Here is a 55256-nt window from a genome sequence, read left to right on the forward strand (position 1 = left end):
GTTCCTCGACGGGCTTGATCTCGACCGGCGGGTCGATCAGCCCGGTGGGGCGGATCACCTGTTCGGCGAACACACCCTGCGTGCGGTCCATCTCCCATGTCCCGGGGGTTGCCGACACGCTGACCGTTTGCGGGCGCATCATATCCCATTCGGCGAAGCGCAGCGGCCGGTTGTCGATGCAGCTCGGCAGGCGGAAGCCATATTCGGCGAGCGTGATCTTGCGGCGATGGTCGCCCTTCGACATCGCGCCGATCTGCGGGATCGTCTGGTGGCTTTCATCGACGAAGAGCAGGGCGTTGTCGGGGAGATATTCGAACAAGGTCGGCGGCGGCTCGCCGGGGAGGCGACCGGTGAGGAAGCGGCTGTAATTCTCGATCCCCGCGCAGCTGCCCGTGGCGGCGATCATTTCGAGGTCGAAATTGGTGCGCTGCTCAAGCCGCTGGGCTTCGAGCAGCCGGCCTTCGGCTTCCAGCTCTTTGAGCCGCTCGGCGAGCTCGTGGCGGATCGCCTCGCTCGCTTGTTTGAGCGTCGGGCCGGGGGTGACATAGTGGCTGTTCGCAAAGACGCGGACGTAATTGAGGGTTGCGATCTTCTTGCCGGTGAGCGGGTCGAATTCGGTAATCTCCTCGATCTCGTCGCCGAAGAAGCTGACGCGCCACGCCATATCCTCATAGTGCGAGGGGAAGATTTCGAGACTGTCGCCGCGCACGCGGAAATTGCCGCGCGCGAAGGCCTGATCGTTGCGCTTGTACTGGAGCGCGACGAGCTTGCGGATGATCTCGCGGCTGTCGGCGACCTGGCCCTTCTTGAGGTCGAAGATCATCGCCGAATAGGTTTCGACCGAGCCGATGCCGTAGAGGCACGACACCGACGCGACGATGATGACGTCGTCGCGTTCGAGCAGCGCGCGCGTCGCCGAGTGGCGCATGCGGTCGATCGCCTCGTTTACCGAGCTTTCCTTCTCGATATAGGTGTCCGACCGCGGCACATAGGCCTCGGGCTGGTAATAGTCGTAATAGCTGACGAAATATTCGACCGCATTGTTCGGGAAGAAGCTCTTGAATTCGCCATATAATTGCGCCGCGAGGATTTTGTTTGGCGCCAGGATCAGCGCGGGGCGTTGCAGCTCGTCGATCACCTTGGCCATGGTAAAGGTCTTGCCCGATCCGGTGACGCCGAGCAGCACCTGGTCGCGTTCGCCGGTCAGCGCGGTGTTTACGAGTTCGCGGATCGCGGTGGGCTGGTCGCCGGCCGGTTCATAATCACTAACCAGTTCAAATCTTTTGCCCCCTTCGACCTTGTCGGGGCGCGCGGGACGGTGCGGGACATAGCCCTCCGCCGTGTCGATTTCATCGAGCGATGTACGAATCTGAATTGCCATTGCCGCCAATATGGTATCGATGGGGCGGGTCCACAATCGCAATGAGTCCGCCACAGAGCAGGCAGCGGCAAGTCACAGGAGACAGGGTATGAAAAAGATTTTGACGATTGCAGCTCTCGGCACGCTCCTGGCGGTCGCGGGCTGCGGCAAAAGCGAAAATGCCGGCGGCGCGGTGAAGCGCGAGGCGGGCAACTGGAAAACCGACATCAAGCTGGTGAAGTTCGAAGTTCCCGGCATGCCGCCCGAAATGAAAGAGGGCATGGCGAAGATGATGGAAGGCGCCAGCGGCATGGACCAGTGCTTCACCCAGGAGCAGGTCGACAAGGAAGACATCGCCGCGGAACTCGCCAAGGGTCCGGGCAATGGCGGCGAATGCAAATGGTCGAAAAAGGACATAGCGGGCGGCAAGATCGACATTGCCGGGACCTGCACTGCCAATGGCCAGACCGTTGACATGGCGATGAACGGCACGATGGAAGCCAAGAAATCGGACGTGACGATCACGACCAAGGGCAAGGTGCCGACTGGCGGTGACATGGAAATGGTCATGCAGATGACCAGCACCCACACCGGACCGTGCAAGGCTCCGGCAACGACTTGATCTGCGAGGTAATTGCCAATCGATCGGGGCGTCAGCAGAGCTGACGCCCTTGTCATGTCCATATCGTGTCGATGCTGAAAAGGAGTCCGGGAATGCTGGGTTATGTGACGATGGGAACCGACGACATCGATCGCGCGCGCGACTTTTACGCCGCGCTGCTCGTGACGATCGGCGCCAGCGAATTGATGCGGATGTCGGACGAAGACAATGGCTTTACGCTCTACGCGACGAGCTGGGGGCAGCCGGGGATTGCGGTGACGCGGCCCTATGATGGCCAGCCGATGCATGCGGGCAACGGGCATATGGCGGCGATCGTCGTCGATGAACGCGCCAAGGTCGATGCCCTCCACGCGAAGGCGTTGCAACTGGGCGGGACGTGCGAAGGAACCCCGGGCGTGCGCGGCGACGACGGCGATCAGGCCTTTTACGCCGCCTATTTCCGCGACCTTGACGGCAACAAGCTGTGCGCTTTTCGGATCGGGCCGGCCTGAGTTTGGCCGGATGGCTTGACCGCCGATCGGCATCGTTGTTGATCGGTTTGTTCGCGAAATTGCTATGGCCGCGCTCGCGGTCGGCGTGTTGGTGGGCGCCGATGTCGCCGAGCGCGCCGCGCTTATGCAGCGCCTGAGGCGCCGCCGCCGGTCCGCGATCGACTTGCCGGACGCGTGACAGGTGGGGCTGCCATGCATCCGGCGAAGTCTTGAACTGAGGCCGAAGGGGGTCTGAAGAACGCCAGGGACCAGCTCGCATTCTTCGCCTGTCAGCCTCAACATCGCAGCCTTGTAGGAAAACCGCGACGTTGAAAGAATGACAGAATTGCGAAAGTGCGGCAGTTACAAGGGGTCACACGCGCGGATGTCGCCATTTGATAACCCTTTATTCACCCTGTTTCGAATTTCGTCGTTCCAGATTGGCGGCTCATCGTTCTTCTGATATGGCGGTGGGCCTTCCTGTTACCGTTACGTGGAAGTAACAAGGACTGGTCGCGCGACTTGATTGGCGTATCACCCGCACCGCCCGTCGGGGGCAATTGAGGGTAGCATGGACCACGCGAAAGCGAACGATACTCAGGGTACCGGGGACACCGACCGTATTATCGCGGAAGAATTGGAGCGTTTGCTCGAATCCCCGATGTTCGTGCGGTCGCCGGTACTGACGCGCTTGCTGCAGTTTCTGGTCGAACATCGGCTGCGCGGCGGGCGCAGTTCGCCCAAGGCCTATGCGATCGCGACCGAGGCGCTGGGGCGCAGCGAAGATTTCGACCCTGCGGTCGACAGCTATCCGCGCGTGATGGTCGGACGCCTGCGCAGCCTGCTCGACCGCTACTATGCCGAAACCCCCTGGATCCATCGTTTGCGGGTGCCGCAGGGGAGCTACGAGGTCGTCGTCCAGTACCGCGTCGCGCCGCCCTCGCGTTCGATCGACGAGCCGGGGAGCGAGGATGACGTCAAGGCCGCCACGCGCGCCGACGCTGCCGGGGCACCGCTTCCACCGGGCGCGCCCCGCCGTTCGCAGCCTGCCGACGGGCCGCGCTATGGCCGCTGGGTCGTCGCGCTCGTCCTGCTGGCGCTCGCGATATTTGCCTTGTGGTCGCTGCGCAGCGGACCGGAGCGATTGTTCGTCAGCGATGCGCAGCGGATGCCGCTCCTCGATGTGAGCGAGCCGGTCGCCGGCAGCACCGCGCCATCGCGCGCCTTGGCGCGCGCGCTCGACGGCAAGCTGCGCGACGGCCTGCGGCGGTTCGATCTGGTCGATCTGCTGAGTGCCCAGGCGCCGGGCGGCGCTGCGCCGCGCACCGCCGACTATCGGCTCGACACGTCGCTGGTCCGCGACCTTGAGGGCAATGCGGAAGTGACGCTGGTGCTGAACCGCGTCGCCGATCAACGCGCCATATGGTCGCAGCGAATCCGCGTGGCCGACCCCGACACGCCGCAATTTGTGTCGATGGAACCGCTGATCGCCCAGATTGCGGGCGATTATGGCGTCATCGTCCGCGATCAGATCCAGCGCCAGCCGGACAATTTTGCTCCAGGCTTTCCGTGTCTCGCGCAGTTCAACCGGTTGCGCCAGATGCGCAATCCGTCGGGCGCGAAGCAGGTCGATGCCTGCCTGCGCGCGACGCTGAAGCGGGACGACCGCGACCCGGTTGCGCTCGCCGCGCTGTCGCTGCTGCGCTTTGGCGACTGGCAGCCGCAACGGGCGACCCCCGCCGGACGCGCGGCCTTTGCCGAAGCGCGCGGACTGGCGCTCAAGGCCTATGAAGCCAGTCCCAACTCGTCGGCGGGGCTTTTTGCCATGGCGCGGGCGAATTTCTATGTCGGCAATTGTTCGGGCGGCAACACGATGGGCGACGCCGCGCGGCGGCTCAACCCGTTCGATTCCGACATTTCGGGCTTTCTGGGGCTGTTCAAAATCACCTGCGGTCAGGCCGCCGAGGGGGAAATATTGCTCCGTCGGTCGCTGGCGCTCGACGACAGCTATCCGGGCGTTCCCGCGGTGGCCTTGGCCTTCATCCTGTCGCAGCGCGGCGAACAGGCCGAAGCGCTAACCGTGCTCGACCAGATGCCGTCGCCAAGCAATATGGAGCCGCAATATCTGATGGTCCGCGCGATCGTCACCGCGCGGCAAGGCGACGTCACGGCGGCGCAGGCGCATTGGCGCCGCTTGCTGGCTTACACGCGGCAACCCGAAGACGCCGCCCCCGAAGCGGTGCTCGGCCGCTTCATGATCACGCCGGTCGTGATCCAGCGGGCATCGGCGGCCTTGCGCGAATCCGGCGTCGTTCCTCTCCGGCCCGTGTCTTGACGCACTGAAAACCGCCAAGCACAACGGGCCGATGCTGCTCGCATTCGCCTTGCTCGCCTCTGCGCCGTCGGCGCCTGCCGCGGTCGCGGTCGATTTCGATCGCGACGGAAGAATCGCGACGCGCGTCGTCGTCGGGCAGGCCGACCGCGCGAGCCAGCGTCCGTTGACCGCGGATGATCCGGTCCGCATCGCGTCGGTATCGAAACTGGTCGTCGCGCTTGGCGTGCTGCGTCTGGTCGAGCAAGGGCGCCTCGACCTCGACCGCGATGTTTCGGACTATCTGGGGTGGCGGCTGCGCCATCCCGCTTATCCCGGCCAGCCGATCACGCTGATCCACTTGCTCGGCCACCGGGCGGGGCTGGCCGACAATGTCGATTATGCGCTGCCGCTGGGTGCCGATCTCGAAAAGGCGCTGCAAGACCCGGCGGCATGGGACGCACCGCGCCCGCCGGGCGGCGATTTCGTCTATGCCAACCTCAACTATCCCGTCGTCGCCGCCGCGATCGAGGGCGCGACGGGCGAGCGTTTTGACCGCGCGATGGCGCGGCTGGTGCTGCGCCCGCTCGGCATCGACGCCTGTTTCAACTGGCCGACATGCAGCGACGCCGCGGTCGCGCGCGCCGTCGTGCTGTACGGCCCCGACGGTTCAGCCGTGCGCGACGACATGAAGGGCATCCGTCCCGCCTGTCCGGTCGTTCCGGCAAGCGACGGTAGCTGCGACCTTGAAACCTACCGGCTCGCGCGCCACGGCGCGGGGTTCAGCCCGCAGGGCGGGCTGCGCATATCGGCCAATGGATTGGCGCGGATCGGGGTCATGCTGCTGCGCCGCGGCGAGGATTTTCTGACCCCGGCGAGCCTCGCGCGCCTCGAAGCGATGGCACCGGTCCGCCCGGCGACGGGTGAGGGGACGGGCGGGTTTTTCTGCGAATATGGCGCGGCGATGCACAGTAACGGGACCGACGCGGCGACCGGGCCGGGGTGCCGCGATAACCTGTTCGGCGACGGGCGGCGGCGGCTCGGCCATTCGGGCGACGCCTATGGATTGCGTTCGGGGCTCTGGTACGATCTTGAAGCGGGCAATGGCACCGCCTATTTCGTGACGCAGGTGCCGAACGGACAGAAAGGGAGGCGTTCGGCTTATAGCGCGGCGGAGGAGGAACTGGTCGCTACCAGCCCTCTTGCCAGCCCCGCCGACGGACACTAGGGCAATTTCCAACATTCACGGCTTAGTCAGAAAAGGAATAGCGCATGAGCGATTCGGCCGAAAAGGTTAAGAAGATCGTCGTCGAACATCTGGGCGTCGAAGCCGACAAGGTCACCGAGGAAGCGAGCTTCATCGACGATCTCGGCGCCGACAGCCTCGACATCGTCGAACTGGTGATGGCATTTGAAGAAGAATTCGGCGTCGAAATTCCCGACGATGCGGCGGAAAAGATCGCCACCGTCAAGGATGCGATCGACTATATCGAAGCGAACAAGGGCTGATCCAGCCTGTCCGGCGTTGCCGGATGCGGCGGCGACGCCGTCAACGCAATTCCGGCTCCCCGGTCTCGAGCGCTCGTGCGCAGCGACCGGGGAGCTTTTTTTTATGGATATAGCCCGGCACGGCGCTAAATCCGTCATCCCGGCGAACGCCGGGATCTCGCGATTTCGGTAGCAGCAGGTCGAGAGGGCGAGGCCCCGGCCTTCGCCGAGGTGACTGGGATTAAATAATGCGGGCGCCTGCGGGGGCAGGAGCCGACGAAAGGAATGATTATGCGCCGGGTTGTGGTGACGGGTTTGGGTTTGGTGACGCCGCTGGGCGGCGATGTCGAAACAAGCTGGAAAAATCTGATCGCGGGCAAATCGGGTGCGGGTCAGATCACCCACTTCGACACCGCCGACCAGAAATGCACGATCGCGTGCGAGGTCAAGGGACCGGACCATGAATATGGTTTCGACCCCGGCAAGCGCGTCGACCACAAGGTGCAGCGCCAGGTCGACCCGTTCATCATCTATGGCATCGACGCCGCGGGCCAGGCGATCGAGGACGCGGGGCTTGAGGATATGACCGACGCCATGAAGCTGCGCGCCGGTTGCTCGATCGGGTCGGGCATCGGCGGCCTGCCGGGGATCGAAAGCGAAAGCCTTTTGCTCGCCGAAAAGGGGCCGGGCCGGGTTTCGCCGCACTTCGTCCACGGCCGCCTGATCAACCTGATTTCGGGGCAGGTCAGCATCAAATATGGCTTGCAGGGTCCGAACCATGCCGTCGTCACCGCCTGTTCGACCGGCGCGCATTCGATCGGCGACGCGGCGCGGATGATCCGCGACGACGACGCCGACATCATGCTCGCGGGCGGCGCCGAAGCGACGATCTGCCCGATCGGCATCGCGGGCTTCGCGCAGGCGCGCGCGCTCAACATGAGCTACAACGACCGCCCCGAGCAGGCGAGCCGCCCCTATGACAAGGACCGCGACGGCTTTGTGATGGGCGAGGGCGCGGGCGTCGTGGTGCTCGAGGAATATGAGCATGCCAAGGCGCGCGGCGCCAAAATCTACGCCGAAGTCGTCGGTTATGGCCTGTCGGGCGATGCTTATCATGTCACCGCGCCGCACCCCGAGGGTTCGGGCGCCTATCGTTCGATGGAAATGGCGCTGAAAAAGGCCGGCATGACCCCGTCGGACATCGATTATATCAACGCGCATGGCACCTCGACAATGGCCGACACGATCGAGCTCGGCGCGGTCAAGCGGTTGTTCGGCAATGCGATCGGCGATGTGTCGATGAGCTCGACCAAATCGGCGATCGGCCACTTGCTCGGCGGCGCGGGCGCGGTCGAAACGATCTTCTGCATCCTCGCGATCCGCGACCAGATCGTCCCCCCGACGCTCAACCTCGACAACCCCGACGAAGGCACCGACGGCGTCGACCTCGTTCCGCACACCGCCAAAAAACGCCCGGTGAAGGCGGCGCTCAACAACAGCTTCGGCTTTGGCGGCACCAACGCGAGCGTGATCGTCAAGGCGGTGGATTGATCACCCGATCCTCCCTGCGGCGAAGCCGTGGGGAGGTGGCAGCGCGCAGCGCTGACGGAGGGGCTTTAGCGCTGACGTCGCCGCCCCTCCACCACTCGCTTCGCGAGCGGTCCCCCTCCCCATGGCTTCGCCACAGAGAGGAACAAAATCCCTTTCCTACATTGTGCGGCCATGCTCTAGCATTCTGGTGCTTGCCGAGGCTTTGCTTAAAGCCACAAGAGACACAAAAGGCCGCTGCACCTGCGGGGCTTTTGTGGCTTTAAGCACCATAGGACCGACGGGAGAATGAAGTGCATCCGTTCCGCTGGCTGACGATCGCCATTTTGGCCCTCCTCCTCGCCGCCTGTTCGGGCGGCGCGCCGAAGGATGCCGAGGTTGTGATCCCGGCGGGCGCGAGCATCGCGAAGGCGGGGCAGATCCTCGAGGACGCAGGCATCGTCTCGGCGTCGAGCTTTCGCAACGAGGCGCGCTTCTTTGGCGGCGACGATCCGATCAAGCCCGGCGAATATAAAATCGAAAAGGGGATGGACGCGGGCGACATCCTCGCTCTGTTTCAGTCGGGCAAGACGATCCAGCGGCTGGTGATGATCCCCGAGGGCATGCCGTCGATCATGGTGTGGGAACGGCTGATGGCCGAAAAGCGGCTGAAGGGCGAAATCCCGGTGCCCGCCGAGGGCAGCATCTTGCCTGACAGCTATGCCTTTACCACCGGCGAAAGCCGCGCCGCGGTGGTGAAGCGGATGCAGGCGGCGATGGACAAGGCGTTCGCCGAGCTGTGGACCAAACGGACGCCGCGCACCGCGGTCAAGAACCGCAATGAAGCGCTGACGCTCGCCTCGATCGTCGAAAAGGAAACCGGCGTTCCCGCCGAGCGCCGCACCGTCGCGGGGGTCTATACCAACCGGTTGGCGGTCGGCATGCGGCTGCAAGCCGATCCGACGATCATCTATCCGATCACCAAGGGAAAGCCGCTCGGTCGCCGGATATTGCGGTCCGAAATCCAGGCCGTGAACGGGTACAATACCTACAGCATGGCGGGGCTGCCGCAGGGACCGATCGCCAACCCCGGCAAGGCGTCGATCGCGGCGGTGCTCGATCCCGAAGCGAACGATTATCTCTTCTTCGTCGCCAAGGGCGATGGCGGGCATATCTTTGCGCGCACGCTGTCCGAACATAATGCCAATGTGCAGAAATGGTATGCGCTCCGTCGCGAACGCGGGGAGATGGAGTAGGGGGCTGGGCCCGTAATCGTCGTCATCGCGGCCGACGCCGGGATCTCGACATTGCGGACCAACGCGACGGTGAAATCCCGGCCTCCACCGGGATGACGGAGAAAATGCATGGCCATGCGACCTGTTTCGAGCCTGATCATGGTTTCGCTTTTGCTCACTGCCTGCATGGCAGGCGGCGGCAGCGCAGCCGAGAAGGGCGCGGCCGATGTCCGCATCGAACCGGGACCGGGCCTCGGCGCACCGCGCGCGACGCACCAGCTGGTCGCGGCGGGCGAGGGCAGGCTGCTCGCGATCGGCGGTTGCGTTAGGTCGGGCTGCGAAGCTGGGCCGGCGAGCGCGACGGTCGACATCATCGCCGCGCCGGACATGCGGGTGATCGCGACGGGGCGGCTGCTCGCACCGCGCATCCAGCCCTCGGCGGCGGCGCTGCCCGATGGCAAGGTGTTGATCCTCGGCGGCTGGGTCGGTGGACGGGTGAGCGCGGCGACCGAGATATTCGATCCCGCGACGGGCAAGTCGGTCGCCGGACCGGCGATGGCGGGGCCGCGCAACGCGCCAACCGTCGTGACGCTCGCCGATGGCCGCATCCTGATCGCGGGGGGATATGACGGGCGCGATGTGCGCGCCGACGCCGAAATCTTCGACCCCGCGACAGGCCGGATGACCGCGACCGGGCCGCTCGCCGCCGCACGGAGCGGGGCGACGGGAACCTTGCTTGTCGACGGGAGGGCGCTGGTCGCCGGGGGCGGACGTCCCGACCGCGAACCGCGCCGCGCGCTCGCGAGCGCCGAGCTGTTCGATCCCGCCACCGGGCGCTTCACCCCCGCTGGAACGATGGCGCAGGAACGCTACAAGCATGGCGCGGTGCGGCTGGCGAATGGCGACGTGCTGATCGTCGGCGGATCGGACATTCGCGACTATGGCGGCAAGCTGCGCTCGGTCGAGCGCTTCGATGTCGCGGCGGGGCGCTTTGTCCCTGCCGGAAACCTCGCCGACCCGCGCTTCAAGATCGCCGATGGGCTGTTGCTGCTCCCCGGCAATCGCGTGCTTGTCGCGGCGGGCGACGCGGCGCCGGAGATTTTCGACGTCGCGCGCGGGGTGGGTACGCGCCTCGACTATGACCTTGGCGGGCAGTGGAATTATATGACGCTGGTCCGCGCCGACGCGCGCACCGCGCTGCTTGCGGGTGGCTATCGCGAGGGACGCATCGAGCCGACCGACCAGAGCTGGATTGTCCATTTGCCGAAGGGGTGACCCGATGACGACTGCCAAGCTGTTCCTCCACGGTGTCCCCGACAGTCCCGCGATCTGGCGCCCGCTGCTCGGCCAGCTCGACCTGGGCGATACGCCGGTCGCGGTTCCCGCGCTGCCTGGCTTCACCGCGCCGCTGCCCGCGGGTTTTCCTGCCACCAAGGAGGCCTATGCCGACTGGGCTGTGGGGCAGGCCGAGGCGCTGTACGCGGCTCACGGGCCGATCGACATCGTCGGGCATGACTGGGGCGCGCTGATCGCGCAGCGCGTCGCGATGCTGCGCCCCGACCTTCTCCGCAGCTGGGCGGTGTCGAACGCGGTGATCGATCCCGACTATCGTGGTCACCGGATCGCGCGCATCTGGAACACGCCGATCCTTGGCGAGATCTTCATGGCGCTGAGCAAGGCCGATAAGCTCGCCGAGGGACTGGCCGGACAGGGCATGCCCGCCGACATCGCCGCCGAAGAGGCCGAGCAGTGGCGTAACAAGGACAAGCGCCGCGCGATCCTGAAGCTCTATCGATCGGCCAAGGGGCTGAGTTTCGAACACGACTGGGCGCGTGACATCGGAAAATTGCCCGCAAACGGCGCGCTGATCTGGGGCGCGGGCGACCCCTATGTCGAACTCGCGGTTGCGCAGCGCTACGCCGCGAACACCGGCACGCCGCTGACCGTCATCGAGGGGGCAGGGCATTGGGCGATCGCCGAACGGCCCGCCGAGGTTGCCGCGGCGCTCCATTGCTTCTGGTCAACACTCTGATCGGTTGGGTCGATCAACGAAAGCGGCGCACTCGATTTGACCTGGGCGCGCCGGTCTGCTCTTGGTGCGCCGCACAAAAATCCCCACAGAAAGGATTCTCTCCCATGATCAATCAGCCCGTTCCCGCCGTGACCCTCAAGACGCGCGTCCGCGACGAGGCCGTCGATGGCCCGAACCCGTTCCGCTGGCAGGACGTCAACACCGGCGAAGCGTTCGGCACCGGCCGCCACATCCTGTTCGGCCTGCCCGGCGCCTACACCCCGACCTGCTCGAACGAGCAGTGCCCGGGCTTCGAGCGCCTCTATGGCGATTTCATCGCCGAAGGCGTCACCGACATCCATTGCATCAGCGTCAACGATGCGTTCGTGATGTATAATTGGGGCAAGAGCCTGGGCGTCCAGAACGTCAAGATGGTTCCCGACGGCTCGGGCGCCTTCACGCGCCGCATGGGCATGCTGATCAACAAGGATCACGTCGGTTTCGGCATGCGCAGCTGGCGCTACACCGCGATCGTCGACGACGGCATCGTGGTCCAGATGTTTGTCGAACCCGGCATCAATGACGTCGGCACCGACAGCGACCCCTATGTCGAATCGACCCCCGAAAAGGCGCTCGAATGGGTGAAGGCGAACCCCTATCAGGGCAAGCTGTCGCAGGCGGCATAATCGACACTGGTATAAAGTTGAGCGGCCCGGCCATCCCCCCTCCCATCCGGGCCGCTGGCGCCGCACCCATCATCGTTACCGCGACGATGGGTGCGGCCGACCAGCGATATTTTGATCATCTGCGCGCGGCCCATTTCCCGCCCGAGCGCAACTATCTTGCCGCGCACATCACGCTGTTTCATCAGCTGCCGCCATCGGCGCTGGGCGAGCTGGAAGGCCTGATCCGCCGCATCGCCGCCGACACCCCGCCACCCGCGGCGCGGCTGCGCGAGCTTTATTCGCTGGGCAAAGGCGTCGCCTATCGCATCGACAGCCCCGACCTGCTGGCGATCCGGGCGCGGATCGCCGATCATTTCACCGGCATGCTGACGGCGCAGGACCAGGGGACGCCGCGCCTCCACATCACCGTCCAGAACAAGGTCGCGCCCAGCGACGCGCGTGCGCTGCTGACCGAACTCGCCGCCGATTTCGTGCCGCGCCCGCTGGCGATCACCGGCCTCGCCGCGCACCATTATCGCGGCGGCCCCTGGGAAGCGGCTTTCGCACGGAATTTTCGCGGGGCTCGCACATGATATTGACCCGCGGCGACGGCCTGCCTATAGGCGCTGCTCGCCCGTCGAGGCGGCCCCTTGGGGCGGAGTAGCTCAGCTGGTTAGAGCAGCGGAATCATAATCCGCGTGTCGGGGGTTCGAGTCCCTCCTCCGCTACCAATCCCGATCTATTCGAGGCTGGTGCGCTGTGCGGAGTCCGGCGTTTGTAACGCCATGGTTCTAGCTAGCGGCCTCGCATGCCGGTTCGGCGACCGTAATGAATCAATATGAGTTTCCTCGGGGCAAAGGCCGATCGTTCGGCACGCGCTCACGTCTCCGCCAGCGTGTCTGCCACGATCCGCCACACCCGGGGATTGATTCCCAAGCCCAGATGCGTGCTGTCGACTTTGACGTTGCGGGCGTGCGCATTGTAGATGTCGACCGCGATGCCGGGGCCGACGATGCCGTCGCGGTCGGAATAGATGACGGTCAGCGGCTGGGTCAGGCCTTTCAGGTTGCGTGCGTGGATTTCGCGTTCGATCGCGTCGAAATCGCGGTCGGCAAAGCGCTGCGCGAGCGCGGTATATTTGGGGCCGCCGATGATCGGGGTGCCCATGGTGATGATCGCGCGGGCCAGGTGCGGGTAGCCGCGCGCGGTTTCGCGGGCGATGACGCCGCCAAGGCTCCAGCCGATCAGGGTGAGCGGGGCGCCGTCGGCCTTGACCCAATCGGCGGCTTGCGCGGCAAAGCGTTCGACGTCGGCGGCGACGCGGCCCTGGTTGCGCCCCATGCCCCAGTCGCGGACGTGGTAGCCAAGGTGGCGGAGCCAAGCTTCGAGCGGTCGCATCGACAGCTCGCTGGCGCCGTAACCGGGGAGCAGCGCGATCGGGCGGCCGTCGCCGCGCGGCGCGCCGAACAGATGATAACCACCAAGGCCATAGCGCAGCATGTCGAACGGCAGCGCGAGTTCCCCCAGCTGCGCGAGCCGGGTCGGGGGCTTCAATCCGGTGGGAAGCGGAACGTCGCGGGGCATCGCCTTCTCCCTTTCATATCGTTATAGTTTGTCGCCTCGGCACGGTATTGCAAGCCGGTAAGGGGGGGGAATATGGCAAATCTGAACTGGATCGCGATCCTGGTCGCGGCGCTCGCGGGATTTCTCGTCGGCGGACTGTGGTACGGGCCGCTGTTCGGCAAGGCGTGGATGCAGGAACGCGGGCTGACCGAAGCGGAATTGCAGCAGGGCAATATGGTGCAGATCTATGGCACCACCTTTCTGCTCAGCATCGTCTCCGCGGTATTTCTTGGCCATTTGCTGGCGCATTTTGGTGATATGAGCGCGCGGTCGACGATGATGATTTCGGTCGGGATTGCGCTCGGCTTTATCGTCCCGGCGATCGGCACCAATTATCTGTTCAGTCGCGCGAGCATGAAGCTTTTCGGGATCGACGCCGGATATTGGATCGCCTTTTACGCGGCGATGGGCGCGGTGTTCGTGTTCTTGGGCTAGCCGCCCGGCACGCTCGCTTCACATTCTTCGCAGCGGACGACCTCGACGATCAGGTCGCCAGCGGCGAGGCTTTGCGCTTCGGGTTCCCAAAAGCCGAAGGGCTTGCCGCCGCGATAGATACGCAGTCCGCGGCCTTCGCTGGCGAGCTGGTCGATGCTGCGGCCGATTTCGGCCGCCGCGACGGGGCGTTCGCGGAGCTGGACCCGCCCGCCAATGCTGGCAAGGTCGGCCATATAGTCGGCGACATGCGCGCCCTGCGCCGATCCGGCGAGGAGCAGGCCCGTGAAGCTGACCGGATTGATGACATTGTTCGCGCCCGCCTGGCGCGCGAGCAATTCATTGTCCTGGGCGCGGATGACGACGCTGATCGGTACTTTCGGCGACAGGTGGCGGACGGTCAGGACCATCAGGATCGAGGTGTCGTCGCGCCCAGCCGACACCAGCACCGATTGGGCGCGCGCGATATGGACGTCGATCAGCGTGTCGTCGTTCGATGCGTCGCCCTGCAGCACGTTGCAGCCCATCGCTTCTGCCTCGGCAATGCGCGTCGGCGATTGGTCGATCACCACGATGCACGACGGATCGGTACCGCGCGCGATCAGTTCCTTCACCGCCTCGCTGCCGCTGACGCCGAAGCCGAGGACGACGATATGGTCGGTGAGCTTTGCCTGAATGCGGGCCATGCGCCATTTTTCCCATGTGCGTTTGAGGACGAAATTATAGGCGGTGCCGACAAAAATGAAGAGCACCGCGATTCGGATCGGAGTGACGATCACCGCCTCGATCAGCCTTGATCGGTCCGATACCGGATGGATGTCGCCGAACCCCGTCGTCGTCACCGAAATCATCGTGAAATAAACGACGTCGAGAAAGCTGATGTGATTATCGACATTGTCGCGCAACCCCGCACGGTCGATCCAGTGCACCAGCACGACGATGCCGATCAGCGCAAAGGCCAGGCTGAGCCGCGCCAGAACGTCGGCCCACACTGGCCATTTGCTGGCACGTTTCAGCGGCTGAAACCGATGGTGCAGCTTCAGTTTCGACCGTTTTCGATCGCTCATCGGGGCGGCAATTGCTTCATCGGATCAACGGGTATGCGATTTTTGCGCAGCTGGAAATGGAGTTGCGATGTCTGGACCTGTCCGGTCGCCCCGGCGCGCCCGATGACGTCGCCGCTCCGCACCGCCTGACCCCGCTGGACGTCGATCCGCGCGGCATGACCATAGGCGCTGACCCAGCCGCCGCCATGGTTGATCAGGATGAGCCCGCCATAAACGCCGATCTGGTCGCCGGCATAGGCGACAACGCCGTCGGCGGCGGCGCGGATCTGGGTGCCCGCGGCGGCCGCGATGTTGATCCCGTCGCTGACCTTGCCCGGCGCGAGCGGGCCGAAGCGCGCCAGGATCGGACCGTTCAATGGCCATTCGAAGCGGCCAGCGAAGCGCGCCGGTGCGGCGATCGCGGTGGTAACCGGCTGGCGCGGCGCGGCGCTGCCGGTCGTCGGGCGCGCGGCCTCGGCCAGCGCGGGTTGGCTGCCGGTGACGATGTCGTCGATGTCGAGGGTGAAGGCGGCGGCGCGGGCGCCGACGTTGACCGGACCGGGTGGGGCGGGGCGTGCGTCGGATGGTAGACGCAGCCGCTGGCCGACGCGAAGGATATAGGGTTCGGCGAGCGCGTTGATCGTGATGATCTCGCCCCAGTCGGCGCCATAGGCGCGCGCGATGCCGATTCCGGTCTCCCCGGTGCCGACGCGGTGATAGAGGCCGGCGGGGATGAGCAGCAATTGCCCGGCGCGCAGCGTGAAGGGCGGGGTGAGATCGTTTTCCAGCGCGATCGCTTCGGACCCGGCGCCGCTCATCTCGCCGATCGCCCGCAGCGTGTCGCCGGGGCGGACGGTGTAGCTGCCTGCGGCGATCTGGACGGCGTTGGTCGCGACGGGCTTCAGCGTCCAGGTCGGGCGGGCATCGCCGCCGACGACATCGGTTAGCGTGCGGCGCTCGAAGTCGAAGCTGTCCAGGAGCATTGTTGGGGCAGGCGCGGGGGGCGCGGGTCGCGGCGGCGGGGTAGGTGCAGCCGGAATGCAACCGGCGAGCGCCAGCGCGCCCAGAACTATCCCGCCATGATGCCTGATTTGCCCCACGCAAGGCTTTTGCCAAAGCTTTGGGACGGTGGCTAGAACTTCTGTTTCAGTCCGGCACGGGTTTCGTATTTTCGTCATCCCGGCGCAGGCCGGGATCTCTCCCTTGCATTGGTCCGCGATGGCGAGATCCCGGCCTGTGCCGGGATGACGAAGTTAAGGGGTTTCGGCCCCATACGCCCCGCGCAGCGCGGCGAGCGATGCGTCGTGCGTCAGGTCGAGCTGGAGCGGGGTGACCGAGATATAGCGGTCGTCGATCGCTTCCAGATCGCTGTCGTGGCCCGGCGAATGTTCGATGCCGTGCAGCCCGAACCAGTAATAGCGGTAACCGCGCGGGTCGGTGCCTTCGACTATCGAACCGCGTCCATAATCATGGAAACCCTGCCGCGTCACGCGGATGCCCTGCACATCGGCGGCGGGGATCGCGGGGAAGTTGATGTTGATCAGCGTGCGCGGCGCCATGTCGAGGTCGAGCAGCGGGCGCAGGACCTTGGCGCCCCATGTTTCGGCGGGTTCGAAGGGGACCGTGTCGCCCATGCCTTCCTTCGCATAAACCTGGCTGAGCGCGATCGAGCGGATGCCCGCGAGCGCACCCTCGATCGCCGCCGAAACGGTGCCCGAATAGGTGACGTCGTCGCCCAGATTGGCGCCGCGGTTGACGCCCGACAGGATCAGGTCGGGCTTTTCGGGCATCAGCTTGCTGATCGCCATCATCACCGAATCGGTCGGGGTGCCGCTGCACGACCAGCGCTGCGGTCCATGTTCGCGAATCCGCACCGGGCGTGACAGGGTCAGCGAATGGCCGGCACCCGACTGTTCCTCGGCCGGGGCGCAGACCCAGATATCGTCGCTGAGCTGGCGGGCGATCGCTTCGAGCACGGCCATGCCGGGGGCGTGATAGCCATCGTCGTTGGTGAGGAGGATGCGCACTTTTGATCTTTCCTTTTTCGTCACCCCGGACGTGATCCGGGGTCCCGCTTTCGCCGTCGCTGAGCGGGACCCCGGATCAAGTCCGGGGTGACGATTGTGTTAGCGTGCCGGAGTGAGTCTGGTCATCCCGTCCATATAGGGCAGCAGTGCCGTTGGAACGATGACGCTCCCATCCGCCTGCTGATAATTCTCCAGCACCGCGACCAGCGTCCGACCGACTGCCAGACCCGAACCGTTCTGCGTATGAACGAACTCATTGCCCTTCGCGCCCTCGCGGCGGAAGCGTGTGTTCATCCGGCGCGCCTGGAAATCGCCGCAGTTCGAACAGCTCGAAATTTCGCGATAGGCGTTCTGGCCGGGCAGCCACACTTCAAGGTCATAGGTCTTGCGCGCCGCAAAACCCATGTCGCCGGCGCACAGCAGCATTTTGCGATACGGCAGTTCGAGCGCTTCCAGGATCGCCTCGGCGGCGCGCGTCTTGCGTTCCAGTTCGGCGTCGCTGTCTTCAGGACGGGTGATCGACACCAGCTCGACCTTCCAGAACTGGTGCTGGCGGATATAGCCGCGCGTGTCGCGCCCCGCCGACCCCGCTTCGGACCGGAAGCAGGGGGTGAGCGCGGTCATCCGGATCGGCAGATCGGCCTCCAGCACAATCTCTTCGCGCACCGCGTTGGTCAGACTCATTTCGGACGTCGAGATCAGCCAGCGACCGTCGGTGGTCTGAAACAGATCTTCGCGGAATTTAGGGAGCTGCGTGGTGCCGAACGCCGCCTCGTCGCGGACCATCAGCGGCGTCGCGCATTCGGTATAACCCGCATCGATCGTCTGCTTGTCGATCATGAACTGGCCGAGCGCGCGTTCGAGCCGGGCCATCTGGCCCTTCAGGAAGGCGAAGCGCGCGCCCGACATCTTGGCCGCGGTTTCGAAATCGAGGCCCAATGCAGGGGCGAAATCGGCGTGTTCCTGCGGCGCGAAGTCGAACGACCGCGGGGTGCCCCAGCGAGCAATTTCGACATTGCCGCCTTCATCTTCGCCGTCCGGCACGTCGGCAGCGGGCAGGTTGGGGAGCGCCGCCAGACGGTCGTGGAGGGCAGCGAGCTGCTCGCGTTCGGCGTCTTCCTTCGCGGGCAGCACGGCCTTCAGCTCGGCAACCTCTGCCTTCAGCGCTTCGGCCTTTTCCTTGTTGCCCTGTGCCATCGCCTGGCCGATCAGCTTCGACGCTTCGTTGCGGCGTGCGAGCGCGGCCTGGATTTCGGTCTGCAGCGCGCGCACCGACGCGTCCGCGGCCAGGATTTGAGCGGACAGGGGTTCGAGGCCGCGGCGCGCAAGGCCGGCGTCGAAAGCTTGCGGGTCGTCCCGGATCAGGCGGATATCGTGCATCGCCGCGCTATGGCGTTGCTGAGCGGGGGGTGCAAGCCCGTCCTTTCGTGATCCTCCCTGTCGCGTAGCGATGGCGAGGGGGACCGCTTGCGAAGCAGGGGTGGCGGGGCGGCAAGGGTCGCGCCATCGCCCCTCCGTCAGCCCTGCGGGCTGCCACTTCCCCATGGCTGCGCCACAGGGAGGATCATAATCGCGCCGTGCCGCGCAAACTGGAGCGGCTCATAAAAAAGGGCCGCCCCGAAAGGCGACCCTTCAGTAGGTGGTCTGGGTAAAAGCCCCCCCGGACCGCCAGTGGATTGCTTAAGCCGCGTCGGCGTCCTTGTCGTTGCGATTGGCGGCGCGGCGGCGCGCGACGAGCGCGGCGGCCGCGGCGCCGAACAACAGCAGCATCGGCGGCGCCGGAACCGGGGTCGGGGTGCCCGACGAGGTGCTGGTCGTTCCGCCCGAGCTGGATGACGAAGACGAGGATGACGATGAGCTGCTGCTCGACGACGACGAAGACGACGAGCTGGAGCTTCCCGTGCTCGTGCTGCCCGTCGAACCCCAGCTGCTGCTGCCGCCGGTCGCGCCCGACGAGGTCGCGCCGCTCGACGTGCTGCTGCTCGACGATGAGGAGGACGACGAGCTCGACGACGAGCTGCTCGATCCGCCCGAACTGCTGCTGCTGGAACCGCCCGAGCTGCCGCTCGAACCATTCGATCCGCCCGAACTGCCGTGGGACGAGCTGCCCCAGCCCGAGCTGCCGTGCGACGAACCGCCCTTCGACGAGCTGCCGCCCGACGAGGACGAGCTGGACGAGGATGACGACGAGGAGGAGCTCGACGACGAACTGCTGCTCGACGAGGAGGTGCTGACGTTGCCCGACGACGTCGAGACGTTACCCGACGATGTGCTGACATTGCCCGACGAGGTCGAAACGCCGCCGGTCGAGGTGCTGACCCCGCCGGTCGAAGTCGACACGCCACCCGTCGAGGTCGAAACCCCGCCGGTCGAGGTCGACACGCCGCTCGACGTGCTCACGCTGCCAGTCGAAGTCGACACGCCGCCGGTCGAGGTCGAGGTGCTGACGCCGCCCGTCGAGGTGGACACGCCGCCCGACGTGCTGCTGCTGGTCGTGCTGAGGCCGCCGGTGGTCGTCGATGTGACCACCACGCTGCCGCCGCCGCCCGAACTGCTGCCGCCAAAGAAGCCGCCGAAAAAGCCGCCGCCGAAACCGCCGCCGAAGCCGCCGCCGATAACGGTCACGCCGCCGCCGCTGCCGCCGCCTTCAAAACCGCCGCGCTGCGGGAAGGGCGCGTAAGGGATGGGGGGCAGGGGGATCGTCTGCGTCACCACCTGCGTTTGCGGGGTCGCGGTGCGGATGACGCGCTTCGTCGTGACGACGCGGCGGATCCGTTTCACCGGCTTGCGCGCCGCGTGGCGCTTGCGAACGACCTTTTTGCCAACGCAGGGCGAACAGGATTTTGCCGTCTGCGCCCGCGCCTTGGGGACATCGGTAATCTGCATCGCGCCGGTGCCGATAAGCGCGCCGCCGCAGGTGCAGGCGCAAAGCTTGGCGAGGGCCATTCGGACAGACATAGGTTTCTCTTTCTTTCCCGTTGCAGGTGCAAAGCGCCAGCTACCGACACCCGTTTCACCTTCGCTATACCCCAAAAGGTCAAAGCTTTGCGAACGCGGCAATTGCGTTAACCGCGTTTGCCTGTCCGACAGCGGGAAAAGAGCATCGGAATCAACCCAAATCGCCGTTCTTGTCCCAAAATAGTACGGAAATCGCAATGATTCTATGCGATTGGTTAACCTTCGGCCCTAAACCGGGCTTCGGCGATCGATGACGCAAGGCGTGATCGGCCACCCAGAATCGCTGCGATCATCGTCTCTGTTCAGCCATGCTTCACGCGTCGACGCTATTGGCTGCTTCGGCGCTTGTATCGAAACCAGCGGCTGGTTATAGGCGCGCCACTCCCTGCGCCGCATGGCCGGTCGCGGGGTGACAGGAAAGGACGCGAGAGCCCCTCATGCCGACCAAGATTGCCGACGTTGGCGCTGACGCGCTTCGCGAAGCCAAATCAAATCTCGATACGGATTATGTTCCTGGCGACGACGAAGAGTTTATGAACGAGCGGCAGCAGGAGTATTTCCGCGGTCTGCTGCTCGCCTGGAAAAAGTCCATCCTGTCCGAATCCGAATCGACGCTGGCGCATTTGCAGGACGGGCCGCTGCGCGAACCCGATCTCGCCGATCGCGCGTCGAGCGAGACCGATTGGGCGATCGAGCTTCGTACCCGCGACCGCCAGCGCAAGCTGATTGCCAAGATCGATTCGGCGATCCGCCGCATCGATGAAGGCGAATATGGCTATTGCGCAGTAACCGGCGAACCGATCTCGCTGGCCCGCCTGCAGGCGCGCCCGATTGCCACCATGACGCTGGAGGCGCAGGAGCGTCACGAGCGCAACGAACGGATTTCGCGCGAAGATTGATCCGCGCCGGGACAAAAGGCCCGATCAGCGGCGGCAATTTACATTTCGGCAACGGCTGAACTCTAGATTCGCGACCCTGACAACAACGCGGGGAATGGGTCGCAATGGATTCGCGTGGGCCGGTATCGGTTGATGAAGAAGTCGCAGCGCTGTCGCGCGGCGCGGATCGGGACAGTCTGTTCCTGCAGGCGGGATTGATTCTGCCGGGTCGCACCGATCCGGTTATCGTCCGGGTGCGCAACCTGTCGCCGGGCGGCATGCTGGCCGAGGGCAAGGTCCGCGTCGAACAGGGCGCGGCGATCGAGATCGATCTGAAAAATATCGGTCCGGTGCCGGGGCGCGTCGTATGGGCGGGCGAGGGCAAGTTCGGGATCGCCTTCGATCATCAGATCGATCCGCAGGCGGTGCGTCGTCAGGTGGTGTCGCAGTCCGATTTGCCACCGCATCTGCGGCGTTCGGGCCTCGAACGGGGGCCGCTGTACCGCCGACGCTGATGCATCCGGTTTAGGGCAGCATCAGCGGGGCGGTAACGACTGGCGATCGTCAAGCGATCGCGAGCATCTCTTCCTTCACTTTCAGCTTCTGCTTTTTCAGCTGCGCCAGCGCTGCCATGTCGGGCGCAGGGCGCCGCTCTTCATTCGCAATTTTCTCGTCGAGGTTCGCGTGGCGCGACTTCAGGGCGGAAAGATGCGACGTGCTCATGGACCATTCTCCTTTTCGACTCGATTGGCAGGTCCGAGTAAATCACGAATCGGCACGAATGTCGTCGCGATTCGGCCAGCCGGTCCCCGTTGCGGACCAGTGGTGAACGTGGCAGGGAAGCGCGCGTGAGCACCGATGAAATTACCCAGCGCCTGGAACTGCTTCGCGTCGAGCATCGCGACCTCGACGCCGCGATTATTGCGCTCGGCGAGGCGGCGGTCCCCGACCAGTTGCAACTCGCACGCCTGAAGCGACGCAAGCTCAGGCTGCGCGATGAAATTGCGTGGTGCGAGGATCAACTGCTGCCCGACATCATCGCCTGACTCAAAACGGGACGACGGCAGGCAGCGATTTCATGGTTACCGCCATTGCATTGCCGGGCAGCCGTGGCATCCATCGGTAGATGGTGGCCCAGCATTCAGACATGATGGCAATCGCAGCGCCGGTGCAACGCGCCCAGGTCGAAAATCTCTATGTCGAAGCCATGGTGCTCGCGGACGAAGCGCACGCGGCCTTTGCCGCGCAGCGCGACCTCAGCAGTTCCCGGCGCGACGGTCTGATGCAGATCAGCCTCGCGTGCGAATCGCTCAAGACGACGACGCGGCTGATGCACGTCATCGCATGGCTGCTCCATCGCCGTGCGATGATGGCGGGCGATCCGGGCGCCGGTCCCAACGACAGCGCGGCGCGCATCGGCGATCCGATCGCCGCCGACTGGGGCGTTTGCGACGGATTCGAAGGATCGGTGCAGCGCATCATCGCGGCGAGCGAACGTCTGTTCGAACGCATCGCGAAGATCGAGGCGGGCTGGAACGCGCCGCAGGCCGCGACCCCGGTGCAGCGGTTGCTGGCGCAGTTGGAGGCGCGGCTTTAGGCTTGGGGGGACTGGCTTTGTGGGGGGCGGACGTTAGCGATAACCGTCGCCCCCGCGAAGGCGGGGGCCGCTAGCTTCCTATCCCCGCGCTGCTGCGTAAACCGACACCGGCCCCCGCCTTCGCGGCGGCGAAGTCATATTTCAGTCGCTGCCAGCCCTTACCCCGACCACTCCACCCACGCGCCATGGGCGTGCGCATGCGCCAGTTTCACCGGCGCGCCGCCGCCCGGCCAATACCGTACCACCAGCTCGTGATGATGCACCGTCCGATTGGCCTCGAGCGCGATCCAGGCTAGCGGGCGCTCCGCGGTCGCGCGGGCGCCCGCGGCTTCCATCGCGGCGGTGACGCGCGCCTGCTGATCGGAGGGGACATATTGCCAGACGATTGAGTGCATCAGCACCCGGGTCGTGCCTTCGGCTTGCGGGCGCACCAGTTCGGCCTCGACGAAGTCGGCGGCGTTGGCGTGGATCAGCTTTGGGGCCTGCTCGGTCGCAGCAGCGATCGCGGCCTCCATGCGCTGGAAGCGGACATGATGTTCGGGCCAGATATAGGCTTTCAGCCGCAGCGCCTGCGCCGGGTCGGTCAGGTCGACGGGCGCGACGTCGCAGCCTTTGAGGCCCGCAAATTCAATGGCGTGCATCGGCGGATGGTTGCCGCGCCATTCGGGGGCGAACGCCATCGCACCCGGTGTCGGGCCGACATGCACCCCGCCAAGATCATAATGATAGCGGTCGATCATCAGGTTGATCCCCGCGCTCGACCCGATTTCGAAGCAGTCGAAGCGCTGCGGCAAACCCTTGTCGGCAAGCCACAGCATCGCCGCAATGAAGTTCGACGAGCGCCCCGCCTCGTTGGTCTGCGGCGGCCCGTCGAGCCACGGGAGCAGTGCTGCCTCATGTCGAGCGACGACCCCGGCGGCGATCGCGGCATCGTTGATGTCGTCGGCATCGGCATAGATCGGCGCCAATTCGTGCGCGGTTCCCGCAAGATGCAACGCGTGCAGCCCGCCCGCGGCGCGCAGCGGCAGCGCATCGGCGAGCGGGGCGCCCTTCCAGTCGGCGATCCGCCGCGCAAATTCGCTGGCAGGCTGGTCGAGCAACGCGGCCAGCGCTGCCACGATCCGCGCGGTCACCGGGGCGCCGTTGGCCCGGCAATAGGCGACCTGATTGGCAAAGGCGGCACGCACTGCGACGGGTCCGGTATCGCCCAGTTCGATTGGCTCGTAACGCTCGCTCATTGCCCTTTGCCCCGTCGCCGCCTATGTGCGCGACGCTTATGCCCGAACCGATCATCTTTGCCATCCCCAAGGGACGCATCCTCGACGAGGCGCTGCCGCTGCTGGCGCGCGTGGGTATCGAGCCCGCGGCAGACTTTTTCGACAAGAAAAGCCGCGCCTTGGTGTTCGGGACGAACCAGCCGCATATTTCGTTGATCCGCGTCCGCGCCTTCGACGTCGCGACGTTCGTGGCCCACGGCGCGGCGCAGCTGGGCATCGTCGGGTCCGATGTGGTCGACGAATTCGATTACAGCGAATTGTATGCGCCGGTCGACCTCGGCATCGGCCATTGTCGGCTGTCGCTGGCCGGCCCCGAAGGCAGCGCGCCGCCGGGGCTGGGCGAGAGCCATATCCGCGTCGCGACCAAATATCCGTCGACGACGCGCCGCTGGTTTGCAGGCCAGGGCATCCAGGCCGAGTGCATCAAGCTCAACGGCGCGATGGAAATCGCGCCGAAGCTGGGGCTCGCCTCGCACATCGTCGATCTGGTATCGACGGGGCGGACGCTGGTCGAAAATGCGCTGGCCGAGCAGAAAATCATCAGCGAGGTGTCGGCGCGGCTCATCGTCAATCGCGCCGCGTTCAAGCTGCGCTCGGCCGAAGTGCCGGCGCTCGTCGAAAAATTCCGCCAGGCGGTGGGCGATGCGGCGGCTTGACGCCTCCGACCCGGGCTTTGCCGCCGCGTTTGACGCGCTGGTCAACGACCGGCGCGAAAGCGCATCCGACGTCTCCGCCGACGTCGCTGCGATTATCGCGAGCGTAAAGGCCGAGGGCGATACCGCGCTTGCCGAATATACCGCGAAATTCGACCGCTTCGATTTGGACGCGAGCGGCTGGAGCATCTCGAAGGCCGAATGCGCCGCAGCCTATGAGGCGCTGGTCCCGGACCTGCGCGACGCGCTCAATCTCGCCGCCGACCGCATCCGTGCTTATCACGCCGCCCAGCTGCCGGAGGACCGCGATTATCGCGACAGCACCGGCGCACGGCTCGGCGCGCGCTGGAACGCGGTCGATGCGGCGGGGGTCTATGTTCCCGGAGGTCGCGCCGCCTATCCGTCGTCGGTGTTGATGAACATCCTGCCTGCGAAGGTCGCAGGGGTCGGGCGTATCGTCATGATGACCCCGACGCCGGGCGGTGAGACCAATCCGGTGGTGATGGCGGCGGCGCATATCGGCGGGGTCGATGAGATCTGGCGGGTCGGCGGGGCGCAGGCTGTCGCGGCGCTGGCTTATGGCACCGACAAGATTGCACCCGTTGACGTTGTCACGGGCCCCGGCAACGCGTGGGTCGCCGAAGCGAAGCGCCAGCTGTACGGCGTCGTCGGCATCGACATGGTCGCGGGGCCGAGCGAGATTGTCGTCGTCGCGGATAGCCGGAACGATCCGCGCATTATCGCCGCCGACCTTCTCAGCCAGGCCGAGCATGACCCGACCAGCCAGTCGATCCTGTTCACCGACGATGCCACCTTCGCCGAGGCGGTCGCCGCAGCGGTCGACGCGATCATCCCGACGCTGAGCACCGCGGCAACGATGCGCCAAAGCTGGGCTGACAATGGCGCCTTTGTCATCGTCACGGCGCTGGCCGACGCGATCCCGCTCTGCGACCGGCTCGCGCCCGAACATCTCGAACTCGCGGTCGATCCCGCCGAGGCTGACGCGCTGTTCGCCAAGGTCCGTCACGCCGGCTCGGTCTTTCTCGGCCGCCAGACTCCCGAGGCCATCGGCGATTATGTCGCTGGTCCAAACCACGTCCTCCCGACCGGCCGCCGCGCGCGCTTTTCGAGCGGCTTGTCGGTCACGGATTTCATGAAGCGCACCAGCTTTCTGGCACTGGACGAAGCCAGCCTCGCCGCGATCGGCCCCGCAGCGGTCGCGCTTGCCGGGGCCGAGGGGCTTCCCGCGCATGCGCTATCGGTCAGCCAGCGTCTCAAGTAGAAAAGAACCATGAACCAACGCGCCCAGTCTCGCTCCGCCGCACGTCTCGCCGCCGTCCAGGCGCTTTATCAGCACGAGATGGAGGCGACCCCCGTTGCCAAGCTGATCCACGAATTTCACCAGCACCGGATCGGCGCGACGATCGAGGATGCCGAATATGCGGGCGCCGACGTCGCCTTTTTCGACGACATCGTGAAAGGCACGTTGGCGCGCGTCGACGAGATCGATGCGGCGATCGTGGCGCGGCTGGCCAGCGGCTGGTCGATGGAGCGGCTCGACCGCACGATGAAGGCGATTTTGCGCGCCGGCGCCTATGAACTGATCGCGCGCGGCGACGTGCCGGTCGGCGCGGTGGTCAGCGAATATGTCGATGTGGCCAAGGCGTTTTTCGATGCGCGCGAAGCGGGGTTTGCGAATGGCCTGCTCGACGCGATCGGCAAGGACGCGCGGAAGAATAGCTAAGCTCCTTTCGTGTCGAGCGAAGTCGAGATACGCAGACCGTAGCCCGTCCCAAGCGTGTCTCGACTTCGCTCGACGCGAGCGGAATTAGGGCACATTGTTCTGGGTGAGAGGGTATCGCATGTCCGAAACCGATTTCATCGCCCGTCTGCGCGCCATCGCCGCTGACCCCGCCGCGCGTGGCCTGACCGACGATGCCGCCGAGTGGGAAGGGCTGGTCCTCACCCACGACATGATCGTCGAGGGCGTGCATTTCCTGCCTGACGACACGCCGCAGGATGTCGCGTGGAAGCTTGTCGCGGTGAACCTGTCGGATCTCGCCGCGAAAGGCGCCGAGCCGGTTGGCGTGCTCGTTGGTTATAGCCTGGGCGACGCGGAATGGGATGCGGCGTTCGTGGAAGGGCTCGATCTGGCGCTTCGCCGCTTTGGCGTCATTCTGCTCGGCGGCGATACCGTGCGCGCGCCCGCGGGCGCGCCGCGCAGTTTCGGGCTGACCGCGATCGGCCGCGCGCCGCCGGGCGGGGCGCCGTCGCGGTCGGGGGCGCGGCCGGGCGATCAGCTGTGGGTGACCGGATCGATCGGCAATGCCGGGCTAGGCCTTGCGATGCGCCTCGGTCACGAGGAAGCGAACGAGACCTGCCTTGCCGCCTATCGCCGCCCGCAGCCGCAACTGACCTTCGGGCAGGCGGTGGCGCCCCACGTGCATGCGATGATGGATGTTTCCGACGGGCTGCTGATCGACGCCGAGCGGATGGCGACCGCCAGCGGGTGTGAGCTGGTCCTGATGCTGGAGGCGGTGCCGCTGTCGGCGGCCTTGCTCGCAGTGCGCCCCGATGTCGTCGATACCCGGCTGGCGGCGGCGAGCGCCGGTGACGATTATCAATTGCTGTTCGCGGCCGATCCGGCGGCGGCAGGCGCGATCCGTGATATTGCGGCTGCATTGAATATCGCGGCGACGCCGATCGGCCATGCCGGGGTGGGCGAGGGGCTGTTGCTGACGCACCGCGCCCAACGCATCGCGCTGCCCGAGCGTCTCGGTTTCACACATTGACGCGAAACCGTTACAAAAGTGCCGAAAAACCGGGCTTGCCCTAGGCTTTCTTTCTTCCCATAACGCGGCGTCCAAATATTGGGGCGGTCGCATCAGGGGAGAGGGCGAACCGGCAATCATAAGTCGGACGTGCTCGACTGTTCACTGGGTCCGCCCCGTTCAATGGGGAAGGAAATTCATGATTGATCCGGTTATGATCGCGATAGCGTGCGGCCTTGTCGCCGTGCTCTATGGCTTCATTACCTCGCGGCAGGTGCTCAGCGCCTCGGCGGGTAACGAAAAGATGCAGGAAATTGCTGGCGCCATTCAGGAAGGCGCCAAAGCCTATCTGGGCCGCCAATATCGTACCATCGCCATCGTTGGCGTCGTCGTCGCCGTGCTCGTTGGGATGTTCCTCGGCGCGATTTCGGCGACGGGCTTTGTCATCGGCGCCGTCCTGTCGGGGGTTGCCGGATACATCGGCATGAATATTTCGGTCAAAGCGAACGTGCGCACCGCGGCTGCGGCGCAGACCGGATTGCAGGCGGGTCTAACCATGGCGTTTCGCGCCGGTGCGATCACCGGCCTGCTGGTGGCGGGCCTCGCGCTCCTCGCGATCTCGGTCTTTTTCTGGTATCTGATCGGCCCCGGCGGTTATACCGTTGGCGGTGAGGATCGCACGGTCGTCGACGCGCTTGTCGCGCTGGCCTTTGGTGCTTCGCTGATCTCGATCTTCGCGCGTCTGGGCGGCGGTATCTTCACCAAGGCTGCCGACGTCGGCGCCGACCTCGTCGGCAAGGTCGAGGCTGGGATCCCCGAGGATGATCCGCGCAACCCGGCGGTGATCGCCGATAACGTCGGCGACAATGTCGGCGACTGCGCCGGTATGGCCGCCGACCTTTTCGAAACCTATGTCGTGACCGTCGGCGCCACCATGGTGTTGATGGCGCTGCTGCTCAAGGGGGCGGGCGAGATGCTCGTGCCGCTGATGAGCCTGCCGCTGCTGATGGGCGGCGTCTGCATCATCACCTCGATCATCGGCACCTATTTCGTCCGTCTCGGTAACGGGACGAATGTCATGGGCGCGATGTACAAGGGGTTTCTCGTCACCGCGATCCTGTCGATCCCGGCGATCTGGTTCTCGACCCAATATGCGCTGGGCAGCATGGAAGCGCTGATCCCCGGGACCGATTTCAACGGTCGTTCGCTGTTCTATTGCTCGCTGCTCGGCCTGATCATCACCGGGCTGATCATCTGGATCACCGAATATTACACCGGCACCAACTATCGACCGGTGCGCTCGATCGCCAAGGCATCGGAAACCGGTCATGGCACCAACGTCATTCAAGGGCTGGCGATCAGCCTCGAATCGACCGCGCTGCCCACGCTGGTGATCTGCGCGGGGATCATCATCGCCTATATGCTGGCGGGGCTGATCGGCATTGCGTTTGCCGCGACCGCGATGCTGGCGCTGGCCGGAATGGTCGTCGCGCTCGACGCCTATGGCCCGGTCACGGATAACGCCGGCGGCATTGCCGAAATGGCGGGCCTCGACGACAGCGTGCGTGAAAAGACGGACCTGCTCGACGCGGTGGGCAACACCACCAAGGCGGTGACCAAGGGCTATGCCATCGGTTCGGCGGGTCTTGCGGCGCTGGTGCTGTTCGGCACCTATACCGCCGATATCACCGAATATTCGGCGGCGCTGGGGCTGACCGAGCCGCTGACCTTCTCGCTGTCGTCGCCCTATGTCATCGTCGGGCTGCTGCTGGGCGCCCTCCTGCCGTACCTGTTCGGGGCGATGGGCATGACCGCGGTCGGCCGCGCGGCGGGTGAAGTCGTCAAGGATGTTCGCGACCAGTTCAAGAACAACCCCGGCATCATGACCTATGAATCGAAGCCCGACTATGCACGCACCGTCGATCTGGTGACCAAGGCGGCGATCAAGGAAATGATCATCCCGTCGTTGCTGCCAGTGCTCGCGCCGATCGTCGTGTTCTTCGTGATCCGCGCGGTCGCCGGACCGGCTGCGGCGCTCGAAGCGCTTGGCGCACTCCTGCTCGGCGTGATCGTTGGCGGGCTGTTCGTCGCCATCTCCATGACCTCGGGCGGGGGCGCATGGGACAATGCGAAGAAATATATCGAAGACGGCAACCACGGCGGCAAAGGCAGCGAGGCCCATAAGGCCGCGGTGACCGGCGACACCGTCGGCGATCCGTACAAGGACACCGCGGGCCCGGCGGTCAACCCGATGATCAAGATCACCAATATCGTGGCGATCCTGCTTCTCGCGGCGCTGGCGCACGGCGCGGCGTAAGCCGGGCCGCCCTTGCGGGCAAAAAAGAAAGCCCCGTCGGAGCGATCCGGCGGGGCTTTTTTTGGTGGTCAAGCGATCGCCATCCGGAACACGGCAAGATTGCTGCATTGCACCAACCCCTTCCCACATTGCCGCGCCGCTGCTAGGCGCCCGCCATGTCCCAGAAGCATCCCGAACGCCGCACCTTTGCCATCATCTCGCACCCCGACGCGGGCAAGACGACGCTGACCGAAAAATTGCTCGTCGCAGGCGGGGCTATTCATATCGCGGGCGAGGTCAAGGCGCGCGGGCAAGCGCGGCGTGCGCGGTCCGACTGGATGAAGATCGAGCAGCAGCGCGGGATTTCGGTCACCTCGTCGGTGATGACCTTTGAACATGCCGGGCTGGTATTCAACCTGCTCGACACGCCGGGGCACGAGGATTTCAGCGAGGACACCTATCGCACCCTGACCGCGGTCGACAGCGCGGTGATGGTGATCGACGCCGCCAAGGGCATCGAGCCGCAGACGCTGAAGCTGTTCGAAGTGTGCCGCCTGCGCTCGGTGCCGATCATCACCTTCATCAACAAGGTCGACCGCGAAGGGCTGCCGCCGTTTGAACTGCTCGACGAGGTTGCCGACCGGCTGGCGCTCGACGTGACCCCGATGAACTGGCCCGCGGGCATGGGCGGGCAGTTCGAAGGAATCTACGATCTCGTGGATCCGGCGATCATGAAACCGGGCGCCGATGCATCGCGGATGTATGAAGGGCACCGCGCCAAGGTGGCGGGGCTGGATGACCCGGCGCTGGCCGCCGAGATCAGCGCCGACGCGCTCGCGCACCTCAAGGAAGAAACCGAGCTGGCATCGGCATGCTATGCCGAGTTCGACGCAGCGGCGTATCGGAATGGCGATCTGACGCCGGTCTATTTCGGGTCCGCGCTCAAGGAGTTCGGCGTCGTCGACCTGCTCGCGGCGCTCGCGAACCACGCCCCGGGGCCGCAGCCACAGCCCGCCGAACCGGCACCGGTCGAGCCGACGGACAGCGCGGTGACCGGCTTCGTGTTCAAGGTGCAGGCCAATATGAACCCGGCGCACCGCGACCGCATCGCCTTCATGCGCCTGTGTTCGGGCAAGTTCGAACGCGGGATGCGGTTGATGCAGGGCGGAACGGGCAAGGCGATCGCGATCAGCCGCCCGATGCTGTTCCTGGCGCAGGACCGCGAAATGGCCGAGGAGGCCTTTCCCGGCGACATCATCGGCATTCCCAACCACGGCACGCTCCGCGTCGGCGATACGCTGTCCGAACGCACCGACATCACGATCACCGGGCTGCCCAATTTCGCCCCCGAATTGCTGCGCCGCGTCGCGCTGGTCGACCCGACGCAGACCAAGAAACTGCGCAAGGCGCTCGACGATATGGCGGAGGAGGGGATCATCCAGGTTTTCTACCCCGAGATCGGATCGAACATGATCGTCGGCGTGGTCGGCCAGTTGCAGCTCGAGGTGCTGATCAGCCGACTCGACGTGGAATATAAAGTCGAGGCGAAACTGGAGCAGTCGCCGTGGGAAACCGCGCGCTGGATCGCCAGCGACGACGCCGCCAAGCTGAAGGCGTTCCAGTCCGAACATCGCGGCGCGAGCGCCACCGATCGCGACGGCGCGCCGGTGTTCATGGCGAAGGACGGCTGGGAAGTGGGCTATATCACCCAGCGCAATCCGGATATCCGATTTACGGCGACGAAGGAGCGGCGGTTGGGCGCTTTGGCGGAGTAGAGTCCGTCGCCCCCGCGACGGCGGGGGGCCGCTTGCCGCCTTCCTCAGCCTCGCTGCGCAAACCGACGGCGGCCCCCGCCTTCGCGGGGGCGACGCTATGTTCAGATCAGGCTCAGCAGATCCGTCGTTGCCCCAGCTTCCGCGCCTTCCTCCTCCTCCTCTTCCCCCTCGAACTTGCTCAGCGTCAGCCCCAGCAAGCGTATGCCCTGTTCGGTCGGTAGCAGTGGTGCCAGGATCGCTTCGCCCGCCGCGAGCAGCGATGCGCCATCGAGGATCGGCGAGGGGACCGACTTGGCCCGCGTGATCGTCCGGAAATCGGCGTAGCGCAGCTTGAGCGTCACGGTCCGCCCGCGCGCGCCTTTCTTGGCGGCGCGGTCCCACACCACGGTGCACACATGCGCCAGCGCCTCGCGGATTTCGGTATCGGTGATCAGGTCGTTGAAGAAGGTGCGTTCGCCACCCAGCGACTTCAGCGGGCGGTTCGATTTGACCCGGCGATGATCGATGCCGCGCGCCAGGTTGAACAGCCATTCGGCACTGTTGCCGAAATTCTCTGCCAGCCACAGCGGGTCTTTTGCCGCGAGATCGGCGCCCGAAAAGACCCCGAGCCCTTCCATCTTCGCCGCTGTCACCGGCCCGATGCCGTGAAAACGGCGGATCGACAAGGTCTGGACGAACGCGGCGCCCTTGGCCGGTGGGATGACAGTCAGGCCGTCGGGCTTGTTCTGATCGGACGCCAGCTTGGCAATGAACTTGTTATAGGAAACGCCGGCCGACGCGGTCAGGCCGGTTTCCTCGCGGATGCGGCGGCGGATCAGCCTGGCGGTCGCGGTTGCGCTGCCCAATCCCATCTTGTCGGCGCTGACGTCGAGATAGGCCTCGTCGAGCGACAGCGGTTCGACCTCGTCGGCATAGTCGCGAAAGATCGCGCGGATCTGGTGCGAGATGTCGCGGTACACCTCGAACCGCGGCGGGACAAAGATCAGCGCCGGGCACTGGCGCTTCGCGGTGATGCTCGGCATCGCTGACCGCACCCCGAACTTGCGCGCCTCGTAACTTGCCGCCGCGACGACGCCGCGCCGCGACGATCCGCCGACCGCGACCGGCTGCCCGCGCAGCGCCGGATCGTCGCGCTGCTCGACCGACGCGTAAAAGGCGTCCATGTCGACATGGATGATCTTGCGAACAGAGGCGTCCGCGCCGTCACCGGGGTTGAGGTCCGCGTCGTCGTGCACGGCGCAGCTTTAGCATGTTGCCATGATGTTCTCAACGATGCGCACGACGGCGGGCTTGACGAAGATGGGGCAAACTGGCAATCGCCGCCGACCTTGGGTGAGCGGGTATAGCATAGTGGTAATGCTCTAGCCTTCCAAGCTAGCTAGGCGGGTTCGATTCCCGCTACCCGCTCCATGTTCCTTTTCTTACTTCGCCGATTCAATGCCCAGCAACTCGACCGTGAACAGCAGGGTCGCGGCGCCCGGGATCGGGCCTTTTCCTTCGGGCCCATAAGCGAGCTGGTAGGGGATCGCGAGTTCGACCTTGTCACCGACGCCCATCAGTCCCACGCCTTCCTGCCAGCCTGGAATGACGCGATTGAGCGGAAAGCTGGTCGGCGTGCCGCGCTTGATCGAGCTGTCGAACTCCTGTCCATCAGCGAGCGTGCCGACATAGTGCACCGTGACGACGTCGGTGGGGGCGGGGTGCGCGCCGCTGCCGTCGCCCGCGATGCGGCGCCAGCGGAGGCCGCTGGGGGTGACGTGCCAACCGTCCGCACCATTGCGTTCGGACAGCGCGGCCATCTGGCGGTTGAGCCAGGCGGTCCCTTGCGTGGGCTCAGCGGCGACCGCCGCGGGCAGGAAAAGGCCCAGGCTGGCGGCGGTCAGTAGCAGGCGAAGGGGTAGCGATGCGGCCATAATGTCTCCTGTTGTCTTGGCGCCGCATAAGCCCGGACGTGCGCGGCGAGCAACCCCGATCGACCCCGCCGTGCCGCCGCCGCCCCGCCGACCCGTCAGATTAACGCGACGAACGCCGCCCCCGTTGGGATCAATCGGCGCTGCCGGGTCGTTGATCGGGTTCACCCCCTTCTGCTCAATCGATGGAGAATGAAATGCATATGGCCAAAAAGCTAGTCATCGCGCTGGCGGCATCGTCAGCCGTATTGGCGCCGGTCGCGGCATCCGCAGCGGTCGGTGTGCGGGCGCCATCGTACGTTGCTGGCGAAAGCAATCTTGAGGGCGATTCGAGCTGGATCATCGGTCTGGTCGGTTTGCTCGCCGGGATCACCGCCATCGTCCTGATTTCCGACGATGACGAGGATTCGCCGGTTAGTCCGTAATCGACGCTGTTGCTGTTGGAACGGGTGCGTGCATCGGTGGTGCGCGCACCCTTGCATTTTTGCGCGCAAGGCTGTCGCGGTTTTCGCGAAAATGAACGGCGCCGCCGAACTGCGACAATTTGCGACAATTTTGCGCCGATCCGGCAAGTGGCTGGGACAAATGACGCCTAGAACGCCTTCATCGGGATCCGGTCATCCCCCGGATCGATCCCCTGAAGGAGTTCGTACCATGTACAAGAAGATTTCGTTTCTGACGCTGGGCGCCGCGTTGATTGCTGCGCCCGTTCTGGCTGCCCCCGGCGGCGCCAAGGCCGACACCGACGGTAACGGCACGCTATCGCGCGCAGAGGCGCAGGCGCATGCCGCCGAGCGGTTCGCCAAGATGGATTACAACAAGGACGGCAAGATCGACGCTGCCGATCGGACGGCGAAGCGCGCCGAGATGCAGGCCAAGAAATTCGCCAGCCTCGACGCCGACGGCAATGGCAGCATCAGCCAGGCCGAATGGACCAACCAGAACGCCGAACGGGCCGCCAAGCGTGCAGAGCGCGTCGCCAAGCGCGCCGAGGCTGGCGAAGCCGGCGACGGCAAACGTCACGGCATGCGCGGTCATGGCAAGCGTGGCGCGCGCCATGCCATGCACGGCGGCATGATGGCCAAGGCCGACACCAATGGCGACAAGGCGATCAGCCAAGCCGAATTCCAGGTTGCCGCGCTGGCTCGCTTCGATGCGGCGGACGCCAACAAGGATGGCCAGGTGACCGCCGATGAACGCAAGGCGCAGCGCAGCGAATGGCGCGCCAAGCGTGCGGCACCCGCTGCTCCCGCCAGCTAATTGGCATTTGGCAGGGATCGGCGGCGACGGGCAGGCTTTCTTCCCCCCTCCCGGCATTGCCTTTGCGGCTGGTCCCTGCCAGCTATCGCCCATCGGTCGTTCGACCGGTGGGCGAACTAGCGTTCCGACTTTGGCGTTTTCAGCGGATCGACAATGACCGAAAACCATAACCCGCGCATCCTGCTGATCGACGACGAACCGTCGATCCGCGAGCCGCTGACCGAATATCTGACCGCCCAAGGCTTTGCGGTGACCGCCGCAGCGAGCGCCGCCGAGGCGCGATCGGTGCTGCGTGCCCAGTCGATCGACTTGGTCGTCAGCGACATCATGATGCCCGGCGAGGACGGTCTGTCGCTGACCCGCCACCTGCGTGAAAACAGCGCCATTCCCGTTATCCTGCTCACCGCGCGCGCCGAGGATACCGAACGGATCATCGGGCTGGAGATCGGCGCCGACGATTATGTTGTCAAACCGTTCAACCCGCGCGAGTTGGTGGCGCGCATCCGCACCGTGCTGCGGCGGACGCAGCAGGGCGGGCGCGTGCTCGATCCCGGCGGAACCAGCTATGCCTTTGCCGACTGGGTGCTGCGCGAAGTCGAACGGGTGCTGGTCGATAGCCAGGGCAATGAAGTGGCGCTGTCATCGGGCGAATATCATTTGCTTCACGCGCTGGTCCGCCATCCGCGGCAGGTGATGAGCCGCGACCGGTTGCTCGATCTGGTGCGCGGGCGCGAGGCCGAAATTTTCGACCGCGCGATCGACAATCTCGTCAGCCGCCTGCGCAAGAAGATCGAGGTGGACGCGGCGCACCCGCAGATCGTCAAGACGGTGTGGGGCGGCGGCTACACGCTGGCCTGCGAAGTCAAGCGGATGGGACCGGCGGCGTGAAAATTCGGTTGTGGCCGCGCAGCTTGATCGGCCAGCTGGTCCTTGCTGTGGCGCTGATGCTGTTCGCCGCGCAAGCGATCAATTTTGCCCTGCTCGTGCGCGGCCAGAGCCAGCAGACGCTGGCGCATGGCGGCGGCATGGCGGTGGCGCGGATTATCGATGCGGTCGACCGCGCCCGGCGCGGGGAATTGCCGCCGCAACAGGATGAGCGGTCGGGGGAGCATGGACGTCCCAACCGCGCCCAGAAACTTGTGGTTTCGGACCGGCCGCTGCCGTTGCCGACGGGGGCCGTCCCGCTGCCCGATCTTGCCGATTATGTCGAAAAATTGCTTGGCGAGGCGGACGTCACCGCTGAGTCGGTCGATGCGTGGGCATTGCCACAGCGACCGCGGCTGCGAGCCAATATTCCCGGCAGGACCGTCATCGTGTCGGCCCAGATCGATGGCCGTTACATCGCGGTGCGCGGTCGTATTCCGACCAGCGGCAATCGCTTGCAGGGCTTTCTGGTCTGGCAGACGCTGTCGCTCTATCTGCTGCTGCTGATACCGATCATGGTCATCGCCTGGCGCGCTGCGGCGCCGCTGCGTGACCTGACCCGCGCCGCGCGGTCCAATCCGGCGCTGCGCGACGCGACGCCGCTGGAAGAGGAGGGGCCGTCCGACGTCCGCGACCTGATCATCGCCTTCAACGCCTATCGCAGCCGGATCGCGACGATGCTGTCAGACAAGGACCGGATGCTCGGCGCAGTCGGCCATGACCTGCGAACCCCGCTCGCCAGCCTGCGGGTAAGGGTCGAGCAGGTCGACGACGACGCGCTGCGTGACAAGATGATTGCGTCGATCGAGGAAATGGCGGCGATGCTGACCGACATATTGGCGCTGGCGCGGTCGGGCGCGGGAACCGAGGGGCGCGAGCCGGTGGCGCTGCGCGGACTGGTCGAAGAGCTGGCCGCGGATTATCGCGAACGCGGCAAGGATGTGGCCGTGGCGGCAGCCGTCGACGCTGGGGTGCTTGCGCGTCCGTTGCTGCTGCGCCGCGCGCTCCGCAACCTGATCGACAATGCCGCGGCTTATGGGGTGCGTGCGCGCCTGTCGGTCGAGCGCGCGCCGGGTGCGGTGCGGATCATCGTGTCGGACGATGGCCCCGGCCTGTCCGACGATCAGATCCGGACGCTGGTCGAACCCTTCGCGCGCGGCGAGCAGTCGCGCAACCGGGCGACCGGCGGGTCGGGGCTGGGGCTGTCGATCGCGCGCGACATCGCCGAGGGCGAGGGCGGCGAACTGACGCTTCGCAATCGTGCCGACGGCGGTCTGGACGCGGTGATCGCGTTGCCGACAGCGTAGTTCGTCGCCCCTGCGAAGGCGGAGGCCGCTAGCGGTTTACTCGGAAGCGCTGGAATAGGCCAACAGCGGCCCCCGCCTTCGCGGGGGCGCCAAGTGGGTCAAGCGTAAATCGCGATCGCCTGACTACCGCTCAGCACTGGCTCTCCGGCGCGGTTCCACAGCATCATGTCCTGTACCGACAGGCCGTGGCAGGCATAGCCGGTTTTTGCCGACAGCAGCCACCAACCATCGTCTGTTCGCGGATCGGCGGTGAGCATGTTCACCGTCCAGTTCATCGAGCTGATCGGGCCGAACTGGCTGAACAGCGCCATCGCAGCGGGCGGCAGCGCGTCGCCCATCGCGAGCAGCGCGACGGCCGGATGGCACGCCGGTTCCTCGACGAAGCGGACCCAGGTCAGATATTCGCCGACTTCGCTTTTCCAGGCAAAGCGCGGGCCGGTGGTCGGACGCATGTCGAAATGGCGGGTAAAGGCGGGGCGCGCGTGATGTTCGGGAACGGGCGCCAGCGTTTCGGGCGCGGGTGCGTCGGGCATCGCCAGCCGATTATGGTCGAGATGACTTTGGCGATCGGGCGAAAAAGCAAAGACCGCCGCCGTACCGAAACCTGCGTCGCTCGACACACCCGCGTCGACAAACAGCGAGGATTTCGACTGGCGCAGCACGCGCGTGTTCACCGTGCAGTCGCCGCCGACCGGACCGACAAAGCTGATCTGCGCATAGCGCAGCGGCGTGTCGGTGGGGTGGAGCGCCATCGTACCGGCGAGTGCGACCGCCGAGCTGATCCCGCCATAGGCGGTGCGCCCCTGCATCCAGCCGTCGTCGATATGTGCCTTTGCCACGCCGTCTTCGGTGCGCAGCGTCGATAGCAGCGCGTCGAGCGCGCTGGGAGAGGTGGTCATCTTGCGGTTATTCCTCGATTTGGAAGGTCAGTCCGGCGTGCTCGGTCAGCCGCGCGATCAGCGCGTCGCCGAGCAGTGCGCCGGGGGTCCACACGCCGCCCGCGCCTTTGTTCGCGAGTAGCGCCATGCCCGTTTCGGCGAGCATCTTCGACGTCGAGCCATAGCCGGGGTCGCGGTCGCCCTGAACGCTGGCGCGAACGGTCGTGCCGTCGGGATATTCGCCGATGAACAAGATGTCGTAGAAGCCGTTTTCGCGCTCTTCCTTGCTCGGTCCTTCGCCAGGTTTGAGATTGGAGTCGCCGAACGGGTTTGCCTTCGCCATCGCTTCCGCCATTGCTTTTCCGGCATCGCCGATCGTCGTCATCACCATCTCATCATACACCAGATCGACGCCCCACGGATGTCCAAGCAGGAAGTTGGTGCGGTGGACATTCTTGGTGTTGATCGGCGCCATCACGAACGGTGCGGTCCAGGTGCCGGTGGCGCTGTCATATTCGGGGAACAGGCCGGTCGGTTGCGACGGACCCTCGAACCCCGGGGTCAGCGCGAAGGAGGATTTGAGCAGCAGCGCCAGCGACGGCTTTTTGGCGACGGCCTTTAGCGTTTCGGTCAGGCTGGCGATGGTGCCGCCCGATGCGCCGCCCGCCATCTTGCGGACCCGGCCCTTGACGCGCGGCGCGGGCTTGCCGCGGCGCTTCACGGCCTCGGCCTGCAGGAAATGGACGCCAAGGTCGAAGGGGATCGAATCGAAGCCGCAGCTGAAGGTGATGCGCGCGCCCGATGCCTTCGCCGCACCCTCGTGCACGTCGATCATCTCGCGCATCCAGCCGGGTTCGCCGCACAGGTCGGCATAGGCGGTGCCCGCCTTGACGCAGGCGGCTACAAGTTTGCTGCCGTAAAGCTGATAGGGGCCGACGGTGGTAAGCACGACCTGCGTGCTAGCGGCCATCGCATCGAGGCTCGCGGGATCGCTGGCGTCAGCGACGACCAGCGGCGTATCAGCGGGGGCGCCGATGAGGTCACGTACTTCGGCAAGCTTGTCGAGGCTACGCCCCGCCATCGCCCATTTCGGCGCGTCCGGTCTGCCCCCATAATGCTGCGTCAGATATTCAGCGACGAGCCGACCGGTGAAGCCGGTGGCGCCATAGACGATGATGTCAAATTCGCGGCTGGCCATAAATGCCTCCCTTTACGTAAACGTAAAGGGAGGCTAGCGCAGCGTGGCTTCGATGCCAAGCGCCAAGCGTCAGCGGCGCCAGAACGGTCGTTTTTGAATCACCACCGGCTCGCCGACCGCCGCCGCTTCGGCGCGGCCCTCGGCGCGTGCGGCGCGAACCTCGGCTTCGCTCGCCCGCAGCTGCGCATCGCGCGCCGCCAGTTCGTTGCGGCGGCGCTGGCGCAGCGCATCATAGCTCCAGCGCGTGTGACCATAACCGAACAGCGCGAGCAAGCCGCCCGCGATCGCCAGATTCTTCATCGCCGCCATCGCCTGCACCGGATCGGTAAATTCGCGGTGGAAAAACAGGATCGTCGCGAGGACAAAGCCTGCCAGCAAGATCGACCACAGACGAACCGCGATACCGAGCGCGATGCAAACACCCGCAATCAGCTCGAACAGCCCGGTCGGGATGGCGAGGCCCGCGGGCAGGCCCGCGGCGGTGATCATCGCATTGGTGTCGTTGACGTGGATCAGCTTGTTGATCCCCGACACGATGAAAATCAGTGAAATGAAGAGGCGGCCGATAAAGACAGCGATCATGGACATGCGTCGATCCTCCAAACGATGCCCCGTCCGCTTGTGCAAGGAGGACGCGCCGCAGCGACGGAGGTTCCGCGTCAGAGTTTCGGCAGGGTCACACCCTTTTGCCCCATATATTTGCCCGCGCGATCGGCGTAGCTCGTCTCGCAGGGCTCGTTACCCTGGAGGAACAGGAACTGGCACGCGCCTTCATTGGCGTAAATCTTGGCGGGCAGGGGGGTGGTGTTGGAAAACTCCAGCGTCACATGACCCTCCCAGCCGGGCTCAAGCGGGGTGACGTTGACGATGATCCCGCAGCGCGCATAGGTCGACTTGCCGAGGCAGATCACCAGCACGTCGCGCGGGATACGGAAATATTCGACCGTTCGGGCTAGCGCAAAACTGTTCGGCGGGATGATGCAGACGTCGGTTTCGCGATCGACGAAATTCTTGGGATCGAAATCCTTGGGATCGACGATCGTCGAATCGACGTTGGTGAAAATCTTGAACTCGGGCGCGACGCGCGCATCATAGCCGTAGGATGACAGGCCATAGCTGATGCACCCGTCGCGGCGTTGCGCCTCGACGAACGGTTCGATCATGCCCTGCGTTTGGGCGGCTTCGCGAATCCAGCGGTCGGAAAGAATGGCCATGGTGTCTCTTGTCGGTCCTGTGGGGCTTGCGCAAGCGGTCAGTCGATGAGGCCGAGATCCTTTGGCCCGAAAGCCGCGGGAAGCAGTTCGCTGAGCTTGTAGGTCTTGACCGCGCTACCATCGCCCGATGCGCAATGGACAAGGATGTCCGTCTGCGACCGCTCGGCGGCTTCGTTCAATATCTGGCGACAGCGGCCGCACGGATTGACCGGATCGGTTCCGAGCAGGTCGTCACCGTCGGGGCGCCCGCCGATGATCGCGACCTCGGCGAGTTCACCAATCCAGCCCTCATTCGCAATCTTGGCGACCGCGGCGGTTTCGGCGCACAGCGTCAGGCCATAGCTGGCGTTTTCGACATTGGCGCCGGTGACGACGTCGCCGTTCCGGAGCAGCAGTGCTGCTCCGACGTGAAAGCCCGAATAGGGGGCATAGGCCCGGCGCGCGGCGTCGCGGGCGGCGGCGATCAGTTCGTCACGGGTTTCAGTCATGGTTCATTTCCTTCCGGGCGGACGACGTTCCAGCCGACGGTCCCATCGGCGCCCGACAGGCGGACATAGTCGTTCGCCTGCCACATCGCCCAGGGGTGGGCGCCATAATCGGGCTCGAAGAAATCGCGGCGCAGCCAGATCGTCCGCGCGATCCCCTGCGTCACCTTATAGTCGCTCTCGAACGCCGGACCGGGCGCGATCAGGCTGCGCTTGCCCATATGCGCCTCGATCTGCGCCAGAAAGGTCGCGAGTTCGGACAAGAGCAGCGCGCGCGTCGGGCGGTCGGGGCAGCGATCGTCATAGTCGAGCCAAACCACGGCGGGCAGCGCGTCGGCGCGGCGCGGGACATGGCGGATAAAATTGGCGGCCTGATCGGTCGCGAGCTGGCACAGGCTGTAACGATGGATCGCGCCGACCTGTACGCCTGCCTCGCGCGCCGCCGCCATATTGCGGGCGAATTTGGCGTCGATGCCGCGGCTGCCGTCGGTTCCCATCACATAGGCAAAATCGGCGCCTGCCGCCTTGATCGACCCCCACTGGACATCGCCATTGTCGGCGTCGATCGTCACACCTTGCGTCGGAAAGGCTGCACGGTCGGGGGTCCAGCGCGCAGCCCACCATAGCGACAGGCCTGCCGCGAGCAGCAACAGCACGATCGCGGCGCCGATCCGCCGCAGCGTTCGTGCGACCGCTTCGCGCCAACCACCGCCTTTTCCGGCCCTGTTGCTCTTGATCGCCCCCGTCGCCACCCGTCAGCCCTTGATGTGGAGGACGCAGATCAGCGTGAACAATCGCCGCGCGGTGTCGAAGTCGACCGCGATCTTGCCGTCGAGCCGGTCCATCAGCATTTCGGCGGCTTCGTTATGCAACGCCCGGCGCGCCATATCGACGGTCTCGATCTGCTGCGCGGTCGAGGTCTTGATCGCCTGATAATAGCTGTCGCAAATCGCGAAATAATCGCGGATCGGACGGCGAAAACGTCCCAGACCCAGGATGATCGCTTCGAGCGGCGACCCGTCCTCGCGGCTGATTTCAAAGATCAGCCGCCCGTCCTCGACGCGCAGCATCAGACGGTACGGGCCGGCATAACCGTCGGGGTGGCCGCGCTGCGGCACGAATTTATTGTCCTCGATCAGGTCGAAGATCGCGACGCGGCGTTCCTGTTCGACGTCGGGATTGCGCCACACGATCGAACCCTCGTCGAGTTCGACCGAAATGATCCGCTGTTTGGAAGGGTCTGCGTCAGCCATGCTGCCTGTGCTTCTACTTGCACCGGGCCGAAGGGCAAGGGGGGGACTTATTCACAGCAACCCACAGTTATGATAGCCTGCACGGCATCGCCTGTTGCGCCGCTCGAAGCGGCACCGCATGAGGGTCGCCATGCCAGAGCTAGCCCTGATTCCGACCCCGGCCACCCCCGGGGATGAGCGCCAATTACCCCGGAATATCGAGGCCGAGGCCGCGTTTCTCGGCGCGATCCTGATCGACAACCGAGTCGTCGAGGATCTGCCCGTCGCGCTGACGCCCGATCATTTCTTCGAACCGCTGCATGGCCGTATCTTTCAGCAGGCGATGGCGCTGATCGAACGCAACAGCATCGCGACCCCCGTGACGCTCAAGCCCTATTTCGAGGCCGACGAAGCGATGAAGGCGGTCGGCGGCCCCGGCTATCTGGCGCAGCTGACCGGAAGCGGCGCGGGTCTGATCGGCGCGCGCGATTTCGCGCGGCAGATTTTCGATCTTGCATTGCTGCGCGAACTGGTCGGGGTGGGCCGGGTGCTGGTCGACAATGCACTCGACACCAGCGAGCGCGTCGATCCGCAGGCGCAGATCGAGGAAGCCGAAACCGCGCTCTATCGCGTTGCAGGCGGCGAGGCCGAGATGGGGACGGTCAAAAGCTTCAGCCAGGCGTCGAAAATGGCGCTCGACGGGGCGGAGCGCGCGCTGAATTCGGGCGGCCACCTTTCGGGCGTCACCACCGGCCTGTCCAGCATGAACGCCAAGATCGGCGGCATGCACAATTCGGACTTGATGATCCTCGCGGGCCGTCCGGGCATGGGCAAGACCTCGCTCGCCACCAATATCGCCTATAATGCCGCCGAGCGGTACCGCCGCGACGAAGCCGACGGCATCCCGCCCGAAAAGAATATGGGCGCCAAGGTCGCCTTTTTTAGCCTCGAAATGTCCGCCGACCAGCTCGCGACGCGCGTGCTCGCCGAACAGTCGGAAGTGTCGGGCGAAGCGCTGCGCATGGGCAAGATCAGCAAGGAGCAGTTTCAAAAGCTCTCGCGCGCGGCGCAGCAACTCCAGACGCTGCCGCTGTTCATCGACGATACGCCGGGGCTTACCATCGCGGGCCTGCGAACGCGCGCGCGGCGCCTGCAGCGCCGACACGGCATCGGGCTTATCATCGTCGATTACCTCCAGCTGCTTCAGGGGACGTCCAAAGGCGGAGATAATCGCGTTCAGGAAATTTCCGAAATCTCGCGCGGTCTCAAGACGCTGGCAAAGGAATTGCATGTCCCGGTGATGGCCTTGTCGCAGCTCAGCCGCGCGGTCGAGCAACGCGAAGATAAACGTCCCTTGCTCTCGGATTTGCGCGAATCGGGCTCGATCGAACAGGACGCCGATATGGTGATGTTCGTGTTCCGCGAGGATTATTACCTCGCCGCGCAGGAACCCGACCAGAATGATACGAAGCTGCAACAGGCCTATATGGACTGGCACGAGAAGATGGAGCGGGTGCACGGCACCGCCGAGCTGATCGTCGCGAAGCAGCGCCACGGTTCGACCGGGCGCATCCGGCTGCGCTTTGAATCGCACATCACGAAGTTCAGCGACCTTGCCGATAATGGCATGGCCTATGAGGATTATGAGTAGAGGTCGTCGGTCAATCCGGTCCTTGCCGGGTTGATCGACTGTCAGAACGCCGGGTCGTTCGCCGGATCCTCGCCGATCGGCGACACGGCGTCATGGATACCGCATTCGGTCTTGTCCCAGCCGCGCCAGCGCCCCGAGCGCGGATCTTCGCCCGGGCGAACCTTTGACGTGCAGGGCGAGCAGCCGATCGACGGATAGCCCTGCGCCTCCAGCGGATGGCGCGGCAGATCGTGCGCCGCGAAATAGGCGTCGAGATCCTCGCGCGTCCAGTTGGCGAGCGGGTTGAATTTCAGGCGGCCGGTGGTGCCGTCGAGCTCGAAGCGCGGCAGGCCGGTCCGCGTCGCGGCTTGGAAGCCCTTGCGTCCAGTGATCGAGGTGTCGAAGTCGGCGAGCGCTTTTTCGAGCGGCTTGACCTTGCGGATCTCGCAGCAGCCGTCGGGGTCGTAGGACCAGCGCAGCTCGGTCGCGTCTTTCTTCGCCAGATCGTCGGCATCGGGCGTCAGGTTGACGATATTGAGCCCTAGGCGCACCGCCAACTCGTCGCGGTATGCGAGCGTTTCGGGGAAATGCTTGCCGGTGTCGAGGAACAGCACCGGCATGTCGGGCGCTACCTGCGCGACAAGGTGCAGCAGGACGGCGCTTTCGGCGCCAAAACTGGAAACGATCGCCGTCTCGCCGAGCAATCCGGCGCCGATCACGCTCGCGACGACTTCGGCGGCGTCCTGCCCGCGGAACAAGTTGTTCAGGCGGATGACGTCGGCCTGGGTGAAGCGCGGCGCGACGTCGATGCGGTCGCGGGTGCGGTCTTCGCTTGCTCTGGGGAGAGAGTGTTTCACGTCAGCCATGCCTCAGCTTCCATATCGGCACCGCGCCGTCGGCGGCGGTCTGATAATGTTCGGGCCAGCGGGTCAGCGCCGCCTCGACATCGGCGGGATTGAGCGACTTTTCGGGTGCGAAACTGTCAAAGCCGCAGCGCTTCATATAAGCGATCTGGTCGACGAGGACGTCGCCTTGCGCGCGGAGTTCGCCCGCATAGCCCGCTTCACGAAGGATGCGCGCCGACGAATAGCCGCGACCGTCGCGGAATTTCGGGAAGGCCACCTCGATCAGCGAAAGCCGGTCGAGGTGCGGGATCAGCGCGCGCGCGTCCTCGTCGGGCTCGAGCCGCACCGCCGTGGCGTTCGACTGTTCGAGGAAAGCGTCGAGGGTGACGCAGGGTTCTTCGCCATCGGCTTTCAGATGCTCAACCATAGATCGCTTCCTTGAAGGGCGCCATGCCGACCCGGCGATAGGTGTCGACGAAGCGTTCGCCGTCGGTCCGTTCGGCGAGATATTTGTCGGTAACGCGCTCGATCGCATCGACGATGCCGTCCTCGTCGAATCCGGGGCCGGTGATCGTGCCGAGCGACACATCCTCAGCACCCGAGCCGCCGAGCAGCAATTGGTAATTTTCGGTGCCCTTGCGGTCGACGCCGAGGATGCCGATGTGGCCGGCGTGGTGGTGCCCGCACGCGTTGATGCAGCCCGAAATCTTGAGCTTGAGCTCACCGAGTTCCTTCTGGCGGCCAAGGTCCGAAAAGCGCGCCGCGATCTTCTGCGCGACCGGGATCGATCGCGCGTTGGCGAGGCTGCAATAATCAAGCCCGGGGCAGGCGATGATGTCGCTGATCAGGTCGAGGTTCGGCGTTGCGAGCCCCGCGGCGTCGAGCGCCTGCCAGATCGCATAAAGATCGGCCTTGCGGACGTGCGGCAGGACGATGTTCTGCGCGTGGGTAACGCGCAGCTCGTCATGGCTGTAGCGTTCGGCAAGGTCGGCCATCAGGTCGATCTGTGCCGACGACGCATCGCCGGGGATGCCGCCGACGGGCTTCAGGCTGATGTTAACGATCGCGTGTCCCGGCACCTTGTGCGCCGCGACATTCTGGTCGACCCACACCGCGAAGTCGGGATCGCTGCGGTCGATCGTGTCTAAAGCTGACGCATCGAGCGGCGGCGGTGCGAATTGCGCCGCGATCCGGTCGAATTCGGCCTTCGGCGGATCGATGCCGAGCGACTTCACATGGACGAATTCTTCCTCGACCTGGCGGCGATATTCGTCGGCGCCGAGTTCGTGGATCAGGATCTTGATTCGCGCCTTGTAGATATTGTCGCGGCGGCCGTACCGGTTGTAGACGCGCAGGCACGCCTCTGCATAGCTCAGCATATCCTCGAGCGGCACGAAATCCTTGATTAGCGGCGCGATCATCGGGGTGCGGCCCATGCCGCCGCCGACGTAAAAGGCCGCGCCGTGGACGCCGTCCTTCTCGACGATCTGGATGCCGATGTCGTGCAGGCGCATTGCGGCGCGGTCCTCGTCCGCGGCGATCACGGCGATCTTGAACTTGCGCGGCAGATAGCTGAATTCGGGGTGAAAGCTCGACCATTGGCGGAGCAGCTCGGCCCACGGGCGCGGATCGGTGATCTCGTCGGCAGCGGCGCCCGCCCATTGGTCCGAGCTGATGTTGCGGATGCAATTGCCGCTGGTCTGGATGGCGTGCATCTCGACCGAGGCCAGATCCTCGAGGATCGCGGGCGCGTCCTCCAGTTTGATCCAGTTATACTGGATATTCTGGCGGGTGGTGAAATGGCCGTAATCGCGGTCATATTTGCGCGCGATATGCGCGAGCATCCGCATCTGGCGGCTGTCGAGCGTGCCATAGGGCACCGCGACGCGCAGCATATAGGCGTGGAGCTGGAGGTAGAGGCCGTTCATCAGGCGCAGCGGCTTGAACTGGTCCTCGGTGATTTCACCGGCGAGGCGGCGCTTCACCTGATCGCTGAACTCGGCGACGCGGGCGGCGACCATCGCATGGTCATATTCGTCATATTTATACATGTCAGATCACCCAGTCGCCGGCCGCGGGATCGGCGGGCTTCAGTGTCAGGTCGGGACGCACGGTGGGGCCGAGCGCGCGGATGCGGTCCTTGATATGCGCGGGGCGCGGGCCATCGGCGGTTTGCTCTCCGGCGATGATATAGGGCGCGTTGACGCGCCGCGCGGCTTCTTCGACGGCAAGGATCGCTTCGCCAGCTTCGCCGACATCGGCGGCGTCCTCGATGTGCAGCGACCAGTCGGTGCCAGTCCACCAAGTCACGAAGCCCGTTTTCAGGTCGTTGCCGGTCAACAGTTTCATGCAAAATTCCCCATAATTTCGGTGATGCCCGGAGCGCCCAGGCAATCCAGCGCATCGGCCCGCGCGGCGACCTTGCCGACGACGATCAGCGCCGGACTCGCGACCTTTTCGCGCACGACGAGGTCGCCAAGGTCGGTGAGCAAGGTGCGGAGTACGCGCGCATCCTTGGTGGTACCGCGCTCGATTACCGCGACGGGCAGGTCGGGCGACACGCCGTCGGCGATGAGCTTGTCGGCGATGGCGTTGGCGCTCGCGAGGCCCATGTAGATGACGAGCGTGCGGCCATGCCCGGCCAGCCCCGACCAGTCCTGGTCGCTCAAATCCTTGCACTGGCCCGCAACAAAGCTGACCGCGCTGGCGTCTTCGCGGTGGGTGAGGGGGAGGCCCGCCTGCGCGGCGCAGCCCGCGGCGGCGGTGATGCCGGGGACGACTTCACAGGCAATGCCCGCTTCGCGCGCGGCGTCGAGTTCTTCGCCGCCCCTTCCGAATATGAACGGATCGCCGCCCTTGAGGCGCACGACCTGCTTGCCCGCCAGCGTCTCGCGGACGAGCAGTTCGTTGATCAGTTCCTGCTTCATTGTGTGGCGGCTGCGCTGCTTGGCGACGCTGATCCGCTCGACATGCGCCGGGATCAGCGCGAGCACGCCGTCGCCGACCAGCCCGTCGTGCACGACCAGATCCGCGCTCGCCAGCAGCCGCGCGGCGCGCAAGGTCAGCAGGTCGGGGTCACCGGGACCGGCGCCGACCAGCCACAACTTGCCGGCAGGAGGGAGAGTCTTTTCCATGCTGGCGAAGATGGTTCACGTACCCGGAAAGCGCAAAGCAGGCTTTGTTGACGGGGGTGTAGGTAAAATTGCCCCAAGGCTTCGTCGCCCCGGACTTGATCCGGGGTCCATGGCTTCGCTGCTGGATTGGACCCCGGATCAAGTCCGGGGTGGCGAGGGCCATTCAGAGATATTTCTTCGTCACAAGCTGCGACCCTTCAGGATCGCGCAATCCCACGCCGATCGATGCACGCATGGTATCGCTTTCGGACGACGCGACGGGATAGGCGCAATAGTCCGCTGCGTAGAAGGCGCTCGGGCGATGGTTGCCCGACAGGCCGATGCCCCCAAAAGGCGCGGCGGACGAGGCGCCGTTGGTCGGTCGGTTCCAGTTGATCACCCCGGCGCGCGCATTGGCCCAGAACTGGTCGTACAGCTGCGGTGTTCCGCCGATCAGCGAGGCCGAAAGGCCGAACGCGGTATTGTTCGCCTCGGCAATCGCCGCCTCGAAACTGTCGACGCGGATCACTTGCAGCAAAGGCCCGAACAGCTCGATGTCGGGGCGTTCGGGCATGCCCGTCACGTCGATGATGCCGGGGGTCAGGAACGGGCGCCCGGCAATCGGCCGCGTCATGTGGCGGATCACCTGGCCACCGTTCGACATCAGGATCAGGAAGCTTTCGGTCAGATGATCGGCGGCCTCATTGTCGATCACCGGCCCCATATAGGGTGCAGGGTCGGCGTGCGGATGATCGACGATCAAGCGGCTCGCGAGTGTCTTGACCTCTTCGAGCAGCGCGTCGGCGAGACTGTCGCGTACGATTAGTCGCCGCGCGTTGCTGCACCGCTGCCCGGCGCTGAGGAAGGCCGACTGAACGACAAGGATCGCCGCCGTGCGGATGTCGGCGGTGTCCCACACTACGATCGGATTGTTGCCGCCCATTTCGAGCGCGAGCATCTTGCCCGGCTGGTCGGCGAACTGGCGGTTGAGCGCGAGTCCGGTGCGCGCCGAGCCGGTGAACAGCAGCCCGTCGATGCCTGCGTGTCCAGCGAGCGCCTTGCCCGTCTCGGGGCCGCCGACAATCAGCCGCAGCACCTCGGGCGGCACCCCGGCGCTGTGAAACAGCTCGACCAGCTTGGCGCCGACCGCAGGGGTTTTTTCCGATGGTTTGAACAGCACCGAATTGCCCGCGATCAGCGCCGGGACGATATGGCCGTTCGGCAGATGCGCGGGGAAATTATAGGGACCGAGCACCGCGAGCGCGCCGTGCGGTTTGTGGCGCACGGCGTTGCGCAGCCCCATCGCGCCCTCGATCCGGCGGTTCGGGGTGCGCTCGGCATAGGCGGTGACCGAGATATTGACTTTGTTCACCACCGATTCGACTTCGGTTCGAGCTTCCCAGAGCGGTTTTCCGGTTTCGCGCGCGATCAGGTCGGCGAGCGCTTCACCCTCCGCCTTCGCCCGGTCGGCGAAGCGGCGCAGCGTTTCGGTGCGGAAGGCAACGGGCTTGGCGGCCCATGCAGGCCAGGCCGCGCGCGCGGTCGCGACTTCATCATCGACGTTGCTGACCGCGCCGCGCCACAGTGCTTCACCGGTTGCGGGTTCGAAGGAAAGCAGGGCATCGCTCATGGTCACCCCGCTCTTATCGGCGAAAGCGGGTGGCGGCAACCTGTGCGGCGCGATGGTACGACGGATCGCTTGCGCCGCGCGGTCTGGTTGGCGATAGACACGGACGACTCCCGCGGACGGCACGCCAGGGACATCAGCCAAGGGGACGAGCCATATTGGCCAAGCACGACGCAAAGCAGGACGGGCGCCGCGACTGGTCGGACCAATATTGGTGGTCGGGCGACGGCGTGCGACTGCACGCGCGCATCTATGCCGGGCCTGAAGCGGCAGAGAGCGCGCCGCCGGTGCTGTGCATGCCGGGGCTGGCGCGGAATGCGCGGGATTTCGAAATGCTGGCGCCGCACGTTGCGCAGCACCGCAAGACGATCGTGATCGAATTTCGTGGGCGCGGCGAGAGCGCCTATGCCAAGGACCCGATGACCTATATCCCGCTCACCTATGTTCAGGATGTCGTCGCGCTGCTCGACGAACTGGGCATTGATCGGTTTGCAACGATCGGTACGTCGCTCGGCGGCCTGGTGTCGATGCTGATGGCGGCGACGCTGCCCGGGCGGTTGGTCGGCGCGGTGCTGAACGACGTCGGCCCCGAATTAGAGACCGCGGGGCTTGACCGGATCCGCGACTATATCGGCGCCGGGGGCAGCCAGCCGACATGGATGCACGCGGCGCGCGCCTTTGCCGAACTGAACGGTGCGATTTACCCGCACTATGGCGTTCACGACTGGTTGCGGCTGACCAAGCGCACCCACCGCCTGACCCCCGAAGGCCGCATCGTTACCGATTATGACAAGCAGATCGCGGCGCCGCTGCGCGCGCCGGGCGGGGAGGGCGCGTTCGACCTGTGGCCCGTGTATCACGCGCTGGGCGATGTGCCGCTGTTGATCCTGCGCGGCGAATTGTCCGACATATTGGCGCGATCGGCGGGAGAGAAGATGGTCGCCGCGCTGCCGCAGGCGCGCTTTGTCGAGGTTCCGGGGGTCGGTCATGCGCCGACGATGGACGAGCCCGAAGCTCTCGCTGCGATCGACGCCTGGCTGAGCGACTTGCCCGCCGCGTGATCGGCGCGAATACGCCTCTGCGCCTGTTGCACCTTCATTCCAGTTTTTCGCTGGGCGGAAAGGAGGCGCGCGCCGTCCGCCTGATGAACCTGATGGGGCCGCGCGCGCGGCACACGATCCTGTCGGCCGTCCCCGACGCGCTCGGCGCCCGCGATGCGATCGATCCCGGCATCGATGTCGAATTTCCGGGCGATAGGGCGCCGCCGCTGCATGGCAAGCCGGGGCTCGCGCGATACCGCGACCTGGCGCGCTTCATGCAGCAATTCGACCTTGTGCTCAGCTATAATTGGGGTTCGATGGACGGGGTGATGGCGCACCGGATTTTCGCGCCGTTTCGCGACCTGCCGCCGCTCATCCACCACGAGGATGGGTTCAACGAGGATGAAAGCGTCCGGCGCCACTGGAAACGCAACACCTTCCGGCGCCTCGCGCTCCCGACCGCCGAGGCGTTGGTCGTGCCGTCCGAACTGCTGCAGCACATGGCCGCCGACGAATGGCGCGCGCGGCGGCGTACCGTGTTGATCCGCAACGGCATCGACGTCGCGGTCTATGCGGGCGCCCCCGCGATGCCGATTCCGGGGCTCGACAAAGGCGAAGAAGGGGTGGTGATCGGTACCGTTGCGGGGCTCCGCAAGGTTAAGAATCTGACCCGGCTCGTCCGGCTGACTGCGCATCTTCGTGATGACGCGCGGCTCGTGATCGTCGGCGAAGGGCCCGAACGTGATGCGATCTGGGCTGAAGCCATGGCTTGCGGATGGGGCGATGATCTCGTCCTCCCGGGCTTCATGCCCACGCCCCATCGCTGGATCGGCCATTTCGACATCCTCGCGCTGACCTCGCTCAGCGAACAGGCGCCGATCGCCGTCATCGAGGCGATGGCGGCCGGGCTTCCGGTGGCGAGCCTCGACGTCGGCGACGTACGTGCGATGGTGGCGCCGGAAAACCTGCCTTTCATCACATCGGACGAGGCTGCCTTTCGCAACGGGATCGAGCAGCTTGCATCCGATGCCGCGCTGCGCCGCCGGATCGGCGAGGCGAACCGGCGCGTCGCTGCCGAGCGTTTCGACGAATCAATCATGGTCGCTGCCTATGAAAAACTCTATGGTCGGGCGCTGGGCGGACGCCGCCTCTTTGGTGGCTGAACCACCGCGGAACCATTGACTTTCGCCGCGCGCTTCCGCTTACGGAACCGGCACGGGGACTGGCCCAAAACACGGCGGCCGGTGGAGAGAAAGAGATATAAAATGTTCAAAGGATTGAAGCCCATCCTTTACGGCGGACGCGAAGTCTGGCCGTTGGTCGAGGGCGGCAAGGGCGTGTCGGCGACCAACCATATGTCGAGCGGCGCGTGGGCGGCGGCGGGCGGCATCGGCACCGTGTCGGCAGTCAACGCCGACAGCTATGACGCCGAGGGCAAGATCATTCCGCAGGTGTACAAGTCGCTGACGCGCAAGGAGCGCCACGAAGAACTGATCCATTACGGCATCGAAGGCGCGGTCGCGCAGGTCGAACGCGCTTATGAAATCGCGGACGGTAAAGGCGCGATCAACATCAACGTGCTGTGGGAAATGGGCGGCGCACAGCAGATATTGGAAGGCGTGCTGGCCCGCACGCCCGGGAAGATCGCCGGGGTCACCTGCGGCGCCGGGATGCCGTACAAGCTCAGCGAAATCGCCGAGCGCCACAATGTCATGTACCTGCCGATCATCAGCTCGGCGCGCGCTTTCCGCGCGCTGTGGAAGCGCGCCTATCACAAGGTACCGCAGCTGCTCGGAGCGGTCGTTTACGAGGATCCGTGGCTCGCGGGCGGTCACAACGGCCTGTCGAACGCCGAAGATCCGCTGGTGCCGCAGGATCCTTATCCGCGCGTCAAGGCGCTGCGCGACGTCATGCGCGCCGAGGGAATTTTGGACGATGTGCCGATCGTGATGGCGGGCGGCGTCTGGTATCTGCGCGACTGGGAGAATTGGATCGACAACCCCGAACTCGGCCAGATCGCGTTCCAATATGGCACCCGCCCGCTGTTGACCGAAGAAAGTCCGATCCCGCAGCAATGGAAAGATCGCCTCCGCACCCTCGACGACGGCGATGTGCTGCTTCATCGTTTCTCGCCGACCGGATTTTACTCCAGCGCAGTGCGCACCCCCTTTCTGCGCGACCTGGAGGCGCGGTCGGAACGCCAGATTCCTTATTCGAAGCAGGAAGCGGGCGATCATATCGTCCAGCTCGACGTCGGGGTGAAGGGCAAGAATTTCTGGGTCACCCCGCACGACCGCGCCCGCGCGCGCGATTGGGCGGCGGAGGGCTATACCGAGGCGCTCAAGACGCCCGATAACACGGTGGTTTTCGTCACCGAAGCCGACAAGGCGGTGATCCGCAAGGACCAGACCGACTGCATGGGCTGCCTGTCGCATTGCGGCTTTTCGTCGTGGAAGGATCATGACGACTACACCACCGGCTACCTCGCCGACCCGCGCAGCTTTTGTATCCAGAAGACGTTGCAGGACATCGCGCATGGCGGCGATCCCGAACAGAATCTGATGTTCGCGGGCCATGCCGCGTTCAATTTCAAGACCGATCCCTTTTATTCGAACAACTTCACCCCGACGGTGAAGCAGCTGGTGGATCGGATTTTGACGGGGGATTAAAGAGTGTCGCCCCCGCGAAGGCGGGGGCCGCTGGAGATGTTGCGCAAGGCCGATTGCGACCGCGCCCAGTGGCACGTGACTCTGGTCGCATTTCCGCGGGGGCGACGGGTTGCTAAGCCCATCCCTCCAGCACCTGATCCTGCGGGCGATGTCCGTCGCACCAGGCGCGGATGTTCGCGATGACTTTTTCGCCCGATGCCTCGCGCCCCTCGATCGTGGCCGAGCCGAGGTGCGGGAGCAGCACCACGTTGTCGAGCGCGAGCAGCGCGGGGTCGACCGCGGGTTCGTGCGTGTACACATCGAGTCCGGCGCCGGCGATGCGCCCGGTCTGGAGCGCAGCGATCAGCGCCTTTTCGTCGACGATCTCGCCGCGCGCGGTGTTGATCAGATAGGCGGTGGGTTTCATCGACCCGATCCGCGCTGCACTCACCATCTCGTGCGTTTCGGCGGTGTGCGGGCAGTGGATCGTCACGACATCGCTGATCCGCAGCAACGTGTCGACGCTGGCATGATAGCTGGCGCCCAATTCCTCCTCGATCGCTTCGGGCAAGCGGCGGCGGTTGTGGTAGTGGATCGACAGCCCAAACGCGCGCGCGCGGCGGGCGACGGCCAGCCCGATGCGCCCCATGCCGATGATGCCGAGCAATTTGCCGCCGACGCGGTGGCCCAGCATCGCGCTCGGCGCCCAGCCGGCCCATTGGCCCGATCGCATCAGTTTCTCGCCCTCGGCCAGCCGCCGCGGCACCGACAGGATCAGCGCCATCGTCATGTCGGCAGTGTCTTCGGTGAAGACGCCGGGGGTGTTCGACACCATGATGCCCTTGGCGCGCGCCGCCGCGAGGTCGATATGATCGACCCCGGCGCCGAAATTGGCGATCAGCTTGAGCCGCTCGCCTGCTGCCGCGATAACGTCGGCGTCGATTTCGTCGGTTACGGTCGGGACGAACACATCGCAGTCGGCGACCGCCGCCTTCAACTCGTCCTTGGTAAAGGCGTGGTCGTGCGCCGACAGCGCGACGTCGAACAATTCGGCCATGCGCGCCTCGACATGCGGCATCAGCTGGCGGGTGACGATGACGCGTGGGCGTTTCGGGCGGGATGAATCGGGCATGGGGGCCGATAGAGCGCGCCGCGACGCCACGGTCAAGGGTGCGAACGCAGAGAGAAGCTTGAAAAGGCTGGGGATGAACGCAGCCTTTTGCGCGGCGAGCGGTTGAATATCGGGTCCGAGTTTGACAAGGCAGAATGATGACCAGCCGCCTGATATTCGCAACTGCCGCGCTGCTCGCCGTCGTAGGACCGGCCGCGGCGCAGTCCGATCCCGTATTGCCCTACTGGGCGTCGATCAGCGTCGATGAGGCGCGGATGCGCAAGGGGCCGTCGCCCGACGTTCCGGTGATCTGGGAATATCGGCGCAAGGATTTGCCGGTCAAGGTCGTCGCGCGGCACGAAACCTGGCGCAAGATCGAAGACCCTGACGGAACGCAGGGCTGGATGGCGGCCCGGCTGCTCAGCCGGACGCGGACAGCGATCGTAACCGGGGATATTCGCCCGATGCGCGAACAGGCCAGCGCTTCGGCGGCCATCGCCTATCGCGCCGAACCGGGCGTTGTCGGGCGGATCACCGAATGCAGCGCTGGCTGGTGCCTGTTCGACGTCAAGGGCCGCAAGGGTTGGATCCAGACCGACCATATCTGGGGCGACTGATCGCCTGCACCAAAAAGGGCCGGACGGCTTCCCGTCCGACCCTTCCTTGGCTGTCGGCTGATGCCGTTAGCGGTTAGCGCCACCGAAAATGGTTGCGGTAAACCTTGATCACCCGGCCGTTGCGCTCGTTGACGAGCAGCAGGTCATTATAGTGACGCACATAGGTCAGGTTGCGACCGGCGCGCGGCACACCCCAGCGGCTATCCCACGACGGGCGATAGGCCGGTGCGTAATAGTTCGGTCGGATCGTCGCGCCGACCGCGAACTGCTGGTAACGGAAGGGCGCACGATAATTCTGGTAGCGCGTGTCGCGGCGCCAGTCGCGCTTGCTGTCGCGCAGATCCTGACGGGCGTCGCGCAGCTCGCGACGTTCTTCGCGAATGTCGCCACGGTCACCATAGCGCTGCGCCTGACGCAGTTCGCGCTGTTCTTCGCGCACGTCGCGGCGGTCTTCGCGGATTTCGCGGGTCTGCGCCTGCGCGGCGGCAGGCACCATCATGGCGGCGATCAGGCCGACGGTCAGAAACTTGGTCTTCATAGGTCTATCCTTTCAATCCGTCAGGGGGAGGGGACTGCCCGATGACAAGGATAGATTTACGCGAGTCGATTTGAATTGTTCCGGAACGGCGCGTTTATTTTCAGGACATTAGTGTCGCAATTTGTCGCGGTGATGCGATGGGGCGGGCGTAGGGTACGACCAAGTAATGCAACCTTTGGCGCCGTCATTGCGAGCGCAGCGAAGCAATCCAAAGCGGCTTGTCACGCTCTGGATTGCTTCGCTGCGCTCGCAATGACGGAAGTGGCGGCTAGACCAGCTCGACCGCGACCGCCGTTGCCTCGCCGCCGCCGATGCACAGGCTCGCGATGCCGCGCGTCTTGCCGTGCCGCTGCAGCGCTGCGATCAGCGTCGTGATGATGCGCGTGCCGCTGGCGCCGATCGGGTGGCCGAGCGCGGTCGCGCCGCCGTGGACGTTGATCTTTTCGTGCGGAATGCCGAGGTCGTGCATCGCGAACATCGCGACGCAGGCAAAGGCTTCGTTGACTTCGAACAGGTCGACGTCGCCGATCGTCCAGCCAGCCTTGGCCAGCACCTTGTTGATCGCGCCGACGGGGGCGATGGTGAAATCCTTCGGTTCCTGCGCGTGCGCGGCGTGCGCGACGAGGCGCGCGACGGGCTTCGCGCCCTTGGCGTCCG

General features: G+C 65.2%; 59 protein-coding genes and 2 tRNA genes (2 of these 61 cut by a window edge). 35 read left to right on the plus strand and 26 right to left on the minus strand.

Annotated features, from left to right (window positions below; translation table 11 throughout):
• Positions 1–1381 carry the 5' portion of an excinuclease ABC subunit UvrB gene (gene uvrB, locus SPYCW_RS05305; RefSeq protein ID WP_120215916.1) on the minus strand. 806 nt of this gene lie to the left of the window's left edge, so 1381 of the gene's 2187 nt are visible here — the first part of the coding sequence; it begins with the start codon at positions 1379–1381; its stop codon lies beyond the left edge, outside the window.
• 88 nt (positions 1382–1469) lie between these two features.
• On the opposite strand from uvrB, the gene SPYCW_RS05310 reads away from it, so the two are divergent.
• The 12 genes from SPYCW_RS05310 to SPYCW_RS05365 all read left to right on the plus strand — a co-directional run bounded on the left by SPYCW_RS05310 (position 1470) and on the right by SPYCW_RS05365 (position 12420).
• The gene (locus SPYCW_RS05310) at positions 1470–1982 is read left to right on the plus strand and encodes a DUF3617 domain-containing protein (protein WP_172595428.1); all 513 of its coding nucleotides are present in this window, start codon (positions 1470–1472) and stop codon (positions 1980–1982) included.
• A 92-nt stretch (positions 1983–2074) separates the two neighbouring features.
• On the plus strand, positions 2075–2473 hold the full coding sequence (locus SPYCW_RS05315; RefSeq protein WP_120215918.1) for a VOC family protein: 399 nt from the start codon (positions 2075–2077) through the stop codon (positions 2471–2473).
• A gap of 550 nt (positions 2474–3023) precedes the next feature.
• Positions 3024–4787 (plus strand): tetratricopeptide repeat protein, encoded by a 1764-nt coding sequence (locus tag SPYCW_RS05320; RefSeq protein ID WP_120215919.1) that lies wholly within the window; start codon positions 3024–3026, stop codon positions 4785–4787.
• A gap of 31 nt (positions 4788–4818) precedes the next feature.
• Positions 4819–5991, plus strand: a complete 1173-nt coding sequence (locus SPYCW_RS05325; protein WP_120215920.1) for a serine hydrolase domain-containing protein — start codon at positions 4819–4821, stop codon at positions 5989–5991.
• A 44-nt stretch (positions 5992–6035) separates the two neighbouring features.
• Complete coding sequence (locus SPYCW_RS05330; protein ID WP_003039428.1) at positions 6036–6272, plus strand: acyl carrier protein; 237 nt, start codon at positions 6036–6038, stop codon at positions 6270–6272.
• Between the two features lie 270 nt (positions 6273–6542).
• On the plus strand, positions 6543–7802 hold the full coding sequence (fabF, locus tag SPYCW_RS05335; protein WP_120218123.1) for a beta-ketoacyl-ACP synthase II: 1260 nt from the start codon (positions 6543–6545) through the stop codon (positions 7800–7802).
• Between the two features lie 290 nt (positions 7803–8092).
• Positions 8093–9034 carry an endolytic transglycosylase MltG gene (gene mltG, locus SPYCW_RS05340; protein WP_120215921.1) on the plus strand — a complete coding sequence of 314 codons (942 nt, stop codon included), beginning with the start codon at positions 8093–8095 and terminating at the stop codon, positions 9032–9034.
• 108 nt (positions 9035–9142) lie between these two features.
• Positions 9143–10288 carry a Kelch repeat-containing protein gene (locus tag SPYCW_RS05345; protein WP_145985943.1) on the plus strand — a complete coding sequence of 382 codons (1146 nt, stop codon included), beginning with the start codon at positions 9143–9145 and terminating at the stop codon, positions 10286–10288.
• 4 nt (positions 10289–10292) lie between these two features.
• Positions 10293–11045 carry an alpha/beta fold hydrolase gene (locus SPYCW_RS05350; protein ID WP_120215923.1) on the plus strand — a complete coding sequence of 251 codons (753 nt, stop codon included), beginning with the start codon at positions 10293–10295 and terminating at the stop codon, positions 11043–11045.
• A 104-nt stretch (positions 11046–11149) separates the two neighbouring features.
• On the plus strand, positions 11150–11710 hold the full coding sequence (locus tag SPYCW_RS05355) for a peroxiredoxin (protein WP_120215924.1): 561 nt from the start codon (positions 11150–11152) through the stop codon (positions 11708–11710).
• Positions 11711–11796: 86 nt separating this feature from the next.
• Positions 11797–12282, plus strand: a complete 486-nt coding sequence (locus SPYCW_RS05360) for a 2'-5' RNA ligase family protein (RefSeq protein WP_120215925.1) — start codon at positions 11797–11799, stop codon at positions 12280–12282.
• Between the two features lie 61 nt (positions 12283–12343).
• A tRNA-Met gene (locus SPYCW_RS05365) sits at positions 12344–12420 on the plus strand.
• Between the two features lie 148 nt (positions 12421–12568).
• Here the strand turns inward: SPYCW_RS05365 and SPYCW_RS05370 are convergent.
• Complete coding sequence (locus SPYCW_RS05370) at positions 12569–13273, minus strand: alpha/beta hydrolase (protein ID WP_120215926.1); 705 nt, start codon at positions 13271–13273, stop codon at positions 12569–12571.
• 72 nt (positions 13274–13345) lie between these two features.
• Here SPYCW_RS05370 and SPYCW_RS05375 point away from each other — a divergent pair, with 72 nt between their 5' ends.
• Positions 13346–13747, plus strand: coding sequence for a DUF1761 domain-containing protein (locus SPYCW_RS05375; RefSeq protein ID WP_120215927.1), 402 nt, complete (start codon positions 13346–13348; stop codon positions 13745–13747).
• Here SPYCW_RS05375 and SPYCW_RS05380 read toward each other — a convergent pair.
• The 4 genes from SPYCW_RS05380 to serS all read right to left on the minus strand — a co-directional run bounded on the left by SPYCW_RS05380 (position 13744) and on the right by serS (position 18197).
• On the minus strand, positions 13744–14811 hold the full coding sequence (locus SPYCW_RS05380; protein WP_120215928.1) for a potassium channel family protein: 1068 nt from the start codon (positions 14809–14811) through the stop codon (positions 13744–13746). The two genes, SPYCW_RS05375 and SPYCW_RS05380, sit on opposite strands and share 4 nt — an antisense overlap.
• Complete coding sequence (locus SPYCW_RS05385; protein WP_232014838.1) at positions 14808–15773, minus strand: LysM peptidoglycan-binding domain-containing M23 family metallopeptidase; 966 nt, start codon at positions 15771–15773, stop codon at positions 14808–14810. The genes SPYCW_RS05380 and SPYCW_RS05385 overlap by 4 nt, the downstream gene beginning before the upstream one ends.
• 270 nt (positions 15774–16043) lie before the next feature.
• Positions 16044–16817 (minus strand): 5'/3'-nucleotidase SurE, encoded by a 774-nt coding sequence (surE, locus tag SPYCW_RS05390; protein ID WP_120215930.1) that lies wholly within the window; start codon positions 16815–16817, stop codon positions 16044–16046.
• A 99-nt stretch (positions 16818–16916) separates the two neighbouring features.
• Positions 16917–18197 carry a serine--tRNA ligase gene (serS, locus tag SPYCW_RS05395; RefSeq protein ID WP_120215931.1) on the minus strand — a complete coding sequence of 427 codons (1281 nt, stop codon included), beginning with the start codon at positions 18195–18197 and terminating at the stop codon, positions 16917–16919.
• Between the two features lie 319 nt (positions 18198–18516).
• On the opposite strand from serS, the gene SPYCW_RS05400 reads away from it, so the two are divergent.
• From SPYCW_RS05400 to SPYCW_RS05410, 4 genes are all read left to right on the plus strand, one after another.
• Positions 18517–19497, plus strand: a complete 981-nt coding sequence (locus tag SPYCW_RS05400) for a hypothetical protein (protein ID WP_232014839.1) — start codon at positions 18517–18519, stop codon at positions 19495–19497.
• Positions 19498–19557: 60 nt separating this feature from the next.
• A complete protein-coding gene (locus SPYCW_RS18785; protein ID WP_145985944.1) occupies positions 19558–19959 on the plus strand; it encodes a hypothetical protein in 402 nt (133 codons plus the stop codon).
• A 253-nt stretch (positions 19960–20212) separates the two neighbouring features.
• Positions 20213–20674, plus strand: a complete 462-nt coding sequence (gene dksA, locus SPYCW_RS05405; RefSeq protein WP_120215932.1) for an RNA polymerase-binding protein DksA — start codon at positions 20213–20215, stop codon at positions 20672–20674.
• Between the two features lie 104 nt (positions 20675–20778).
• Positions 20779–21168: a PilZ domain-containing protein gene (locus tag SPYCW_RS05410; RefSeq protein WP_120215933.1), complete on the plus strand. Its 390-nt coding sequence runs from the start codon at positions 20779–20781 to the stop codon at positions 21166–21168.
• Between the two features lie 49 nt (positions 21169–21217).
• Here SPYCW_RS05410 and SPYCW_RS05415 read toward each other — a convergent pair whose 3' ends face one another.
• Positions 21218–21376 carry a DUF465 domain-containing protein gene (locus SPYCW_RS05415; protein ID WP_120215934.1) on the minus strand — a complete coding sequence of 53 codons (159 nt, stop codon included), beginning with the start codon at positions 21374–21376 and terminating at the stop codon, positions 21218–21220.
• A gap of 125 nt (positions 21377–21501) precedes the next feature.
• Between SPYCW_RS05415 and SPYCW_RS05420 the strand changes: the two genes are divergently transcribed.
• Both SPYCW_RS05420 and SPYCW_RS05425 read left to right on the plus strand, forming a co-directional pair.
• Positions 21502–21699, plus strand: a complete 198-nt coding sequence (locus tag SPYCW_RS05420) for a YdcH family protein (RefSeq protein WP_120215935.1) — start codon at positions 21502–21504, stop codon at positions 21697–21699.
• Positions 21700–21800: 101 nt separating this feature from the next.
• Complete coding sequence (locus SPYCW_RS05425) at positions 21801–22250, plus strand: DUF1465 family protein (RefSeq protein WP_232014840.1); 450 nt, start codon at positions 21801–21803, stop codon at positions 22248–22250.
• Positions 22251–22408: 158 nt separating this feature from the next.
• Here the strand turns inward: SPYCW_RS05425 and SPYCW_RS05430 are convergent, their stop codons facing one another.
• Positions 22409–23488 carry a DUF2332 domain-containing protein gene (locus SPYCW_RS05430; RefSeq protein ID WP_120215936.1) on the minus strand — a complete coding sequence of 360 codons (1080 nt, stop codon included), beginning with the start codon at positions 23486–23488 and terminating at the stop codon, positions 22409–22411.
• Positions 23489–23526: 38 nt separating this feature from the next.
• Here SPYCW_RS05430 and hisG point away from each other — a divergent pair, with 38 nt between their 5' ends.
• From hisG to SPYCW_RS05460, 6 genes are all read left to right on the plus strand, one after another.
• A complete protein-coding gene (gene hisG / locus SPYCW_RS05435; RefSeq protein WP_120218126.1) occupies positions 23527–24183 on the plus strand; it encodes an ATP phosphoribosyltransferase in 657 nt (218 codons plus the stop codon).
• Positions 24170–25462 carry a histidinol dehydrogenase gene (hisD, locus tag SPYCW_RS05440; protein ID WP_120215937.1) on the plus strand — a complete coding sequence of 431 codons (1293 nt, stop codon included), beginning with the start codon at positions 24170–24172 and terminating at the stop codon, positions 25460–25462. Before hisG ends, hisD begins: the two co-directional genes overlap by 14 nt.
• 9 nt (positions 25463–25471) lie before the next feature.
• Positions 25472–25924, plus strand: a complete 453-nt coding sequence (nusB, locus tag SPYCW_RS05445) for a transcription antitermination factor NusB (RefSeq protein WP_120215938.1) — start codon at positions 25472–25474, stop codon at positions 25922–25924.
• 118 nt (positions 25925–26042) lie between these two features.
• Positions 26043–26972, plus strand: coding sequence for a thiamine-phosphate kinase (gene thiL, locus SPYCW_RS05450; RefSeq protein WP_120215939.1), 930 nt, complete (start codon positions 26043–26045; stop codon positions 26970–26972).
• A 181-nt stretch (positions 26973–27153) separates the two neighbouring features.
• A complete protein-coding gene (locus SPYCW_RS05455) occupies positions 27154–29268 on the plus strand; it encodes a sodium-translocating pyrophosphatase (RefSeq protein WP_120218127.1) in 2115 nt (704 codons plus the stop codon).
• 155 nt (positions 29269–29423) lie between these two features.
• Positions 29424–31022 (plus strand): peptide chain release factor 3, encoded by a 1599-nt coding sequence (locus SPYCW_RS05460; protein WP_120215940.1) that lies wholly within the window; start codon positions 29424–29426, stop codon positions 31020–31022.
• Positions 31023–31123: 101 nt separating this feature from the next.
• On the opposite strand, the gene dinB is transcribed toward SPYCW_RS05460, so the two are convergent.
• On the minus strand, positions 31124–32257 hold the full coding sequence (gene dinB / locus SPYCW_RS05465) for a DNA polymerase IV (protein WP_120215941.1): 1134 nt from the start codon (positions 32255–32257) through the stop codon (positions 31124–31126).
• 101 nt (positions 32258–32358) lie between these two features.
• Between dinB and SPYCW_RS05470 the strand changes: the two genes are divergently transcribed.
• A tRNA-Gly gene (locus SPYCW_RS05470) sits at positions 32359–32432 on the plus strand.
• 11 nt (positions 32433–32443) lie between these two features.
• Here SPYCW_RS05470 and SPYCW_RS05475 read toward each other — a convergent pair.
• Positions 32444–32935 (minus strand): FKBP-type peptidyl-prolyl cis-trans isomerase, encoded by a 492-nt coding sequence (locus SPYCW_RS05475; protein WP_120215942.1) that lies wholly within the window; start codon positions 32933–32935, stop codon positions 32444–32446.
• Between the two features lie 194 nt (positions 32936–33129).
• On the opposite strand from SPYCW_RS05475, the gene SPYCW_RS05480 reads away from it, so the two are divergent.
• The 4 genes from SPYCW_RS05480 to SPYCW_RS05495 all read left to right on the plus strand — a co-directional run bounded on the left by SPYCW_RS05480 (position 33130) and on the right by SPYCW_RS05495 (position 36423).
• The gene (locus tag SPYCW_RS05480; RefSeq protein WP_145985945.1) at positions 33130–33357 is read left to right on the plus strand and encodes a hypothetical protein; all 228 of its coding nucleotides are present in this window, start codon (positions 33130–33132) and stop codon (positions 33355–33357) included.
• A gap of 229 nt (positions 33358–33586) precedes the next feature.
• Complete coding sequence (locus SPYCW_RS05485; protein WP_120215944.1) at positions 33587–34192, plus strand: EF-hand domain-containing protein; 606 nt, start codon at positions 33587–33589, stop codon at positions 34190–34192.
• A 153-nt stretch (positions 34193–34345) separates the two neighbouring features.
• Complete coding sequence (locus SPYCW_RS05490; protein WP_120215945.1) at positions 34346–35080, plus strand: response regulator; 735 nt, start codon at positions 34346–34348, stop codon at positions 35078–35080.
• Entirely contained in the window at positions 35077–36423 is a 1347-nt protein-coding gene (locus SPYCW_RS05495; protein WP_232014841.1) for a sensor histidine kinase, read from the plus strand. The genes SPYCW_RS05490 and SPYCW_RS05495 overlap by 4 nt, the downstream gene beginning before the upstream one ends.
• A gap of 98 nt (positions 36424–36521) precedes the next feature.
• Here the strand turns inward: SPYCW_RS05495 and SPYCW_RS05500 are convergent, their stop codons facing one another.
• The 7 genes from SPYCW_RS05500 to SPYCW_RS05530 form a co-directional block, all read right to left on the minus strand.
• Positions 36522–37322: an acyl-CoA thioesterase gene (locus SPYCW_RS05500; protein WP_120215946.1), complete on the minus strand. Its 801-nt coding sequence runs from the start codon at positions 37320–37322 to the stop codon at positions 36522–36524.
• A gap of 7 nt (positions 37323–37329) precedes the next feature.
• Positions 37330–38499: a saccharopine dehydrogenase family protein gene (locus SPYCW_RS05505; protein ID WP_120215947.1), complete on the minus strand. Its 1170-nt coding sequence runs from the start codon at positions 38497–38499 to the stop codon at positions 37330–37332.
• A 69-nt stretch (positions 38500–38568) separates the two neighbouring features.
• Positions 38569–39087, minus strand: coding sequence for a DoxX family protein (locus SPYCW_RS05510; protein WP_120215948.1), 519 nt, complete (start codon positions 39085–39087; stop codon positions 38569–38571).
• 71 nt (positions 39088–39158) lie between these two features.
• Positions 39159–39713 carry a dCTP deaminase gene (dcd, locus tag SPYCW_RS05515; RefSeq protein WP_093512738.1) on the minus strand — a complete coding sequence of 185 codons (555 nt, stop codon included), beginning with the start codon at positions 39711–39713 and terminating at the stop codon, positions 39159–39161.
• Positions 39714–39751: 38 nt separating this feature from the next.
• Positions 39752–40201 carry a cytidine deaminase gene (locus tag SPYCW_RS05520; RefSeq protein ID WP_120215949.1) on the minus strand — a complete coding sequence of 150 codons (450 nt, stop codon included), beginning with the start codon at positions 40199–40201 and terminating at the stop codon, positions 39752–39754.
• Positions 40198–40950, minus strand: a complete 753-nt coding sequence (locus tag SPYCW_RS05525; protein WP_120215950.1) for a glycoside hydrolase family 25 protein — start codon at positions 40948–40950, stop codon at positions 40198–40200. The genes SPYCW_RS05520 and SPYCW_RS05525 overlap by 4 nt, the downstream gene beginning before the upstream one ends.
• Before the next feature lie 3 nt (positions 40951–40953).
• Entirely contained in the window at positions 40954–41451 is a 498-nt protein-coding gene (locus SPYCW_RS05530) for a UPF0262 family protein (RefSeq protein ID WP_120215951.1), read from the minus strand.
• A gap of 130 nt (positions 41452–41581) precedes the next feature.
• Between SPYCW_RS05530 and SPYCW_RS05535 the strand changes: the two genes are divergently transcribed.
• Positions 41582–43081, plus strand: a complete 1500-nt coding sequence (locus SPYCW_RS05535; protein WP_120218129.1) for a replicative DNA helicase — start codon at positions 41582–41584, stop codon at positions 43079–43081.
• A gap of 41 nt (positions 43082–43122) precedes the next feature.
• On the opposite strand, the gene SPYCW_RS05540 is transcribed toward SPYCW_RS05535, so the two are convergent.
• From SPYCW_RS05540 to astD, 6 genes are all read right to left on the minus strand, one after another.
• On the minus strand, positions 43123–43926 hold the full coding sequence (locus SPYCW_RS05540; RefSeq protein ID WP_120215952.1) for a phosphoadenylyl-sulfate reductase: 804 nt from the start codon (positions 43924–43926) through the stop codon (positions 43123–43125).
• Positions 43919–44332, minus strand: a complete 414-nt coding sequence (locus SPYCW_RS05545; protein ID WP_120215953.1) for a DUF934 domain-containing protein — start codon at positions 44330–44332, stop codon at positions 43919–43921. Before SPYCW_RS05545 ends, SPYCW_RS05540 begins: the two co-directional genes overlap by 8 nt.
• Positions 44325–45956, minus strand: a complete 1632-nt coding sequence (locus tag SPYCW_RS05550; RefSeq protein WP_120215954.1) for a nitrite/sulfite reductase — start codon at positions 45954–45956, stop codon at positions 44325–44327. The genes SPYCW_RS05545 and SPYCW_RS05550 overlap by 8 nt, the downstream gene beginning before the upstream one ends.
• 1 nt (position 45957) lies before the next feature.
• Positions 45958–46254: a DUF2849 domain-containing protein gene (locus SPYCW_RS05555; RefSeq protein ID WP_120215955.1), complete on the minus strand. Its 297-nt coding sequence runs from the start codon at positions 46252–46254 to the stop codon at positions 45958–45960.
• Positions 46251–47039 carry a uroporphyrinogen-III C-methyltransferase gene (cobA, locus tag SPYCW_RS05560; RefSeq protein ID WP_120215956.1) on the minus strand — a complete coding sequence of 263 codons (789 nt, stop codon included), beginning with the start codon at positions 47037–47039 and terminating at the stop codon, positions 46251–46253. The genes SPYCW_RS05555 and cobA overlap by 4 nt, the downstream gene beginning before the upstream one ends.
• A gap of 163 nt (positions 47040–47202) precedes the next feature.
• The gene (astD, locus tag SPYCW_RS05565) at positions 47203–48648 is read right to left on the minus strand and encodes a succinylglutamate-semialdehyde dehydrogenase (RefSeq protein ID WP_120215957.1); all 1446 of its coding nucleotides are present in this window, start codon (positions 48646–48648) and stop codon (positions 47203–47205) included.
• Between the two features lie 155 nt (positions 48649–48803).
• Here astD and SPYCW_RS05570 point away from each other — a divergent pair, with 155 nt between their 5' ends.
• From SPYCW_RS05570 to SPYCW_RS05580, 3 genes are all read left to right on the plus strand, one after another.
• Positions 48804–49706: an alpha/beta fold hydrolase gene (locus SPYCW_RS05570; protein ID WP_120215958.1), complete on the plus strand. Its 903-nt coding sequence runs from the start codon at positions 48804–48806 to the stop codon at positions 49704–49706.
• A 26-nt stretch (positions 49707–49732) separates the two neighbouring features.
• Positions 49733–50848, plus strand: a complete 1116-nt coding sequence (locus SPYCW_RS05575; protein WP_232014842.1) for a glycosyltransferase family 4 protein — start codon at positions 49733–49735, stop codon at positions 50846–50848.
• A gap of 102 nt (positions 50849–50950) precedes the next feature.
• Complete coding sequence (locus SPYCW_RS05580) at positions 50951–52354, plus strand: NAD(P)H-dependent flavin oxidoreductase (RefSeq protein ID WP_120215959.1); 1404 nt, start codon at positions 50951–50953, stop codon at positions 52352–52354.
• Between the two features lie 112 nt (positions 52355–52466).
• Here the strand turns inward: SPYCW_RS05580 and SPYCW_RS05585 are convergent, their stop codons facing one another.
• Positions 52467–53465, minus strand: coding sequence for a 2-hydroxyacid dehydrogenase (locus SPYCW_RS05585; protein ID WP_120215960.1), 999 nt, complete (start codon positions 53463–53465; stop codon positions 52467–52469).
• Between the two features lie 137 nt (positions 53466–53602).
• Between SPYCW_RS05585 and SPYCW_RS05590 the strand changes: the two genes are divergently transcribed.
• Positions 53603–54061 carry an SH3 domain-containing protein gene (locus SPYCW_RS05590; protein WP_120218131.1) on the plus strand — a complete coding sequence of 153 codons (459 nt, stop codon included), beginning with the start codon at positions 53603–53605 and terminating at the stop codon, positions 54059–54061.
• Positions 54062–54134: 73 nt separating this feature from the next.
• Here the strand turns inward: SPYCW_RS05590 and SPYCW_RS05595 are convergent, their stop codons facing one another.
• The gene (locus tag SPYCW_RS05595) at positions 54135–54599 is read right to left on the minus strand and encodes a DUF1090 family protein (RefSeq protein ID WP_120215961.1); all 465 of its coding nucleotides are present in this window, start codon (positions 54597–54599) and stop codon (positions 54135–54137) included.
• Between the two features lie 268 nt (positions 54600–54867).
• Positions 54868–55256: the 3' portion of an acetyl-CoA C-acyltransferase gene (locus tag SPYCW_RS05600; protein ID WP_120215962.1), read on the minus strand. It continues 799 nt past the right edge of the window; 389 of the gene's 1188 nt are visible here — the last part of the coding sequence; the start codon falls outside the window, past its right edge; it ends in the stop codon at positions 54868–54870.

The organism is Sphingopyxis sp. EG6, assembly GCF_003609815.1.
GTDB lineage: Bacteria > Pseudomonadota > Alphaproteobacteria > Sphingomonadales > Sphingomonadaceae > Sphingopyxis.

Excerpts from the sequence above, each read along its gene's own strand:
- SPYCW_RS05590 (WP_120218131.1), top strand. The coding sequence starts at position 53,603 with ATGACCAGCCGCCTGATATTCGCAACTGCCGCGCTGCTCGCCGTCGTA.
- SPYCW_RS05490 (WP_120215945.1), top strand. The coding sequence starts at position 34,346 with ATGACCGAAAACCATAACCCGCGCATCCTGCTGATCGACGACGAACCG.
- SPYCW_RS05510 (WP_120215948.1), bottom strand. The coding sequence starts at position 39,087 with ATGTCCATGATCGCTGTCTTTATCGGCCGCCTCTTCATTTCACTGATT.
- SPYCW_RS05505 (WP_120215947.1), bottom strand. The coding sequence starts at position 38,499 with ATGGCCAGCCGCGAATTTGACATCATCGTCTATGGCGCCACCGGCTTC.
- serS (WP_120215931.1), bottom strand. The coding sequence starts at position 18,197 with ATGCACGATATCCGCCTGATCCGGGACGACCCGCAAGCTTTCGACGCC.
- SPYCW_RS05360 (WP_120215925.1), top strand. The coding sequence starts at position 11,797 with ATGGGTGCGGCCGACCAGCGATATTTTGATCATCTGCGCGCGGCCCAT.
- cobA (WP_120215956.1), bottom strand. The coding sequence starts at position 47,039 with ATGGAAAAGACTCTCCCTCCTGCCGGCAAGTTGTGGCTGGTCGGCGCC.
- SPYCW_RS05520 (WP_120215949.1), bottom strand. The coding sequence starts at position 40,201 with ATGACTGAAACCCGTGACGAACTGATCGCCGCCGCCCGCGACGCCGCG.
- astD (WP_120215957.1), bottom strand. The coding sequence starts at position 48,648 with ATGAGCGATGCCCTGCTTTCCTTCGAACCCGCAACCGGTGAAGCACTG.
- SPYCW_RS05545 (WP_120215953.1), bottom strand. The coding sequence starts at position 44,332 with ATGGTTGAGCATCTGAAAGCCGATGGCGAAGAACCCTGCGTCACCCTC.
- dksA (WP_120215932.1), top strand. The coding sequence starts at position 20,213 with ATGCCGACCAAGATTGCCGACGTTGGCGCTGACGCGCTTCGCGAAGCC.
- SPYCW_RS05480 (WP_145985945.1), top strand. The coding sequence starts at position 33,130 with ATGCATATGGCCAAAAAGCTAGTCATCGCGCTGGCGGCATCGTCAGCC.
- SPYCW_RS05385 (WP_232014838.1), bottom strand. The coding sequence starts at position 15,773 with ATGCTCCTGGACAGCTTCGACTTCGAGCGCCGCACGCTAACCGATGTC.
- SPYCW_RS05325 (WP_120215920.1), top strand. The coding sequence starts at position 4,819 with ATGCTGCTCGCATTCGCCTTGCTCGCCTCTGCGCCGTCGGCGCCTGCC.
- SPYCW_RS05345 (WP_145985943.1), top strand. The coding sequence starts at position 9,143 with ATGGCCATGCGACCTGTTTCGAGCCTGATCATGGTTTCGCTTTTGCTC.
- hisG (WP_120218126.1), top strand. The coding sequence starts at position 23,527 with ATGCCCGAACCGATCATCTTTGCCATCCCCAAGGGACGCATCCTCGAC.
- SPYCW_RS05485 (WP_120215944.1), top strand. The coding sequence starts at position 33,587 with ATGTACAAGAAGATTTCGTTTCTGACGCTGGGCGCCGCGTTGATTGCT.
- SPYCW_RS05550 (WP_120215954.1), bottom strand. The coding sequence starts at position 45,956 with ATGTATAAATATGACGAATATGACCATGCGATGGTCGCCGCCCGCGTC.
- SPYCW_RS05430 (WP_120215936.1), bottom strand. The coding sequence starts at position 23,488 with ATGAGCGAGCGTTACGAGCCAATCGAACTGGGCGATACCGGACCCGTC.
- SPYCW_RS05355 (WP_120215924.1), top strand. The coding sequence starts at position 11,150 with ATGATCAATCAGCCCGTTCCCGCCGTGACCCTCAAGACGCGCGTCCGC.
- SPYCW_RS05320 (WP_120215919.1), top strand. The coding sequence starts at position 3,024 with ATGGACCACGCGAAAGCGAACGATACTCAGGGTACCGGGGACACCGAC.
- SPYCW_RS05425 (WP_232014840.1), top strand. The coding sequence starts at position 21,801 with ATGATGGCAATCGCAGCGCCGGTGCAACGCGCCCAGGTCGAAAATCTC.
- SPYCW_RS05540 (WP_120215952.1), bottom strand. The coding sequence starts at position 43,926 with ATGGCTGACGTGAAACACTCTCTCCCCAGAGCAAGCGAAGACCGCACC.
- fabF (WP_120218123.1), top strand. The coding sequence starts at position 6,543 with ATGCGCCGGGTTGTGGTGACGGGTTTGGGTTTGGTGACGCCGCTGGGC.
- thiL (WP_120215939.1), top strand. The coding sequence starts at position 26,043 with ATGTCCGAAACCGATTTCATCGCCCGTCTGCGCGCCATCGCCGCTGAC.
- SPYCW_RS05380 (WP_120215928.1), bottom strand. The coding sequence starts at position 14,811 with ATGAGCGATCGAAAACGGTCGAAACTGAAGCTGCACCATCGGTTTCAG.
- SPYCW_RS18785 (WP_145985944.1), top strand. The coding sequence starts at position 19,558 with ATGACGCGCTTCGTCGTGACGACGCGGCGGATCCGTTTCACCGGCTTG.
- SPYCW_RS05315 (WP_120215918.1), top strand. The coding sequence starts at position 2,075 with ATGCTGGGTTATGTGACGATGGGAACCGACGACATCGATCGCGCGCGC.
- SPYCW_RS05555 (WP_120215955.1), bottom strand. The coding sequence starts at position 46,254 with ATGAAACTGTTGACCGGCAACGACCTGAAAACGGGCTTCGTGACTTGG.
- SPYCW_RS05500 (WP_120215946.1), bottom strand. The coding sequence starts at position 37,322 with ATGACCACCTCTCCCAGCGCGCTCGACGCGCTGCTATCGACGCTGCGC.
- SPYCW_RS05595 (WP_120215961.1), bottom strand. The coding sequence starts at position 54,599 with ATGAAGACCAAGTTTCTGACCGTCGGCCTGATCGCCGCCATGATGGTG.
- SPYCW_RS05475 (WP_120215942.1), bottom strand. The coding sequence starts at position 32,935 with ATGGCCGCATCGCTACCCCTTCGCCTGCTACTGACCGCCGCCAGCCTG.
- SPYCW_RS05535 (WP_120218129.1), top strand. The coding sequence starts at position 41,582 with ATGCCAGAGCTAGCCCTGATTCCGACCCCGGCCACCCCCGGGGATGAG.
- SPYCW_RS05530 (WP_120215951.1), bottom strand. The coding sequence starts at position 41,451 with ATGGCTGACGCAGACCCTTCCAAACAGCGGATCATTTCGGTCGAACTC.
- SPYCW_RS05460 (WP_120215940.1), top strand. The coding sequence starts at position 29,424 with ATGTCCCAGAAGCATCCCGAACGCCGCACCTTTGCCATCATCTCGCAC.
- SPYCW_RS05410 (WP_120215933.1), top strand. The coding sequence starts at position 20,779 with ATGGATTCGCGTGGGCCGGTATCGGTTGATGAAGAAGTCGCAGCGCTG.
- SPYCW_RS05330 (WP_003039428.1), top strand. The coding sequence starts at position 6,036 with ATGAGCGATTCGGCCGAAAAGGTTAAGAAGATCGTCGTCGAACATCTG.
- SPYCW_RS05375 (WP_120215927.1), top strand. The coding sequence starts at position 13,346 with ATGGCAAATCTGAACTGGATCGCGATCCTGGTCGCGGCGCTCGCGGGA.
- hisD (WP_120215937.1), top strand. The coding sequence starts at position 24,170 with ATGCGGCGGCTTGACGCCTCCGACCCGGGCTTTGCCGCCGCGTTTGAC.
- SPYCW_RS05310 (WP_172595428.1), top strand. The coding sequence starts at position 1,470 with ATGAAAAAGATTTTGACGATTGCAGCTCTCGGCACGCTCCTGGCGGTC.
- SPYCW_RS05415 (WP_120215934.1), bottom strand. The coding sequence starts at position 21,376 with ATGAGCACGTCGCATCTTTCCGCCCTGAAGTCGCGCCACGCGAACCTC.
- SPYCW_RS05370 (WP_120215926.1), bottom strand. The coding sequence starts at position 13,273 with ATGCCCCGCGACGTTCCGCTTCCCACCGGATTGAAGCCCCCGACCCGG.
- SPYCW_RS05350 (WP_120215923.1), top strand. The coding sequence starts at position 10,293 with ATGACGACTGCCAAGCTGTTCCTCCACGGTGTCCCCGACAGTCCCGCG.
- nusB (WP_120215938.1), top strand. The coding sequence starts at position 25,472 with ATGAACCAACGCGCCCAGTCTCGCTCCGCCGCACGTCTCGCCGCCGTC.
- SPYCW_RS05585 (WP_120215960.1), bottom strand. The coding sequence starts at position 53,465 with ATGCCCGATTCATCCCGCCCGAAACGCCCACGCGTCATCGTCACCCGC.
- SPYCW_RS05580 (WP_120215959.1), top strand. The coding sequence starts at position 50,951 with ATGTTCAAAGGATTGAAGCCCATCCTTTACGGCGGACGCGAAGTCTGG.
- dcd (WP_093512738.1), bottom strand. The coding sequence starts at position 39,713 with ATGGCCATTCTTTCCGACCGCTGGATTCGCGAAGCCGCCCAAACGCAG.